This is a genomic window from Streptomyces sp. NPDC055506 (assembly GCF_053643595.1).
The window spans coordinates 1-55,480 of record NZ_JBSHKH010000035.1 but is presented as its reverse complement, the minus strand read 5'-3'; the positions used below and the strand labels follow the sequence as shown (position 1 = coordinate 55,480).

The following is a 55,480-nucleotide window of genomic DNA, read 5'->3' as shown; positions in this document are numbered from 1 at the left end:
GCTGTAGCGCAGTTCGAGGTGGGCCCCGGTGGCCGTGCGGTGCGAGGCGAGGGTGCGGGGGTGCGTGCCGCATTTCATGGGCATCGGGTCCTGGCCCTCGCAGGTGGCTCCCCGGCAGCGGGGTGCAGGGGCCGAGGAAGGCGGTGCGGAGGGGCGGCCGTCGCCGGTGTGGCCCGCGAGGAGGACCAGGGCGACCGAGAGGCCGCCGGCCGCTATCGCGCAGACCGAGGCGAGGATCGCCATGACCGTGCTCCTGCCGCCGGCGGGATGCCCGTGGGCGTCCGTGTCCGGGGAGTCCGCAGGCACGGGCGCGTCGGTGGGCCGCGCCGCCGCCCGGCCGCTCCACTCCGACTCCGCGAGCTCCCACAGCGCCAGGCAGCGGCCCTCCGGCTCACCGGCGAGGCCGCACAGCTCCCGCACCGCCCGGCTGGGCGGCAGCGACTTGCCGTTGAGATAGCGCTCCCAGGACGACTTGCTGAAGGTGGTCTTCGTCGAGAGGGCCGCCAGGCTCAGGCCCGTGCCCGTTCTCAAGTCCCTCAGCGCGGCGGCCAGTCGGGCGCGTTCCGGCGGCAGCCTGTGCTGCGGGGGCCGCGTCATTCCCGTAGGGCCTTCCAGGTGTGCGGGCCGATGATGCCGTCCACGACCAGGCCGGAACGCTTCTGCAGGTCCTTGACCGCGCGTTGTGTGTGCGGGCCGAAGATGCCGTCCACGGCTCCCGGCGAGAGGCCCGCGTCACGCAGCAGGCACTGCGCCTCGGCCACCTCCGGTCCGGCGTGGCCCTTCGCCAGGATGGCCTTATGGGTACGGCTGTTGCCCGCGTACCAGCGGCCGTCGATCCGCTCCGCCCGGCAGGTGTAGGCGGGGCGCTCACGTTCCGGCTGCTTCGGCGACCCCGGTGCCCGTGTGGCCGCGGACGCGGTGAGGGGAGTCGTGGCCGCCTTGCCCTCGCCGTCCGTGAGCCGTACGGCCAGTAGGACCGTGGCGGCGACGGCCAGCACCAGGGCCACCGACCCGGCGATGAGGGTGATGCGCAGCGCCCGGCCGTGCGGGCGGGGTGTGCCGGTGCCGGGCCCGGCCGGTGCTCCGCGGTGCTCGGCGACCGTGCCCCAGGCCTCGGCGGCGACCTCGTGCAGCGCGAGCAGCCGGGTCGGATCGTCACCGCCGAGCCGGGCTATCGTCTCGACGGCCTCCCTCGGCGGGAGCGACCGGCCGGCGAGGTAGCGCTCCCACGACGACGCGCTGTAGCCCGTCTTCGCCGCGAGCCGGCGCAGGCTCAGTCCGCTGTGGTCCTTGGCCCGGCGTAATCGCACCACCAACTGCCGTACCCGTGGGTCCAGTTCTTCGGGCAGCCCTTTCCAACGCGACATGTTCCCCCCACTCGCGTTCGCGGACCGTGGTCAGCGGTCCCGTTACCGCCGCATTCTGCATCAGCATCCACGCGGTGCCCCATACATCGGTTCCGATCCCCCTGCCGCCCCCTACCGATTCGGCCACCGCCCGCCGCGAGCGTCCCGCCGTACCGTCCCGGCGGTTGATGTCCGGGCAGGTCAGGGCGTGGGACGTCCCGTGAGTACGTCACTTCCGGGGCGACTGTGGTGGATCCCTGTCCCCGGCCCGCAGTCTCGTTGTCGAGCCGGCCGGTGTGGTCGGCCCACCACGAAGGGGGCAAGCAAGATGCGTATGACCAGGAAGCTCGCCGTCATGGTCGGGGGAATCGCGCTGACCGGTGGTCTGCTGGCCGGCAACGCGGGTGCGGCCGGTGCGGCGGATGCCTCGCCGCAGGCGGCGTCGGACTGTCCGTCGGGCTGGTTCTGCGTGTGGGCCGGGCAGAACTACACCGGGCGCATGCAGAAGGTCGCCGGGACCAACAACGACCTGACCCAGTTCGCCGTGTTCCAGAGCTTCAAGTCCTGGTACAACCACGGCGCGTCCTGCGACTTCAAGTGGTTCTCGGAGAAGAACCACGGCGGGTCCAGCGGGGTTGTCCCGAGGGGGTACAAGGAGACCGGCGGCACGAGCCGCTACATGAAGTCCAACACGTGGGTCAACTGCCGCTGACCGGCGGGTTTCCATGACCCCGAGGGCGGCACTCAACGGGGGAGTGCCGCCCTCGGCCTGCCGTCAGGGGCCGGGCTCAGAGCCGCTCGGGCGTCCGGATGCCCAGCAGGGCCATGCCCTGGTGGAGGGTGCGGGCCGTCACGTCGCACAGGAACAGGCGGTTCTCCACCTGCTCCGGCGTCTCGGCCTTCAGCACCGGGCACTTGTCGTAGAACGACGTGAACAGCGAAGCCAGCTGGTACAGATACGCGGCCAGCTTGTGCGGGGCGTACTCCGCGGCCGCCTCGAAGACCGTGTCGCCGAACGCGTCCAGGTGCAGACCCAGCGCCCGCTCCGCCGCGTGCAGCTCCAGCTCCGGGTGCGCGGCCGGCAACGCCCCGCCCGCCTTGCGCAGGATCGACTGGATCCGGGCGTACGCGTACTGGAGGTAGACGGACGTGTCGCCGTTCAGCGACACCATCTGGTCCAGGTCGAACTTGTAGTCCCGGTTCGGCGACGTCGACAGGTCCGCGTACTTCACCGCGCCGATACCGACCTGCGCGGCCCGCTCCTGGATCTCGTCCTCGGTGAGGTCCCGCGCCTTCTCCCGCACGACCTCGGCGGCCCGCTGCACCGCCTCGTCCAGCAGGTCCTCAAGGCGTACGGTCTCGCCCTCACGCGTCTTGAACGGCTTGCCGTCCGCGCCGAGCACTGTGCCGTAGCCCATGTTGTGCGCGGTGACACCGTCGCTCAGCCAGCCTGCCCGGCGAGCCGTCTCGAAGACCATCTTGAAGTGCAGCGACTGACGGACGTCCACGACGTAGAGCAGGGACGTGGCCTTCAGGTCCTGGACCCGGTTGCGGATCGCCGTCAGGTCGGAGGCCGCGTAGCCGAAGCCGCCGTCGGCCTTCTGCACGATCAGCGGGACCGGCTGGTCGTCCTTGCCGCGGATCTCGTCGAAGAAGACGACGAGCGCGCCCTCGGAGCGCACCGCTACGCCCATCTCCTCCAGGAGGCGCGCGGTCTCGGGCATGCCCTCGTTGTACGCGGACTCGCCGACGATCTCCTCGTCACGGATCTCCATGTCCAGCTTCTCGAAGACCGAGTAGAAGTAGACCTTCGACTCGTCCACGAACTGCTGCCACAGCTCGAGCGTCTCCTTGTCACCGGACTGCAGGGCGACGACCCGTTTGCGGGCCCGCTCCTTGAACTCCTCGTCCGCGTCGAAGAGCGCACGCGACGCCTTGTACACCCGGTTCAGGTTGCTCATCGCCTGCTCGCCGTCGACGTCGGCCGCGGGGGCCAGCTCGCCGGGGTGCTCGAACAGGTACTGGATGAGCATGCCGAACTGGGTGCCCCAGTCGCCGATGTGGTGCCGGCCGATCGTCTTCTCGCCGGTGAAGTCGAGCATGCCGCGCAGAGCGTCGCCGATGACCGCCGACCGCAGGTGGCCGACGTGCATCTCCTTCGCCACGTTCGGCTGGGCGTAGTCGACGACCGTGATGCCCGGGTTCTCCTTCGGCGGCACGCCGAGCCGCTCGCCGTCCGCGTGGCGCGCGGCGAGGTTCTCGGTGATCGCCCGGTCGGCGATCGTGATGTTGAGGAAGCCGGGGCCGGAGACCTCGACGTCCTTGATCACGTCACCGGTGACGATGTTCCCTACGACCTCCGTCGCCAGTTCCCGGGGGTTCGACTTGGCCTTCTTGGCGAGGGCCAGGATCCCGTTGGCCTGGAAGTCGGCCCGGTCGCTACGTCGCAGCAGCGGGTCGGCGTCGGCCTCCGGCCGGGTGGCCGACAGGGCGTTCGCGAGACGCTGCTGGACTTGATCGGTGAGCGACGTGACCGAGGTCATGGGATGGATGCCGTTCTCCTCGTGGGAATCGATAGACACGCTCAGTATCCCACGGGGGGTAAAGCGGTTTTCCCGGGCGCTGTGCCGTCTGGGAGAATGGGCACCGGCCGTTGACCGTACGGCTGCCCTGGAGAAAGAAGGACGTGCCGATCGTGGCTCAGAGCACCGAGACCACCGACTGGGTCTCCCGTTTCGCGGATGAGGTCATCGAGGAGTCGGAGCGTCGGGCCCCGGGCAAACCCGTCGTCGTCGCGTCCGGGCTCTCACCGTCCGGCCCCATCCACCTCGGGAACCTGCGCGAGGTCATGACCCCGCACCTCGTCGCCGACGAGATCCGCCGCCGGGGCCACCGGGTGCGGCACCTGATCTCCTGGGACGACTACGACCGGTACCGCAAGGTCCCGGAGGGTATCGCCGGTGTCGACAAGTCGTGGGCCGAGCACATCGGCAAGCCGCTGACCTCCGTCCCGGCGCCCAAGGGGTCGTCGTACCCGAACTGGGCCGAGCACTTCAAGGCCGCGATGATCGAGTCGCTGGCCGAGCTGGGCGTGGAGTTCGACGGGATCAGCCAGACCGAGCAGTACACCTCCGGCGTGTACCGCGAGCAGATCCTGCACGCCATCAAGCACCGCGGCGACATCGACGCGATCCTCGGCCAGTACCGGACGAAGAAGGCCCCGGCCAAGAAGCAGGGGCAGAAGCCGGTCGACGAGGCCGAGCTGGAGGCCGCCGAGGGCTCCGGCGCGGCCGGTGAGGACGACGGCAGCTCCACCGCCGCCGGCTACTTCCCGTACAAGCCGTACTGCGGCAACTGCGAGAAGGACCTCACCACCGTCACCTCCTACGACGACGACTCCACCGAGCTGACCTACGCCTGCACCGCGTGCGGCTTCTCGGAGACGGTCCGGCTGAACGAGTTCAACCGCGGCAAGCTGGTCTGGAAGGTCGACTGGCCGATGCGGTGGGCGTACGAGGGCGTCGTCTTCGAGCCGAGTGGTGTCGATCATTCGTCGCCCGGGTCGTCGTTCCAGGTCGGCGGGCAGATCGTCGGGATCTTCGGCGGGAAGCAGCCCATCGGGCCGATGTACGCCTTCGTGGGCATCAGCGGCATGGCGAAGATGTCGTCCTCGCGCGGTGGTGTGCCGACCCCGGCGGACGCCCTGAAGATCATGGAACCCCAGCTGCTGCGCTGGCTGTACGCGCGGCGCAGGCCCAACCAGTCCTTCAAGGTCGCCTTCGACCAGGAGATCCAGCGGCTCTACGACGAGTGGGACCGGCTGGACGCCAAGGTCGCCGACGGCAGCGTCCTGCCGGCCGACGCCGCCGCGCACTCGCGTGCGGTGCGTACGGCCGCCGGTGAGCTGCCGCGGACGGTCCGGCCGTTGCCGTACCGGACGCTGGCGTCCGTCGCGGACATCACCGCCGGGCACGAGGACCAGGCGCTGCGCATCCTCAGCGAACTGGACCCGGAGCAGCCGCTGACCTCGCTCGACGAGGCGCGGCCGCGGTACGACAAGGCCGAGGCCTGGATCAACACGCACGTGCCCGCCGACCAGCGGACGATCGTGCGGGACGAACCCGACGGCGAGCTGCTCAAGTCGCTCGACGAGGCCTCCCGGCAGTCGCTGCGGCTGCTGCTCGACGGGCTCGCCGAGCACTGGTCGCTGGACGGGCTGACACATCTCGTCTACGGCGTGCCGAAGGTGCAGGCCGGGTTCTCCGCCGACGCGACGCCGAAGGAACTGCCGCCGGAGATCAAGACGGCTCAGCGGTCCTTCTTCGCGCTGCTGTACCACCTGCTGGTCGGGCGTGACACCGGGCCGCGGCTGCCCACGCTGCTGCTTGCGGTGGGGCAGGAGCGGGTCCGGGCGCTGCTCGGGGAGTAGTCGCCGGTGTGAGGAAGGGGCCCTGTTCTCAGGGCCCCTTTTCTCATGCGATGTGCTCGTCCGTCATCTCCGCGTTGAGGCGGTTGGAGAAGCGGTTCACCATGCGCTTGGATTCCGCCTCTTCCAGGGTGATGCCGTAGGTCGCCTCGATGTCGGCGATGAACCCACGGGGGGTGGGGGCTCCGTTGCCGCCCTTCGTCGACTCGCGGAAGGCCCGGTAGTAGTCCTCCTCGGTCGGGTCCGGAGGGCCGCCGCCGTCGCCGAGTTCGCGGGTGCGGTTGGGGCCTACCGGGATGGGGAAGCTGCCGGTGTCCTCCGGGGCGGGTGCCTGTTCGACCGGGGGCTCGTACGGGGGCTCGTACGGAGGCTCGTACGGGGGCTCGTACTGCTCGGCGTCGTACGTCGGGTCGTAGCTGCCCTGGTATTCGACCTCGCGTTGGGTGTTGAACCACGGGCTCTGGTCTGGTTCGGGTACGTCGTCCACGTACTCGGCGTGGGGGCTGCTGTCGAGCTCCAGGCGCTGCTCGCTTTGAGGTGCCGCTGCGCCCACCCGTGCCGCCCCAGCGGCACGATTGCCCGCAGCTGAGCTTGTGTCGAGCTGCGGGGGCGGGGGGATCAAGGCCGGTTCGATCCCGGCCGCCGCCAGGCCCGCCGGGGCCGTCTCCGCCAGCGGGACGCCGTAGCGCGCCAGCCTCAGGGGCATGAGGGACTCCACGGGGGCCTTGCGGCGCCAGCTTCGGCCGTAGCGGGAGCGCAGCCGCGCCTGGTAGACGAGACGTTCCTGCTCCAGCTTGATGACCTGGTCGTAGGAGCGGAGCTCCCAGAGCTTCATGCGGCGCCAGAGGAGGAACGTGGGCACGGGGGAGAGCAGCCAGCGGGTGAGGCGGACGCCCTCCATGTGCTTGTCGGCCGTGATGTCGGCGATCCGGCCGATCGCGTGGCGGGCCGCCTCGACCGCGACCACGAACAGGATCGGGATCACCGCGTGCATGCCGACGCCGAGCGGATCCGGCCAGGCGGCCGCGCCGTTGAAGGCGATCGTCGCCGCTGTCAGGAGCCAGGCCGTCTGGCGCAGCAGGGGGAAGGGGATCCTGATCCAGGTGAGGAGCAGGTCCAGGGCCAGCAGGACGCAGATGCCCGCGTCGATGCCGATCGGGAAGACGTAGGAGAAGTTCCCGAAGCCCTTCTTCAGGGCCAACTCGCGGACCGCCGCGTACGAACCGGCGAAGCCGATACCGGCGATGATCACAGCGCCGGCCACGACCACGCCGATGAGTACGCGGTGCGTCCTGGTCAGTTGTGGCGCGGCCACCCGTCTTCCCCTCCCCTTGCGTGCTGTTGCGCGGAACAGGGTGACACATGTGTGCGGAGGACGGGTGGCCGGTTCCGGTCGGTGGTGTTCAGCTCTTCTTCGAGGGCGACGCGGAGGAGTCCTTCGACGGCGCCTTCGACGGCGCCTTCGAGGGCTCCTTGGACGGGGACTTCGACGCCGGCTTGGACGGCTCACCGCTCGCCTTGCCGCCGCCCGCGCCGTTCGCCTCGGACACCGCGGCCACGGCCTCCTTGGCGGCCTTCTTCGCGTCCTTCGCCATCTCGTCGGCGCTCGGGGACTTGTCGCCGGCCAGGCCGGCGCCGTTGTAGTCGAGCGTGACGACGACGTTCTCGACGCGTGCCACGATCGTCTGCTGCTTGAAGGTGCCTTCCTTCTTCTTCAGGTCGTAGCGCACGGCCGTCGCCTGGTCACCCGTGCCGGGCACCGGCTCCGACTTGACGCCCTTGGCACCCTCGGCGGCCTGGGCGTCCTGGACCTGCTTCTCGTAGTACTGCTGGGCCAGCTTGTCGCCCGAGCCGCGGGTGGTGTCCGACTCGAAGCGCAGCATCGACACGTTCAGCCAGCGGAACTGCGAGCCCTTCACGCCGTTGTTGTCGAGGCTGTTCCAGGAGCAGCTGCCGCGCGTGGAGATGTCGTCCGACTTGCCCTCCTTGCCGGACTTGCTCTCCGGGACGAGCTCCTTCAGCGTCTTCTTCGACAGTGCCTTGCAGGACTCCGGAAGCTTGTCGTACGCCGCCGGCTCGACGGTCGGCGACGGGCTCGCGGACGCCGAGGCCGCCGCGTTCGCTGCCTTGTCCGTGCTGTCGCCGGAGCCGGAGTCCGAGGAGCAGCCGGCGGCGACCAGCATCACGGGGACGGCGGTCGCGCAGACAAGGACGCGGTTGAGTCGCTTCGCTCGCTGATCCTGCTGGTCTCGCTGTGCTCGTCGCTGCATGGTTCCTTCACTCATGACGCTCGTGGTTCCCTGCGGTCGGAACGGGGCCGAGTGGTCACCGTACGCGGTGCGGCGGAGGTGTGGTCTTCCTTCGCGCGCTTTGCGGGTGTGCGTGAAGGGGGCGTGAAGGGGCCTCAGTCGCTCAGCGAATCGGCCAGCTGGGAGGCCAGTTTCTGGGCCCTGTCCTGCAATTCCTTGCTGTCCGGGACGACGCCGACGGTGGCGGGCTGTTCGGCGTACTCGATGGTCACGATGACATTGGACGTGCGGAACGCCACAGTCACCGTCCGCTGCTTGGCCGTCGAACCGGAGCTGCTCAGCTCGTCGTCGATGAAGGCCTCGTCGCCGAAATCCTCCAGCACGCGGGGCTGGAGTTCGGTCGGGGTGGCGGAGGCGGATGCCGGGGGCGACGAGGCGCCGGAGGGGGAGGAGGCCGAGCCGGGGGAGCCGCTCGGGGCGGCGGAGGAGCCGCCCGCCGGGGTGCTGCCCGCGGCGGGGGACTCCGTGGCGGCCGACTCGGTGGCCGTCGGCTCGGGGAGGTGCGCCGCGGCCTCCCGCTCCGCGAAGAGCTGCTCGGCCTGGCTGTCGTCGCTGACGGCGTTGTCGTAGGAGACGACCCGTTCGAAGTCGATGTGCAGATGGTCGGTGGCCTGCCGGCCGTCGACCTTCCACTGGCAGCCGACCTTGCGGTCGGTGTCGAATGTGGCTGTCGGCTCGCCCTCGTAGGCCTTCTCGCGCTGCTCGCCGTCGGTGATCTGCCGGATGCCGGGCAGGAGTTCGTCGAGCGTGCTCTGGCCGACCGCGGTGCAGGGCTCGGGGAGCGTGCGGTAGCGGCCCGGCTCGGCGGCGGGCGAAGCCGTGCCGGTGTCACCGGGGTTGGAGTCGTCCGTCGGGCCGCCGTCGCCCGAGCTGCCGGTGCAGCCGGCCAGCAGGGCCGCGAGGAGCGCGGCGATAGCGGGTGCGTACGCCTTCCGTTGCACGTGGGGGCTCCTCTCGGGGCGGATATTGGCTTGCCGTCGCGGGGCAGCCGATGAACACAATGTGTATCGCACGCACTGCCGTGAACGCCGGTCCGGATTCCCTTTCGTAGACCTTGGCTCCGGTATTTGCTCTTGAAGAGTTCTGCTTGCTTACGGGGGATTGAGGACGCTATGTCGTATGTAGAGGTACCTGGTGCGAAAGTACCGATCCGGATGTGGGCCGACCCCGCCTCGGTCGAGGAGGGCGCGCTCCAGCAGCTCCGGAACGTCGCCACGCTGCCGTGGATCAAGGGCCTGGCCGTCATGCCCGACGTGCACTACGGCAAGGGCGCGACGGTCGGCTCGGTCATCGCGATGCAGGGCGCGGTGTGCCCGGCGGCGGTGGGGGTCGACATCGGCTGCGGGATGTCGGCGGTGAAGACGTCCCTGACGGCGAACGACCTGCCCGGGGATCTGTCGCGGCTGCGGTCGCGCGTCGAGCAGGTGATTCCGGTGGGGCGGGGGATGCATGCCGACGCCGTCGACCCGGGGCGGCTGCACGGGTTCGGTACGGCCGGGTGGGACGACTTCTGGGGGCGGTTCGACGGGGTCGCCGAGGCGGTCAAGTTCCGTCAGGAACGTGCAACCAAGCAGATGGGAACGCTCGGCAGCGGAAACCACTTTGTCGAAATCTGCACGGATACAACCGGATCTGTCTGGCTGATGCTGCACTCCGGTTCCCGGAACATCGGCAAGGAACTGGCCGAGCACCACATCGGCATCGCTCAGAAGCTCCCGCACAACCAGGGCCTGGTCGACCGCGACCTCGCCGTCTTCGTGGCGGACACCCCGCAGATGGCGGCGTACCGCAACGACCTGTTCTGGGCGCAGGAGTACGCGAAGTACAACCGCTCGATCATGATGGCGCTCCTGAAGGACGTCGTCCGCAAGGAGTTCAAGAAGGCCAAGCCGGTCTTCGAGCCGGAGATCAGCGCGCACCACAACTACGTGGCCGAGGAGCGCTACGACGGGATGGACCTGCTCGTGACCCGCAAGGGCGCGATCCGGGCCGGCTCCGGCGAGTACGGGATCATCCCCGGCTCCATGGGCACGGGTTCGTACATCGTGAAGGGCCTCGGCAACGACAAGTCCTTCAACTCGGCCTCGCACGGCGCGGGCCGGCGCATGAGCCGCAACGCGGCCAAGCGCCGGTTCTCGACGAAGGACCTGGAGGAGCAGACCCGGGGCGTGGAGTGCCGCAAGGACTCCGGTGTCGTGGACGAGATCCCGGGCGCCTACAAGCCCATCGAGCAGGTCATCGACCAGCAGCGGGACCTGGTGGAGGTCGTGGCGAAGCTGAAGCAGGTCGTCTGCGTCAAGGGCTGACCGGCCGGCTCAGGACTCCCGGTGCACCTTCGTGTTCGAGGCCTGGGCGCGGGGGCGGAGGACCAGGAGGTCTACGTTGACGTGGCTGGGGCGAGTGATGGCCCAGGTGATGGTGTCGGCGACGTCGTCGGCGGTGAGGGGCTCCGCGACGCCCTGGTAGACCTTCTCCGCCTTTTCCGTGTCGCCGCCGAAGCGGGTCAGGGCGAACTCGTCCGTCTTGACCATGCCGGGGGCGATCTCGATGACGCGGACCGGCCGGCCGACGATCTCCAGGCGGAGGGTCTCGGCGAGGACGTGGGCGCCGTGCTTGGCGGCGACGTAGCCCGCGCCGCCCTCGTAGGTGCCGTGGCCCGCGGTGGAGGAGACGACCACGACCGTGCCGTCGCCGCTCGCGTCCAGCTTCGGCAGCAGGGCCTGGGTGAGGTTGAGCGTGCCGATGACGTTCGTCTCGTACATCTGGCGCCAGTCGGCCGGGTCCCCGGTCGCGACCGGGTCGGCGCCGAGCGCGCCGCCCGCGTTGTTGACCAGGACGCCGATCGTCTTGAAGGCCGTGGCGAACTCGTCGACCGCCGCGCGGTCGGTGACGTCGAGGGCGTAGGCCGTGGCCTGGTGGCCCGCCTTGTTGATCTCCTCCGCCAGTGCCTCGATGCGGTCCTTGCGGCGCGCGGTGAGGACGACGCGGTAGCCCGCCGCGGCGAGCTGCCGGGCCGTGGCGGCGCCGATTCCGCTGCTCGCACCGGTGACGACGGCGATGCGGGAGGCTGCGGACGGGGCGGCGGTGGCCATGGGAGCTCCTCGGGCGTGGGTGCGGTGTGCGGGGGCCGGCAAGGCCCTCAGGGCTTCCGGCCAGGATAGGCGGGGCCCTCGGTGGGAGAATGAGGGCGGGTGGTCCCCCGGCTTTCTGGGCTTCCTGGAGGTGGATCATGGGCGAGGCACGTGAGGTCATGGACCGGCTCACGGACGCGGTCACCACACACGCCGATCTGAAGGTCATCGGCGAGCTGTACGCCGAGGACGCGGTCGCCTTCACCCCTGACGAGGGTGAGCTGCGCGGGCGCGACAGCATCGTCGAGTACTGGCGGACGATGACGGAGGCGGTCCCCGAGGCGACGTTCCAGCCGTTGCACTCCTACGAGGTCGGCGACACGGCCATCGACGAGGGGATCTTCAGCGGGCGCAACACCGGGCCGCTGGAGCTGCCCAACGGTGAGACGCTCCCGCCGACGCAGAAGGAGATCAGGATCCGCGGGGTGGACATCGCCACCGTGCGGGACGGGCGGATCGTCGACTACCGCCTGTACTTCGACGAGATGGATTTCCTGGGGCAGTTGGGGTTGCTGCCGCCCGACGAGCCGTTCTGAGCCGGGCCGAAGGGGCCGGTCAGTCACCTCGCGGGGCGTACATGATGACCGCCATGCCCGCGAGGCAGACCAGCGCGCCCGCGATGTCCCAGCGGTCCGGGCGGTAGCCGTCCGCGACCACGCCCCAGAGGATCGAACCGGCGACGAAGATCCCGCCGTACGCGGCGAGCACGCGGCCGAAGTGGGCGTCGGGCTGGAACGTCGCGACAAAGCCGTACGCGCCGAGCGCGAGGACGCCGCCGGCCGCCCACAGCCAGCCCCGGTTCTCGCGCACGCCCTGCCAGACCAGCCACGCGCCGCCGATCTCGAACAGGGCGGCGACGACGAAGAGGGCGGCGGAGCGGAGCACGAACATGACGGTCAGCTTCGCATGCCCCCGCCCGGGCGCTCCGCGCCCGGGCGGGACGGCTCCCGGGGCGGCGCGCGGCTGCCTCCGTCCGGGGCGCGCCGGTACGCCGGCTTCGCTCCGCGGGCCGAGCCCGCCTTCGACGCCGGGGCGGACCGGTGTGGTCGGGGTGAGGGCCGACGGGGCGTGGCCGGCGGAGCCGGTGGGTGGCTGGTCCGGCAGGCGCTATCGCCCGGCCCGGGCCTCCGCCGCGTAGGCCGTGGGTGGCACCCCCACCGTCGTCGTGAAGTCCCGTACGAGATGGGCCTGGTCGGCGTAGCCGAGGTCGGCGGCGAGGCCGGCCCAGTCGACGTCGCTGCGGTGGCCGGCCTGTTCCAGGGCCTCGTGGATGCGGTAGCGGAGGATGACCCACTTGGGGCTGACGCCGACCCGGGTCGCGAAGAGCCGTTGCAGCGCCCGTACCGACAGGCCACGCGCCTCGGCGAAGTCGCCGACGCGGCGCACGGTGCGGTCCGCGCGGATGCGTGCGACGAGGTCGATCGCGAGGTCCGCCTGCGGGTCCGGGGCGCAGGGCAGGGAGATCAGGAAGCCGTCGAGGGCGGCGACCCGGGCGCGGTCGTCGGCGGGGGTGACGACCGTGCGGGCGGTGTCGGCGGTGACCTGCGGGAACACCTCCTGGGCGGGCAGCGCGCGGCCCGTCCAGCGGGAGACCGGCGTCCCGGGGGTGTATGGCCGGAAGCCGCCGGGGCGGAACTTCGCCCCGCAGACCCGGCCCGTCCGGTCAGCTTCCTGGTGTAGAGGCCGAGCGCGACGCCGGTGACCTCGCCGTAGGGGGGTCCGTCGTCCTGGTCCCACTGGAACGTGAGGTTGACGGACGGATGCGGGACGACGTGGGAGGCGTAGGGCGCGGGGAGGTCCCAGTCGATGAGCCAGTACCACTCGACGTACCGGCGCAGCGGCTCGGCGGGCTCGTGGCGGCGGAATCGCACGCGGTTCAGCAGCCCGGACGGGTCGACGATCCCGCGGGTGTCGTGGCGGGGTGCCTCCATGGCCGGATCGTACGTCGCGTTTCTTCAAGATGGGCGGTCGTGGCCGTCCCTACCGTCGGAGCATGGACACGAACCCTGTGAGGACGTACGGCATCGGTGAGCTGCTGGGCATGGCGCGGGAGCGGGCGGTGCCGGTGGTGCGGGGCATTCCCGACTCGGCGCTCGCCGCGCCCACGCCCTGTGCCGAGTACGACGTGCGGGCGCTGGTCGATCACCTCTTCCAGGTGATCGTGCAGTTCCAGCGGCTGGCCGCGAAGGAGGCGGCGGACTTCGGTGACAAGCCCGACCCGGTCGCCGGGAGCCACGGGTGGCGTGAGCGGCTCGCCGAGGAGTCGGAGCGGCTGGTGGCGGCCTGGTCGGCGCCGGGTGCCGAGGAGGGCACCACGGGCGGGATGAACATGCCGGCGCGGCTGGTCGGCTCGATGGCGCTGCTCGATCTGACGGTGCACGTGTGGGACCTGGCGCGGGCGACGGGCCAGGAGTACCCGGGTGCCGACGAGGCGGTCGTGGCGGAGCTGTCCGGCGCGGTGGACGAGCTGGCGCCGACGGCCCGGAAGATGGGGGTGTTCGGGGAGCCGGTGCCGGTGGCGGAGGGCGCGTCGGCCTGGGAGCGGCTGCTCGGGCGGACCGGCCGGGACCCCCGCTGGAATGCCCCCGCGCCCGCTGTCGTTCTCCCAGGTACGGTTGAAGGGTAAACAATCTGGAGGGTGAGCGACCATGCAGTTCGGGATCTTCAGTGTCGGCGACGTCACGCCCGACCCGACCACGGGCCGGACACCGACCGAGCGCGAGCGGATCAAGGCCATGGTCGCCATCGCGCTCAAGGCCGAGGAGGCCGGGCTCGACGTCTTCGCGACCGGCGAGCACCACAACCCGCCCTTCGTGCCCTCCTCCCCGACCACGATGCTCGGCTACATCGCCGCCCGCACCGAGCGGCTGGTCCTCTCCACGGCCACCACCCTCATCACCACCAGCGACCCGGTGAAGATCGCCGAGGACTTCGCGATGCTCCAGCACCTGGCCGACGGCCGGGTGGATCTGATGCTGGGCCGCGGGAACACCGCGCCGGTGTACCCCTGGTTCGGGCAGGACATCCGGCAGGGCATCCCGCTCGCCGTCGAGAACTACGCCCTGCTGCACCGCCTGTGGCGCGAGGAGGGCGTCGACTGGGAGGGGAAGTTCCGTACGCCCCTGCAGGGCTTCACGGCGACGCCCCGGCCGCTGGACGGCGTACCGCCGTTCGTCTGGCACGGGTCGATCCGCTCGCCGGAGATCGCCGAGCAGGCCGCGTTCTACGGCGACGGCTTCTTCCACAACAACATTTTCTGGCCGGCCGACCACACCAAGCGCATGGTCGAGCTGTACCGGGCCCGGTACGCCCACTACGGGCACGGCACGCCCGAGCAGGCGATCGTCGGGCTCGGCGGGCATGTCTTCATGCGGCGGAACTCGCAGGACGCCGTGCGCGAGTTCCGGCCCTACTTCGACGTCGCCCCCGTCTACGGGCACGGGCCGTCGCTGGAGGACTTCACGGAGCAGACGCCGCTGACCGTCGGCACCCCGCAGCAGGTCATCGAGAAGACCCTGGCCTTCCGGGAGTACGCGGGCGACTACCAGCGCCAGCTGTTCCTGGTCGATCACGCCGGGCTGCCGCTGAAGACCGTGCTGGAGCAGATCGACCTGCTGGGCGAGGAGGTCGTACCGGTGCTGCGCAAGGAGTTCGCCGTGGACCGCCCGGCGGACGTGCCCGACGCGCCGACGCACGCGGCCCGGCTCGCCCGGGCCCGGGCGTGAGGGGACGGCGGGCGCCCCGGCCGGTGGTTGTGTGCGCCCTGGTGAGAGGGGAGTAAGAAGGACGCTCCGGCGCAGCGCATCCGGTCCCGGGGAGCCGGTCGCCAGGCACACTGGACGCGTGCCCCACACCGTGCTGCTCGCCGAAGACGACCGCGCCATCCGCAACGCCCTGGAGCGCGCCCTGACCCTGGAGGGCTACCAGGTCATGGCGGTCGCCGACGGTGTCGAGGCACTGGCGCAGGCCCACCGCAACCGCCCGGACGTCCTCGTCCTGGACGTGATGATGCCCGGCATCGACGGGCTCCAGGTGTGCCGGGTGCTGCGCGCCGAGGGCGACCGGACGCCGGTCCTGATGCTGACGGCCCTCGTGGAGACCGCCGACCGGATCGCCGGGCTGGACGCGGGCGCCGACGACTATGTGGTGAAGCCCTTCGACGTGGAGGAGGTCTTCGCCCGGCTGCGCGCGCTGCTGCGCCGCACCAGCCCGGTGGGGGTGGGCGACCCCCTCGGCGGCGCACCGGCCGGGGGCGGAACCGCCGGTGCCGCGCCCGCCGGTGCCGCGCCCGTGCCCGAGGCGCCCAGGCGGCAGCTCCCCGAGCGGTTCATCGAGGCCGCCGGCATCCGCATGGACCCGCAGGCGCGCCGGGCCTGGCGGGGCGCGCGCGAGCTGGAGCTGACCCGCACCGAGTTCGAGCTGCTGGAGCTGCTGGTCCGCAACACCGGCATCGTCCTCGACCACTCGACGATCTACGACCGTATCTGGGGCTACGACTTCGGCCCCGGCTCGAAGAATCTCGCCGTCTACGTCGGCTATCTGCGCCGCAAGCTCGACGATCCGGACGGGCCGCAGCTGATCCACACGGTGCGGGGCGTGGGTTACGTGCTGCGGGAGGACTGAGTGGGCCGCCTCCGCCGGATGCTGAGCGGGCGGCGGCCGAAGCTGGTCTCGCTGCGCACGACGTTCGCGGTGTCGTTCGCGGCGGTGACCGCGGCCGTGACGATCCTGGTAGGCATCCTGTCCTACAGCGCGGCCGCCCGGCTGGTGCGGGTGGACCAGCAGACGGTGTTCGACGAGGTCGTGCAGGACCTGCGGGACGAGGTGCGGGAGAACCGGATGACGCCGGAGGACTTCTCCTCCGCCGCGCCCGGCCACGACCTCGTGCGGCCCGCCCGCACCGATGTGCAGGTGCTCGGCCCGGACGGCCATGTCGTCGACGCGGGCAGTCCGGGACTGCCGGTGACCGGGGCCGATGTGCGGATCGCCGCCGCGTCCCTGTCCGGGCGGGTGGTCGAGCACAAGGACGTCGACGTGGGCAACGACGTGTACCGCGTCGCGACCGTCTCCCTCGGCGGCGGGCGGGGCGCGGTGCAGGTCGCGCAGGAGTTCAGCGACGTCGAGGACCTGCTGCGGGCGCTGCAGCGGCGGACGCTGCTGCTGATGGCGGCCGTCGTGATCGCCGCCGGACTGTTCGGCTGGTGGCTCGCCCGGCGCATCACACGGCGCCTGGTCGTCCTGACCGACGCCGCCGAGGACGTCGCCCGGACCCGCCGTCTCGGCATCCAGGTGCCGGTCGCCGGTCATGACGAGGTGGGACGGCTGGGCCGGGCCTTCGACCGCATGCTGGGGCGGCTCGCCCAGTCCGAGGAGGACCAGCGGCGCCTCGTCCAGGACGCGGGCCATGAGCTGCGGACGCCGCTGACCTCGCTGCGGACGAACATCTCGATGCTCCGCCGGATCGACGAACTGCCGCCCGGGACCCGGGAGGAACTGGTCGCCGACCTCGGCCAGGAGGCCCGCGAGCTGACCGACCTGGTCAACGAACTCGTCGACCTCGCGGCCGGGCAGTCCGACACCGAGCCGCCCCGGCGGGTGGACGTCGCCGGCCTCGCGGAGGAGGTGGCGGGCCTGGCCCGGCGCCGCAGCGGCCGGGAGATCACGCTCCGCGCGAGCGGCGACACCACGACCGACGGACGGCCCGGGATGCTGACCCGGGCGCTGTCCAACCTCGTCGAGAACGCGGTGAAGTTCGACCAGCGCGGCACGACACCCATCGAGATCGTCGTCTCCGGGCCCGCCCGGCCCGGCACGATCCGGGTCGAGGTCCTGGACCGGGGCCCCGGCATCACCGACCGCGACCTCGCCCGTGTCTTCGACCGCTTCTACCGCGCCGCAGACGCCCGCTCCCTGCCGGGCTCGGGCCTCGGCCTGTCCATCGTGCGCGAGGTGGCCCTCGCGCACGGGGGAGCGCCGTTCGCGGTCCGCCGGGAGGGGGGCGGGACGGTGATCGGATTCACGGTGGGCGGCTTCCCGGTCGATGACGGGCGACCGGCGCACTGAGTCACCGCAGGTCGCGATGGAGCCGGAACCGCCCGCCGTGTGTGAGCCGCACCCCGGGTGTCCCCGAGAACAGCGCGTGCCCCTGGTCGTGATCACCGGCCTCGGCCGCCTCCTGGTGGGCCTCGGCGCTGGTCCACTCCGTGTACAGCAGCACCCGGCTGCCGTCGACGCTGTGCAGGAAGTGGGCCGAGATCGCCCCGGGATGGCCGCCCTCCCGGGGCTGGGCCGCGATCACCGCGTCGGTGAACGACCGCTGCCGCTCGGGCCCGTCGACGTCGAACGCGGCGGTGATCAGACAGCCCGGGACGCGGGTCTCCCGCTCCTCGGCCAGGCTGCGGTAGAGGCGATAGCGGGGCGGGCCGACGGACGGAACCACGGCGTCGTCGTCCCACCGCGCGAGCGTCAGCACGGTCTCCCCGTCCGAGCTCAGGAACCAGCTGACGGCGGCGAGGCCGGCCGGCGGTGGCTCCAGTAAGGCCGACTCCTCCTCTACGACGGCCCGCTGCCGGTCGGGGCCGTCGGCATACCGGGTGCCGATCACCCATGTGCCGGGGGTGGACAGGTCGGGGAAGAGTGCTGAGGGCACGGACGGAACTCCTTCACGTGTACGGAGGACGGAAGCGGAACCGTGATCGTGCCCGTGGACAGCGGGGAGCGGTCAACTGCTTTTCGCCGGCGCCCTACACCGCGAGCCACACCGCCTGGTCCGGCCCCAGCATGCCGTTCTCCAGCGGGCCGCTGGACAGGAGGAGCCGGGAGTGGCCGGGCAGCTCGTACGGCTCGGCGGAGAGGTTGACCACGCACACGAAGCCGGGCTCCCGGGTGAAGGCCAGGACCGCGTCCGGTGTGTCCAGCCAGGTCATCGTGCCGTCGCCGAGGGCGGGATGGTCGCGCCGGATGGTCTCCACCTCCACCGTCTCGCGCACGCTGCGCGGTCTGTCCACGGTGTCGCCGGAGGTGCGCGCCCGGGTGGAGAAGGCCGCGCGCGAACTGAACTTCGCCGTGTCACGGCAGGCCGCGAGCCTGGTCACGGGCCGGACCGGGACGGTCGCCGTGATGGTCCCGACGCTCGACTCGTGGTTCATGGGAGCCGCCCTGTCCAGCCTGGCCCCGCTGCTCCGGGCGGCGGGCCTGCAGCTGAACGTCTACGAGATCCCGGACCTGGCCGAGCGCACGGACTTCTTCGAGCACCTCCCGGCGCGCCGCAACGCCGACGCGCTCCTGGTGTTCTCCTTCGACCTCACCGACGAGGAGACGGCCCGGCTGGACGACCTCGGCATGCCGGTCATCTACGTCAGCCAGCACGTCGACGGACGTCCGAGCGTCTACGTCGACGACGTGGCCGGCGCCCTGCACGGCACCCGGCATCTGCTCAACCTCGGCCACCGCAGGATCGCCTTCGTCCAGACCCAGGGCGCGAGCGGCTTCACCTTCAGCTCCAACGAACGGCTGCTGGGCTACCAGCAGGCGCTCACCGAGGCGGGCGTCCCGCTCGACGACGACCTGGTGGTCTCCACCCGGGTCGGCGACAAGCGCGCCGCCGCCGAGGTGCTCGGCACACTGCTGAGCCTGCGCGAGCCGCCGACCGCCGTCTTCGCCGAGCAGGACGAGGTCGCCGTCGCCCTCATCTGGAACCTGCGCAAGACCCGGATCCCCGTACCCGAGCGCATCTCCGTCCTCGGCTTCGACGACCAGCCGCTGGCGGACTGGTTCGACCTGTCCACGGTCGCCCAGTCACCGTCGGACATGGGGCGCGAGGCCGGCGAACTGGCCCTGAAGCTCATCGACGACGCCGAGGGGGAACACGGTCGGCACCTGGTCCTGCCGACGCATGTGATCCCCCGCTCCACGACGGCACCGGTGGCTCACGCCCGGGACGAGGGCGAGCGGGGCGACCAGCCGGTCACTCACTCAAGGCATAGAAGCTCATAGGGGAGTTCGGCTCGAAGCCGATCCGCGGATACACGGGCGCGCCCGCGGCCGTGGCGTGCAGTGTCGCCCGGGTCAGTCCGGTGGCGCGACCGCCCTCGTACAGCGCCTTGCGCGTCACGGCTTCCCCGTAACCCCGCCGCTCCCACTCCGGGTCGGTGGCGACGAGCAGCACGAAGAGGCGCCCGTCGGCCTCCACCGTGGCCGCGCAGGACACGGCGGTACCGTCCCGTACGCCCAGGTAGGCGTACACCTGGCTCTTCCACAGCGGGGAGCGGCCGAGACCGTCACGGCCGTCCTCCAGCGGGAACCCGTAGGCGCGCGAGTTGAGGTCGGCGAAGGCCCGCAACTGTTCGTCGGTGGTCACGCGGACGAACGTCAGCTCCGGGTGGGCCGGTTCGGGAACGGGCAGCAGGTCTCCCGCCATGCCCGTGCCGGGGAAGGCGTGTGCGAGCCCCGCCTGCCCGGCCGCGTCCCTGAGCTCCGAGCGTGCCTCGTCGTCGAGGAGTTCCTCGAAGACCCACAGGAAACCGGGATGCTTCTTCGACCGCATGATCCGCGCCGCCTCGTGCACCCGCTGCCGCGCCAGCCCGGCGCCGATGCCCCGCTCGGTCAGCGTGAGGCAGTTCCAGAAGGCGAACCGGCAGTCGGCCCAGCGGACGGCGATGCCCGGAAGGTCGCGGACATCGGCCCGCGGATCCCGGTCGAGCACCATCACCCGCCAGACGGCGGCGAGTTGCTCCATCGATTCGATCGAGTCCGCGAGGTCGCGCACGGAGGCCTCCCAAGGTTGGCGGTACAGGGAAATTTCTACGCAAGCCCTGCTGGGTTTGTTGCGCATTGTGGGATGGTACTTACAGTGCGTCAGGGGGAAGTCGGGGGAGGCGCGTTGTCCATGGTGGATCTGAGTCCCATGCAGCTCTTGGTCGTAGGCCTCATCGTGCTCGGGATCGTGGGCGTGATCGTCTTCGGTCTGCGGCGAGGCTCGCTGAAGAGCGCCAACATCCAGGGCCTGGGCATGCGGGCCGGTGTGGAGGGCGGCCAGGAGGCCAAGCCCGTCACCAACCAGACGATGCAGGTGGACCGCTTCAGGTCCAAGCGGTCCCGCTTCCGGATGGTGAAGGGTGCGAGAACCTCGTTCCGCCGGGCCCGGTTCAAGCACAGCGTCGTGGAGATCCTGCCGGAAAGCGGAACCGTCCCGCCCGACGGAGCGAACCCCGCCGACCCCCCGACGGGCCGGAACCCCCGGTAGGGGTCCGACTCGGTCCGCGGCGTCACGAGGGGGACGGGAAGAGCGGGTGCACGAACCGGCAACATCTCACCGGCACATCGACCGTGCCGAGCAACTGGACAGCGCGGCCCGCCTCACGGCCCGGGACGAGGATCGCGGCGGGGCACGGCAGGCGCTGTTCTTCGAAGGGCCGCAGGACATCGGCAAGTCGTCCCTGCTGTTCGAGATCTACGACCGCCACGAGGGCAACGGCGTGTACTTCGTCGACCTGTCACGGACGGCGGTGGAACACGACGTGCTCGAACAGCTCTCCATACAGGCGCGGAGCCAGGACGTCGGCGTACCGGGCTACCGGAGCACGCGAGACCGGCATGCGGAGCAGTCGAGAACGACGGAGGTCGCCTTCAGCAACGTCCGGGTGCGGAACTCGGCGATCCGGCTGCTCGCCCAGGGAGAGGACCGGGTCCTGCGCCTCGCCGCCCTGAGCGACGCCCTGCTGGACAACCTGGTCGCCGATGCGCGCAGGCCCGTGATCTGCCTCGACAGCTTCGAGGCGTGTGCCCGGCCGATGCGCGACTGGCTCGGCCGGAGCCTGCTGCCGAACCTGCTGTCCAGGCGGGAGGTCAGCGTCTTCCTGGCCGGACGGAGTGTGCCGAGCCTGCCCCACCCCCCGTACTCCACGGCTGTTCAGACGCTGGTGCTGCCGCCGTTCGACGTGGAGGCCGTGCAGGACTGGATCGAGAACCTCGGATTCGCCAGCCTCAGGGACAAGGCCGTGGTGATCCAGCGCAGCCACGGCGGCGTGCCGGGGCTGCTCGCCGAGTTCTTCGCGTGTCATATGGAGCCCGGTGAACCCGCTCCGCGGCATCCGGACGGCCGGCCGGCCACCGCCACCGGTGATGACGGCGACGACAGGGAGGGCTGACGCCATGACCCAGGAACACGTCTTCCGGCGGGCACTGGCGCACTTCGACCGGCTCCCCGCCGACGAGGGACGGCTGCTCGAAGCGCTCGCCGTGCACCAGTGGTTCGGCACGGACATCGTGCTGTACACGGCGGCGAACCTCGACGTCGGAGTGCCGCCGGAACAGGTCCTGGCCTCCCCCTTCGTCGTCAGGGACCGGGTTCCGTACGGCGGGCCGGGCGGCGACCCGCAGTTCGCGATCCGCTCCGCGCTGCGCACCGCCTTGCACGACCGTATGCGCACCGAGCGGACGGCCGAGTACCAGGAGGCCCACAGGATCGCCTTCACCTACTACAACCAGCCGCTGCGGCCGCTCCGTACCGACCGGCTCATCTGGTACGTGTACGAGGTCCGGCATCTGCTCGCCTACCGGCCGGAGCTGGTGGCGGAACGGCTGGCGGCGTTCGCCCACGAGGCTCTCATCGCCGGCCACGCCGAGGCCGCGGGCCGTGCAGCGGCAGAGGTGGCCGACCCACCCGTCGCCGACGCGCCCGTCGAGCCGGGGGCGCGGTCGCTGGCCGGGATCATCCAGGCCGTGGCGGTGATCCTCAACGCTCCGGCCCACGTGGAGCGCTCCACGATCGTCGCCCTGGACGACCTCCTGGCCCGCCACGGGACCCCCTCCGACCCGACGGCCACCCGGCTCGTCTCGCTCGCCCGCGACCTCGTCGTGCACTGCACGGAACGACCCGCCCCGGCCACGCCCCTGACCGCGCTGGTCGTCCCCGACGCCACCACGACGGTCGACCCGCGCGGCATGCCGGTCCTCGGCGGCGAGCTACGACTGCTGCAGGACCTGGCCCACCCGGCCAGAACCATCATCACCCGCACCCATCGTGTGAAGCTCGCTTCCAGATCCATGGCTGTCCACCAGGTGACCACCAAGCTGGCCACGGAGGACCGGCCCGGCCGGCGGAGCATGGTCCTCGCGGACCTTCTCCCGCAGGACCACTGGGACCGCCTCGAAGTGCTCCGCCTGAGCGAACGCGGAGTCAGCCCGGTGACCGTGCTCCCGGCGAACGAGACGGTCCGCGCCATGGCCCGCGGTGTCGGCCGGCTCCTGGGCGGAGGTGAGCAGCCCCCCGAGAACTCGACGCGCGCGGAGCTGTCCCGGCGGCTGGACTCCCTGGGCTGGCGCAGTGGCACCGAGGAACTCACGTCCCTGCTGCGCCGGACCGGGCAGGCGGACGACGTGGAGGAGGCCCTGAGGGAGCGCGTCGAAGGCATGATGCGCTACACCCCGCTCGTCGCCCTGCTGGACGTCCACCCGGGGCTGCCTTCCGAGGTGACCTACCAGTACGAGGAGGACTGCGTCACGCACCGCGACGGCTGGGGCCGGGTCGTCATCTCCCTGGACCTGGCCCTTCCCCGCGTGCTGACGAACCGGCTGGAGTTCGTCACCCCCGAGGGGCTCGTCCCCGCGGACGCCCAGGGCCGGGAAGGAACCGAACTCGTACGGGTGCGGAACGGGCGAACCGCCTCCAACACACAGCAGTTCGCCATCGAGACGGCCCCGCCGGCGGACGACGACGCCGAGGACGAGGGCATGGCCCGCATCCTGGTCGACCTCGGATACCGCCTGCCGGACCGCGAGTTCAAGGACGCGCTGAGAACCGCGTACCTGTGCATGCTGCTCTCCGCGGCGGCCCTGCTCCTGCTCTTCCTCGACATCGCGCTCGTCTCCATCGTCGGCACCGTCCTCGCCTCGATCGGGGTGCTGGTCGATGTCTCCCGGGACGGCAGCCACCACGAGGGCAACGAACCGCTGCACGTCTACACCGGGAAACCCATGTTCTTCCTGCGGCGCAGCAACGCGGTCGCGGCGATCGCGGCGTCCGCCGCACCCAACGCCAACTCACTCCTGGGCAGTCTGGCCGCCTCCGGAGTGGCCTTCCTGTACTGCCTGGCCACGTGCCTCATCGTGGTGAGCGTCAAGAGAGCCGCCCTGCGCCCCCTCCGCGAACCGAACGGCCACGCGTTCAGAGCGCTCCGGCACACATAGGGCTCCTCATGAACGGTCAGGGGCGCCCCTACACTGATCAGCGCTTTCACGCTGATCGGAGCACGACATGCGTCGCCTCGCCACCGCATTCGCGTTCAGGGTCAGCAAGTACGACTACCACGACTGCAACCGTGGCTCGAAGTACCCCAAGTGCGTCGGGGACTGAGCCTGCTCTAGGCGGCCGGTCGGGCGACCACGTTGATGTTGAAGGTGTGAGAGCCGAGGCCGCCCGCGATGCCCATGAAGAGCAGGGCGAAGTGCTCCTGCCCGCGTGCCGTGCGGATACCGCCGATGTCGAGCTGGGACGACGCGGGCCAGCCGAGGTCGGTGAGCAGCAAGCCGGCGGTCCGCTTCGCCTCGGCGTCGTCGCCGGAGAGGAAGACGGTGCTCGGGCCCTCCAGATCGCCCGGGGCGCTCATCACCGTGGAGTCCATGGTGCACAGCGTCTTCACGACGGGGGTCAGGGGGAACGCGTCCTGGATCTGTTCCCCCAGGCTGCTGTTGGGATGGGAGAGCTCGACGAAGTCGTCGGAGAGACCGACCCCGACATCGATCAGCGGGATTCCGGCCAGTGCCGCGGCCCCGATCGAGCGCAGCAGCTCGACCGAGACGGTCCCCGGGGTGGCGTTGACCAGTACCTCCGCATGAGCGGCGGCTTCGCCCAGACTCCCCACGGGGAGCCCGAGATCCGTCCGCTCCCCGGGCCGGCGCGAGCCGAGAAGGACGTCATGCCCCGCGGCGCTCCAGCCGTGGGCGAGTGCTCGGGCGACGTTGCCTGTGCCAAGTAGTCCTATACGCATGCTGGGACGCTAACTGTCCTGCGGGGCACGGCGAATCGGGCCTCCGTCCCGCGTGAACCGGCACGAAAGACCTAGTCCGGTGGTCGCCCACCCGGGGTTCTCCGCTTCGGCGGGTACCCGTCCCGCAGCCGGCGGGCCCGGGAAGATGACGCCGGCGGGCCGCCGCTCGCATCGGCATCGGCCCCCTTACCGCGCCGTCGGCGCATGCCCGGCCTCCCCGTCCCGGGGCAGGTTCTCGCGCAGCCCCGGTCGCAGGGCGGCGGCCTTCCGGTACCAGGCGCCGTACCGCTTCGCGAGGACCACGGCCGACATGCCGTGCAGGAGGATGCTGAACGCGACGGTGACCGCGATCACCCGGCCGAGGAGCTGAACGCCCGGGACGTGCTCCTCCACGAGGAGAAGCCCGAAGACGACGGAGGCGAGGCCGCGCGGCCCGAACCATCCGATGTAGGCGACCGTGGGAAGGGCCAGGCCGGTCCCGGCCAGGGAGAGGGCGACCGGCAGCATCCGGACCACGGTGAGGCTCAGCACGGCATAGACGATGATCCGCCAGTCGAGATCGTCGAGCGTCGGCCCGAGCAGGACGGCACCGAAGACCAGGAAGCTCAACGAGGCGAGAAGGTCGGCGAGATGCCCGGCGAGACCGGCGGAGTCGTCGACGGCGGCCGGGGCCTCCGCCTCTGGTCGCGCCTCCGCCGCCGGTCCGCCCCGCCGCACGGATACACCGAAGGCGAAGCCGGCCACCCAGGCCGCGATGAAGCCGCTCCCGTCGAAGGCGACGGCCACGGTGTACGCGCCCACGGCCACGGCCAGGACGAACGTCTGCCGCCAGTCACCACCGATCCAGCCCCTCGCCCGCGACCGGCGCAACAGCCACCCGCCGAGCCCTCCCACGGCCAGGCCCCACGCGGTGCTGAGCACGAGCGCACGCCAGAAGACTCCGTCGGCCCCCTCCTGCGAGGTCACGGTTCCGGGCAGGGCCGCGAGGAAGAGCACGAAGAAGGGCAGCGCCATACCGTCGTTGAGGCCGGATTCGACATTCAGGCCGCCGCGCACCAGCGGGGGAACCCGGCGGTCGGAGACCGCCGTCTTGCCGAGTGCGGCGTCGGTCGGCGCGAGCACGGCACCGAGCAGGGCCAGTTCCCACAGGGTCAGCCCCGGCAGCAGGGGCCACGCCAGCAGCCAGCCCGCCCCGATGGTCAACGGCAGACCGATGCCCAGCAGGCGGCCCGGGAGGAATCCGCCGAGGCGCAGATCCCGTCGCCGTACGGACATGGCGTCGGTGAACAGGACCAGCGTCAGGGCGGCTTCGACCAGGGTGAGCACGGGGCCCGAGTCGTGCTTCAGGTCGAGGAGATCGAGCCCGACCGGGCCGATGGCGATCCCGCAGCCGGTGAACACCATCGGCGCCGACACGGCGGTGGTGGCCAGCCGCCGGGAGAAGAGGGCGTACCCGGCCGTCACGGCGGCCACGGCCGCCCCCGCCCAGACGCTGCCGCTCACCGTGCCTCACCCGTCAGGGCGTGCGGTCACGGGTGGAGGACCTTCTCCTTGGCCTGGCGGAACTCCTCGTCGGAGATGTCGCCGCGGGCCCGGATCTGCGAGAGCTTGTCGAGCTGGTCCGCCTCGCTGGCCGGGCCGGTGGCGCCGACGGTCTCGCGGATGTAGCGGTCCGTCTCGTCCAGCTTGGCCTTCACATGGTCCTGTTCCCGCTTGCCCATGCCCTTGCCCCTGGCGACGACGTAGACGAAGACGCCCAGGAAGGGCAGGACGATGGTGAAGACCAGCCATCCCGTCTTGGCCCAGCCGCTCAGGGCGTCGTCGCGGAAGATGTCGACGATGACGCGGAAGAGCAGGAAGATCCACATGACCCACAGGAAGATCCACATGATCGTCCAGAAGGCCCCGAGGACCGGGTAGTCGTAGGCCAGGTTCACATAGCTGCCCATGGCTTCTCCCACAGACGAGGATCCGGCGCTTATTGACAGGTTTCGCCTGCTTATCAACTTTATCGAGGGCTGCCGGACGGCGCATGGCCGGAACACCAGCCGCGCGGCTGAACGCGGTGCGCGGGGGTATCCGGTTCCGGCAAGGTTCCCTCGTACGGAAGTGATGCCCGCCCCATGACCGAGACACGAGACGTCGTCGAACTCATCCTCCAGGACCACAGGAGAATGGAGGACCTCTTCCACCGGATGCGCAGCGTCGAATCCGACCGGGCGGCCGCACTGCGGGAGTTCGCCGGTCTGCTGATCGCGCACGCGCTGGCGGAGGAGTCGAAGGTGTACCCCGCCCTCAAGCGCTACAAGAGGATCGACGACGACGAGCTCGAACACGGCGAGGAGGAGCACGAGGAGGGCAACGAGGCGCTCCTCGAACTCATGGAGGTCGGCGAGGTCGGCTCCGCCGAGTGGGACGAGAAGCTTGAAGAGCTCGTGAAGGCCATCACCCACCACACCGACGAGGAAGAGCGCACCATCCTCAACGGCGCCCGCGAGAACGTCGCCATGGACCGCCGGGAGGAACTGGGCGAGGCGTTCCTGGCGGAACGGGAGCGTCGGCTGAGGGAAGGGTGCGGCGCTGTGGAGAACGTGCGCCGCATCGTCCGTCGCTCCTCCGAGGGGTAGCGCGACGTACGGCCGGACAGGTGAGGGTCGGCCTCATTGCTCTTGGCATATGCATACGAATCGGCACATATGTGAAGGGATGGTGGAAAAACCTTCGAGTGTAGGAGTCGTGTTCGATGACCACTGTGGAGAAGGCGAGTGCGGGGGCGGGCAGCGATCCCGAGGGGACCGGCATCCAGGTCCTGGGCTACACCGACAAGATCCCGCACGCTTCCCGCGAATTCCGGCTCGACGGACGGCTGCGGGTGCCCGCGGGGGTTCGGATCACCCAGGTGGAATCCACCTACAACATGGACCGCACGGACTTGTACCCCGCGAAGCAGCTCTTCAGGGGGCAGGGCGGCCACGGCGCCGAAGGGGCCAACTACGAGATCGTCGACCTGGCGATGCCGGGCGACGAAACCGACGTCATCACCTTCACGCTGCGCAACGAGCTGAATTACCTGAATTTGCCGGCGCCCGAGGGGAAGCGCTCGCTCACCGTCCGGATCACCCTCACCAACGGCAAGGTCGAGATCCAGCCGGTGGCCCAGGTGTTCTCGAAGCTTCCACGACCCTGGCCGGTGGTCTCGGGCCGTCCCCAGGCGCAGTTCGGCTACGTCTCCGACGACGGAAGGATCCCGGCAGGCACCTTCCACGTCCGGATCCACAACGCCGACGAGGGGAGCAAGGAGGCGAAGGGCAACCACACGGATCACGTGTACTACCAGCTGGTGCACGAGGACGGCACCCCCTCGAACCTGACGCCCGAACCGGTGAAGCAGCCGATCAAGGGGACCAGCGACCTGGCGGAGGTCGACCTGGCGAAAGTGGATTGGGCCGTCAAGGAACTGAACCTGCGTGAGGCCAAGGACAAGCACGGCTTCTACCGCTTCCTGGTCTGGCCCCAGGTGAGCGACGGCCCGGGCGGCCCTGTGAACGAAAAGCTGAGCTGGGACCGGACCAAGCTCGAGGAAGGCTGGTTCCTGGGCAGCGTGTACTACCGCTACCACGCCACCTCGGACGGTGTGTCGCACGACGGACACAAGGAATCCGGCCAGACAAAGGTCGAGGACATCAAGAGAGAGACCGGCCCCGCCGACGAACACCAGCTGGCCATCTTTCAGGTGCGGGACGCGATCCCGCAGGTCACTGTCGGTAAGGGGGCGGAGGACAAGAAGAATCCGGGTCACTTCATCCTGATCGCGATGACCTCCGCCGACGAGCAGCCGGTCAGCATCGGCAAGCTCCGTCAGGAGTTCCACGCGCCCAAGGGCCTGGTCTTCACCGGAGTCGCGGGATACGCATACTTCGACCACCTGCGCGACTGGCAGCAGACCAAGCCCACCCTGCTGCCCTGCTCGCTGGAGGACAACGGCAAGACGTTGATCGTCGAGGCGCCCCTCCACCTCTTCACCGGCGCCCAGGACCGGCCGTTCCTGGGCTACGGCCTCGCCGTCGCGGCCGAGGACGGCGCCACCCCCGGTACGTACGACGACGGGTACGCGATCTTCGGCAAGCACCACGGCAAGGTCAAGCTGACGGGGACCGTCATCAAGCCCTGAGCCCCACCTGGATCGACCGGCCCCGGGCCCGCCGCACGGTGGACCCGGGGCCGTCGCGGCTCAGAGGTCGTCAGCGGCCCGGACGGGACAGAGGGCCTGGGCCGTCCAGAGCTGGTTGAGGGTGGTCCTGGGTCGCAGGATCAGCACGGTCTCGAGTTCGTGCGCCCCCTCCATGGGGCCGATCGCCAGGCCGTTGTCGTGGGAGGGCACCAGGAGGAAGTCGTTCAGGCCGGGCAGGGCGCGCTCGAGGTGCCAGACCTGTCCGCGGTCGTGGTCCTGCCGGGTGCGCATCTTGAGGGTGGTGTTCTCCTTGGCGTCGTCGACCGTCAGGTACATCGCCGTCGTCAGGTGGTTCCTGATGCGCACACCGTTGTGGGCCGGCTCGAAGGACCAGATGCGACCGAGGTGGTCACCCGCGGCCGAGTAGTTGCTTCCGTGGTCGTTGGGCGTCCCCGTGTGCCACAGGCGCATCTCGGTGCCCGAGCCGGTCTTGTGGAAGTGCGGTGTGATCACATTCCCGCTGACGGAGTGGACGATGACCATTCTCTTGTCGAACGCGACGTCGATCATGACGGTTCCTCTCTGGGCTGGTGATGCTCGGGAGCGGCAGCAAGCGTCAGCCCGGTGACCGGTGACCCGCGCGTGCCGCGACGGGTGTTGATCATGGGTTCACTCGTTCGAGGGACTCGCCAGGAGGCCGTTTCCGCCTGCTGGCCCGCACCGAGCTTGCGCAACGCAAAGTAGTCATTGATCACGGATGGTTACTCTCCGGAGTGTGAGCACGGCATCAGAGGTGGGTGAGCGGCGGCTGGGCCCGGCAGGGCCCTTCCCGCAGGGAGTCCTCGGCGGGCTGCGGGGCGGGCCGCTGGAGCGGCAATGGCTGCACTACGCGTTTCTGTCCCGGTGCGGGAACCTCGCGGTGATCGCGAACCTGTCCTCGCTCGGGGCCGACCGCGCGGACGACTCCCCGCACCAGCGGGCCATCGTGCTGGTGCACGACCGGGACGGCGGCTGGGAGGCCAGCCAGTTCAACGCCCGTCGTCAGCAGGTGGCGTGGTCCTCGTTCCGGTTACCCCGTGCCGACGGAGCCGACGGCGCCTTCATGGTGGCGGCTGTGGCCGGGTCACCGGCGGTCGACCTGAGGCTGCGCGGCACCGGCCGCGCGTGCGTGTCCCAGTGCGCGCCGTTCGGTGCGGACGAGTTCCTGCGCTGGCAGTCCGAGCCGGGGATCCTCGCCTCCGGGACGGTGACGGTCCACGGGCGCCCCAGGCGGGTGGCCCTGACCGGCTATCACGAGCGGGTCAGAGGCCGGTGGAGCTGGCCGACGCTGGGCGGCTGGGTGTTCGGATTCGTCAACGCCCCGCACGGACAGGCCGTCGACGGCACCCCGCGCACTGCGGACGCCACGGCTCCGCCGCCCGCGGCCGTCGTCTTCACCCTCGTCCAGCCCCGCTACCCGGGCAACGCCGCCAACGGCTCGCTGATGCTGTGGCGCCATGGCCGGCTGTGGCGCCACTTCCCGCGGCGCTGCCTGGACATGGCCGTCGACGGCGCGCTGGACCGGGACCATGTGGTGCTCGTGCCCCCGTTGGCGGACCTGCTGAACACACCGGCGTGCTCGGTGGTGCCGGGGCGGCTGGTGATCAGCGCGCGGATGGGCCGGGACCATCTCCTGCTGGACTTCACCAGCCGGACGGCCGGGCGCATCGCCAACCCGTGCGAGCGCGGACTGCGGCCCTTCAGCGTGCACGAGACACTCGGCCCCTGCCGAGTGGAGGGCGTGGTCTCCGGCCGGCGGGTGGCGTTCGAGACACGGGGCATCGTCGAGTTCGCCGGAGGAGCCGATGAGCGCTGACACCACCGCCGGGCCCGGCACGGGCGCCGCGCTCCTGAGGGACACCGTGGCCGCACTGTCGGAACGGGCCCCCGCCGTGGTGGCCGCGGCAGCCGATCAGATGCGGGGCATCCGGCTCGGACTGTCCTTCAACGACGGCACCACGGCGTCGCTGACACCGCGCCACAGCCGCCTGGTGTTCGACGAGGGCCGGGACGGCGCCGCCGACGTCGAGGTGGTCTTCGACGACCGGGCCATGAACCTGCTCTTCGATCTCCAGTGCCGCCCGGTCGACCAGGTCCTGCCCACGAGCCTGGATGTGCGGGGCGAAGGCCGCCAGGTGCTCGCGGTGTGGCGGGCGTTCGCCCTGCTGTCACAGCGGGCCTCGGGCCTGCGGCACGTGCAGGGACTGTGGGAGGACTACCGGCGCCGGTCTCCCGGCCTGTGGGGCACCGCCGTACACACCCCCGAGGAGCAGGGCGACGACGTAGGGGAAACGACGGGCTGGACGGCCCTGGACTACCTCAACCACCGTCGGCCCGGACCGGCTTCCGCCGCCGACGCGGCCATCGGCGGGCGACTGGTGATCCCTCCCCGGTCCCTGTGGAACGGCCGCACCAGCACCCCCTGGTGGGAGGAACTCCCGCTCACCGACGCGGACCTGGTCGACACCATGCGCGTCTGCCGGGACCGGGTGGCCGAGGAGATGCGGCACCTGATCCCCGACCGGGAACCGCGCCGGGACCTGTACGACCTCATGCGCGACTACCCCGCCCGCCAGGGCAAGGGACTCAGGCCCACCCTCGCCGTCGCGGCCTGTGTCGCCTTCGGCGGGCGCGCCCAGGACGCCGTACGCAGCGCGGCCGCGCTCGAGCTGTTCCACAACGGCTTCCTCGTTCACGACGACATCGCCGACGAGTCCACCCACCGGCGGAGCCTGCCCACCCTGCACACCGCGCACGGCGCCGGACTCGCCGTGAACGTGGGCGACGGGCTGAACCTGCTCGCCATCGACGCGGTCCTGTCGAACCTGACCGGTCTCGGCCTGGCCCGCACCCTCGGCCTGATCCGCGAGACGCTCCACATGTGCCGGGAGAGCTTCGAGGGCCAGGCCATGGAACTGGGCTGGATCCGGCACCGGGAAGTACCCACCGAGGACGAGGCGTACTTCACGATGAGCACCAAGAAGACCGGCTGGTACACGTGCATCAGCCCCTGCCGCATCGGCGCGGTATGCGCCGGCGTCACCGACCCGGCCGTCCTGGACCGGTTCGACGAGGCGTTCCGGCTGATCGGCATCGCCTTCCAGATCCAGGACGACGTCCTCAACCTGACCGGCGACGAAGCCCTCTACGGCAAGGAGGCCCTCGGCGACCTGTGGGAGGGCAAACGGACCATCATGCTCATCCACCTCCTGCGCACCGCCACCCACCCCTGGGAACACGAACTGCTGCGTCAGATCGTCCTCAGACCCCGCGAGGAGCAGCAGGCCCAGGACGTCCGGGTCGTACTGGACTACATGCGCCGCCGGGGATCCATCGACTACGCCATCGCCCTCGCCGACGACCTCGCCGCCCGCGGCATCGCCCACTTCGAACGCGACCTCGACGCCATCCCCGAGAACAAGGGCAAGGCCGTACTCCGCCAGATCGCCCACTACGTCACCTCAAGGCCACTGTGACCACCACGCCCTCACCGAGCCCGTCCGACGAACAGGTACGCAAGGTCCTCACCACGGCGAACCTCTGGACCCGGGCCGCCCTGTGCACCCTCGCCCGCCACGGCGCCGCCCTGCGCCGCGACGATCCCGCCCGCGCCGGGGAGGTACTCGACACCCTCGCACCGTGGCCGCCCTACAAGGGCGGGCAGTTCCTCTTCGACCTCATGGAGTGGGAAGACTTCATGCTCGACGGAAACCCGCCCCCGCTCCTCCCCCTCGAACAAGCCCTCACCACAGCCGGCCTGCCGCTGAAATGGCTTCGCGCGGCCACCGGCGGACCGGCCGGCGAGTCCGGCGCCTCCACCCCCCAGGACCTGCCGCAGCTCGAGAGCGGCCGCTACCTCTACGAGGACGTCGTACTCGGCGCCTGGGAAACGTCCCGCCGGCTGTGCCAGTCCGTCTCCGTCAGTCAGCCAGGAAAAGCCGGCACGTCTCGCCCGGCTGGACGCTGACCGCGCGGTCGGGCAGTTCGATGTCGATCGGCATCAGGTCGGACGGCGGTACGGCGATCTCCAGTTGTCCGTGCGTCAGCCGCAGCTTGATGCCCCAGTGGCCCTGGTAGCTGATGGAGAAGCCGTACGAGGACAGCTCGGGCAGCGGGACGGGGTCCAGCCACAGCGCTCCGGAGCGGGTCTCCAGGCCAGGCAGGCCTCGCTGGACGAAGTCGAGGGTGCCGGCCATGGCGCCCAGGTGGATCCCCTCGCCGGTGGTGCCGCCCTGCAGGTCGGCGATGTCGCCGCGCAGGGCCTCCTGGCAGAACTTCCACGCGTCCGAGCGTCGGCAACGGGCCAGCACCCAGCCGTGGACCAGGCCGCTGAGGGTGGAGCCGTGACTGGTGCGGCCCAGGTAGTAGTCGACCGTGCGCCGCCAGGTGTCCTCGTCCAGCGGGCGGCCCAACCGGGCGAAGAGACCCTGGAGTTCGGCCGGTGAGAAGAGATAGCCGAGCATGAGCACATCGGCCTGCTTCGACGCCTTGTAGCGATTGACCGTGTCACCCTCCGCCTCCAGGATCCGGTCCAGGCGCCGGATGTCGTCGTACCGCTTGCGATAGTCGTCCCAGTCGAGTTCCGGCAGGTCGCCGTAGCCCTCGAACTGGCTGATGACTCCGTCGTGGAAGGGCACGTGAAGCGTCCGCGAGACGTCCTCCCAGTGGTCCGGTTCGCTGTCGTCCAGACCTGTGCGCTCGACGAGCTCACGGCGGCGGGGTTCGGGCAGCGTGCGCAGCACCTCCAGGGTGCGGGCGAGGACCCAGGCGGCCGTGACGTTGGTGTACGCGTTGTCGTCCAGGCCGGGCCTCTCCGCGCCGGGGTAGGCCTCGTGGTACTCGTCGGGGCCGACCACGCCCCGGATGCGGTGCCGTCCGAGGGTCTCGTCCCAGGTCGCCGAGTCGGCCCAGAAGCGCGCGATGTGCAGCAGCATCTCGGCGCCCTTGGTGTGCAGGAACTCGGCGTCTCCGCTCGCCTCGCAGTACTGCCACACGTTGTAGGCGATGGCAGAGCCGACGTGGTGCTGAAGGTGGGTGTGGTCGGGCAGCCAGCGGCCCGAGCGCGGGTTGAGGTGCAGTTGCTGTGTCTCCTCGCGTCCGTCGCTGCCGCTCTGCCACGGATACAGCGCGCCCCGCCGGCCGATGGCCCGGGCCGCGACGCGGGCCCGGTCCAGGCGCCGGTGGCGGTAGCGGAGCAGGGCGCCGGACACCTCGGGGAAGTGCAGGTTCAGATACGGCAGCACGAACAACTCGTCCCAGAAGACGTGCCCGCGGTAGGCCTCGCCGTGCAGCCCCCGGGCCGAGACGCCCACGTCCAGGTCGGCGGCGTGCGGGGAGAGGGTCTGCAGCACATGGAAGAGGTGCAGGCGCAGGATCTGGCCCGCTTCCCCGGGGACGTCGAGTTCGGCGCGGCGCCACAGCTGGTGCCAGGCGGTGCGGTGGGATGCCAGGAGGTCGTCGAAACCCGGCGCCGCGCTCACCCGGTCCACGGTTGCCCGAAGGGGGTCACTGATCGCGTAGTCGCGCGAGGTGTGCAGGGCGACGGTCTTGTCGACGGTGGCGGTGCGGCCGTCGACCAGGAACAGCACAACGCGCTGAACCGCGCGCGACGGTTCGTGCGCGTCCGTCACCGGTACCCGGGCCGTCAGCCGGGCGGCCATGCCGATACGGATGTCCGAGGTGCGGGTCCGGCAGCGCAGCCACACCGTGCCGGGCGTCGCCGTACCGGTGTGCGCATGGGTCAGATGGCGGCCGTCCAGGTCCCGGTAGCGCGGCACCCCGGCGTTGGTGACGCCGCCGTCGAGTGCGGCCTCGACCTCGAGATCGCCGGTGAAGTGCTCGGCGGTGAACTCGGTGCGCAGCGCCGCGAGATGGGGATCGGCCATGTGCACCAGGCGCTGCTGCCGTACGGACAGCGCCCGCCCCTGACCGAGGGCGTACCGGGTGCGGCGCTCCAGCACTCCCGAGTCCAGGTGGAGGGTCTGACGGTGGTCCAGGACGGTCCCCGTGTCGGGGGTGAGCCACTCCCCGCCCGCGAGCCGGAAACGCAACGGGAGCCAGTTGGGGACGTTGACCAGGTCCTCGTTCTCGACCCGGCGTCCCGAGACCTCCGAGGTGAGCCGGTTGTAGCAGCCGGCGACGTAGGTGCCCGGGTAGTGGATGTCGTCCGCCGCGCACTCGGGCAGGGCCCCGCGGGTGGCGAAGTAACCGTTGCCCAGGGTGCACAGCGACTCCCTCAGCCGCTCGTCCCCAGGGCGGTAGCCCTCGTATTCCCAGGTCCCGTCGTGCTCCCGCGTCCGGTCCGTCACGAGGCTGTCTCCTCTGTGAAAGGGGCGGAGAGGCCCGGCGCCCTCCCATTCTCTCCTCGCCGGGCCCGCCGCGCTCCTCGGCGTGGGCGCGCTCAGACCCGCTGAGGCACCACGGCCACGGGGCACCGGGCATGGTGCAGCAGCGTGTGGGCCACCCTGCCGAGCTGGAGCCCGAAGTGGCCCTGCCGGCGCTGCGCTCCGACGATCACGAGGTCGGCCGCGGCCGACAAGTGCACCAGTACCTTGCGGGCGGGCCCCTCCGGCGCCGTACGGCGCACCCGGACGCCCGGGTGTTCGGCCACCGCGTCACGCAGCAGCCCGTCGAGCTCGCCCCGGGCCCGCTCCTCGTAGGACCGGTCGGGTGCCTCGGCGAGCGCGGCCGTGTCGTCGGCCTCGTGTGCGGGGCAGCGCCAGGTCCGCACCACGTCGAGCTCGCACCCCCGGGCCTCGGCCTCACGGAAGGCGAACCGGACGGCTTCCCCGCTCGTCTCGGGGTCTCCGGCGCCGAGCAGGATCCGCTCGTGGGTGCCGGCCAGTCCCGCCTTGTCGCCCCGCACCACGATCACCGGGCAGTGGGCGCGGGCCGCGACGGCCAGGCCCACGGAGCCGAGCAGCAGTCCCTTCAGCTCGCCGCGGCCTCGCGACCCGGTGATCAGGGCGGTGGCGTTGTTGCCCTCGTGCAGGAGCGAGTCCGCCGCTTCGGCCAGGAGGACGTCAGTGGACACCTTCACGTCGGGGTTGCGCCGCCCGGCGCGCTCCGCGGCGGAGGCGACGATGTGGTCGGCCGGCACCTGCCCCGCAGGGCGGTCCGGACCGATGGACGGTGCGATGCCCTCGTACCGCTCCCAGAGGGAGGCATGGACCAGTCGCACCGGAAGACCGTGCAGGGCTGCCTCGTCCACCGCCCAGTCGACCGCCGGGAGGCTGCCGTCCGATCCGTCGACACCCACGATCAGGGGCAGTTCCATCGTCATCGTTCCCACCGCCTCGTCACCGGGCAGTCCACAGCTCCACTCTCACCGTCGCACCACCGGAGGCCGGACGCGAGGGGCTGACCGTCCCCTGCCGGGCCCGCTCGGCCCCAGGCCGTGTCCGACGCAGGGCCTGATGGCCCCACGGCCGGGTCCGGGCGGCCCGTGGTGCCCCGCGGCAGGCCGGCACACCCTGTCATCAGCAAACCCCCGAAGGACGGCGAAAGGGAGTCGGAGCGATGACCTCCATCACCAGAGTGGCTGTGGCCCTCCCGGCCGCGCAGCGCGAACGGCTGATGCGCGTCGCCCGCGAGGTGTCCTTCGACGCGGGTGAACGCCTGTTCGAGGAAGGTCGGCGTGCCGACCGGTTCTGGATCGTGCGGACGGGGACCGTCGTGCTCGACCTCCATGTCCCGGGCCGGCGGGCCGCAGTCGTCGAGTCCGTGGGGCAGGGCGAACTGGTCGGCTGGTCGTGGCACTTCCCACCGCATGTGTGGCACCTGGGCGCGGAGGCGATGAGCCCGGTGCGGGCCTTCGAGTTCGACGCGGAGGCCGTGCGGGCGATGTGCGCCCAGGACGCCGAGTTCGGCCGCGTGATCGCGGTCTGGCTCGGCCGCGTGATCGCCGACCGGCTGCAGGCGTCGCGAGTCCGTTTGCTCGATCTGTACGCCCCCTACGGCAGCGGGAGCCCGGCATGAGCGGTCACGGCCCTGCCGAGCGCTGGCCGGCTGGCCCCTACCGTCCGCCGCCCCGGACCATCGCCGCCCGTGACCATCGCCGCCCCTGACCATCCCGGGCCGACGTCAGGCCGCCCTCAGGGGGACGATCTCCTCGTGCCCCTCCTCGCCCAGCACGACCTTGAGCGCGCCGGTGTCCGTGGCCCGGCCGAAGACGTCGTACGCCTCCTCCATGCGGGCCTGCGGGAAGCTGTGCGTGACCAACTGCCCGGTGGGCAACCGGCCGGTGGCGGCCATCCGGAGCAGCGTGGGGGTGGAGTACGTGTCCACCAGGCCCGTGGTGATGGTGACGTTCTTGATCCACAGGTCTTCGAGGTGCAGGGTCGCGGGCGTCCCGTGCACGCCGACGTTGGCCACGCGCCCGCCCGGCCGCACCATGCGCGTGCAGAGCTCGAACGTCTCCGGGACGCCCACGGCCTCCACGACCACATCGGCGCCCAGTCCGTCGGTGAGGTCCGAGACCAGCAGCTCGGGCCCTTCCCGGGCGTCCGCCACCGCGTCCGCGCCGAGCCGCTTGGCCGCCTCCAGCCGCGCGGCGGCCAGATCCACGGCGACGATCCGCTCCGGAGCGAACAGCCGGGCGGTCGCGATGACCGCGAGCCCGACGGGGCCGGCTCCCACGACGGCGACGGTGTCTCCCGGCCGGACGCGTCCGTTGAGCACGCCCACCTCGTACCCGGTCGGGAAGATGTCGGCGAGCAGCACGGCGTCCTTGCTGTCCAGGGCGCTGGGCAGGGGGTGCACGGACAGGTCGGCGTACGGCACGCGGACGTACTCGGCCTGGGTGCCGTCGATCAGGCGGCCCAGGATCCATCCCCCGCCGCCCCGGCACTGTCCGTACACGCTCTCCCGGCAGTAGCGGCAGCGGCCGCAGGCGGTGATGCAGGAGACCAGGACCCGGTCTCCCGGCGCCACGGTGCGCACGTCACCGCCGATGTCGACGACCTCACCGACCGCCTCGTGCCCCAGCACAGTGCCCGGGCGTACCTCGGGAACGTCGCCCTTGAGGATGTGCAGGTCCGTTCCGCAGATGGTGACGGCGTCCACCCGCACGATGACGTCGGTCGGCTCCTTGATGCCGGGGTCCGGGACGTCCTCCCAGGCGGACTGTCCGGGGCCGTGGAAGACGTAGCCCTTCATGGCACTCCCACCTTTCCGGTGCGCTCGCGATGCCGGTAACGCACCGCGATTCCAGCTTGGCGCGGGTGGGCGGGAGGCGCTTGGGCCGGTCGGCCCTATCGCGGATCCGACCTTCCGCGCTTTGCTCGGGCCATGTCCGAGAACCCCGTCGGGTCCGCGCCGCCTCCCGCGGAGCGCACGGTCGGCGAGAGCACCGTCGTGACGCTGCGCGGCGAGCTGGACGTGCGCACGGCACCGGGCCTGACGGCGCGCCTCGACGCGCTGACCGCCGGCCCTCATCCCGACCTGGTGCTGGACCTGCGTCCGGTGGCCTTCATCGACTGCGCCGGGCTCGGGATCCTGTGCCGGGCGCGGAACCGTGTGCTGGCCCGGCACGGCAGGCTGCGCCTGGTATCCGACAGCGCCGGCTTCCGACGCGTTCTGCGGCACACGGGGCTGGCGGGCGCCTTCGAGGTGCTTCCCTGCCTGCCTCCGGGAGACGAACGGCCGGAGGCTTCGGGGCCGGACGGGCAGGCACGGCCGGACGGGCAGTCACGCGGGAGTCAACTCGCCGGCTCGTGACCGATCCGGTGGGATGTCCCGCTCCGAGGCCGAGGAGTCGAGCGGGCCGCGTTCGTCGCGTCAGCCGTGCGGTACGACGACGACCGGGGCGACGGCATGGTGCAACACCGCGTGTGTGACGGGACCGATGTGCGTCCCGAACGGGTTGTGGCGAACCCGCCGTCCCACGACTACCAGTGACGCCTGGCGAGAGGCCTCGATCAGGTGAGCCGCCGCGCCGCCCGAGCGGGACACCTCGACCACCTCGACGGACGGATACTTGTCCCGCCACAGCCGCAACGCGTCGGTGAGCGCGCCGGCGTGCGAGTGGACGACATGGTCGTACCGGTACACGTCGCCGGCTCCGCCGTAGACGAACCACAGCGGCAGATGCCAGCCGTGCACGGCCCGCAGGTAGGTCCCGCGCCGGGCGGCCGCGCCGAAGGCGAAGTCGATCACCGTCGCGTCGAGGTGGCCGGTGTCGACGCCGAGCACGACCGGCCGGTACCGCGTGGCGGCCGACGGAATGCCCGCCGCGTCCCTCTCATGCTCGTCGGCCGCCTGCTCACCGGCCCGGATCAGGACCACGGGACGCTCGGCACGCGCCACCACGGCCAGGCCGACCGACCCCACCAGGAACCCGCCGATGCCGCCCAGACCCCGCGAGCCCAGGACGAGCAGTTCGGCGTCCTCGGCGGCTTCGCTCAGCACCTTGCCGGGGTGGCCGGTCACGTGCTCGGAGATCACCTCGACGCCGGGATGACGCAGACCGAGACCTTCGGCGGTTTCGCGGGGAATCTTCTCGCCCCAGTCCCGCTGGGTCTCGACACCCAGCTGAGGGGCCTGCTCGACGGGCTCCGGCGCCGGCTCCCACACATGGAGGAGCTTCAACGGCAGCCGTCGCTGTGCCGCCTCCCGGGCAGCCCACTCGGCTGCGGCGCGGCTCTCGGGCGAGCCGTCCAGACCCACGGTGATGGTGCGGGACATGGTCTCCACCTCCGGAGTAAGAAGCTCTCGATTCGAGTGTCGCCCAATGCCGGCCGTCGCGGTGGAGGGGTCACAGGTCCTCCGCCGGGGCCGAAGGGCCCTGCCGCAGGGGGTCGAAACAGCGGGCGCGGCGGTACTCCGCCCCTGACATGCCTTGGGCCGGTCGGCCCTAGCGCGTCCGGCCACCGCACGTAATGATCGTGGTCAGGGGTGGTTCGCTCCGCCCTCCGGCCGACGAGGGGTCGAGATGACCGAGCCGCGCACCTTCACCGAGGAGCACCCGATCCGGGTCTTCCTGCTCGACGACCACGAGGTCGTGCGGCGCGGCCTGGCCGACCTGCTGGACGCCGAGCCGGGCATCTCGGTGGTCGGGGACGCCGAGAACGTCGAGCACGCGCTCGCCCGGGGCCCGGCGCTCCGCCCCGACGTCGCAGTCCTCGACGTACGCCTGCCGGACGGCGACGGCATCACCGTCTGCCGCGAACTGCGCAGCCGGATGCCGGGGCTGGCCTGTCTGATGCTGACCTCGTTCGACGACGAGGAGGCCCTGCTCGACGCGATCATGGCCGGGGCGTCCGGCTATGTCCTCAAGCAGATCAAGGGCTCCGACCTGATCTCGGCGGTACGCACGGTCGCCTCCGGGCGGTCCATGCTGGACCCGGAGACCACGGCCCGGCTGATGCGCTCGCTGCGCGCCGACCCGTCCGAGGAACCGGCCGTCGCCCCCGAGCTGGCCAGCCTGTCGCCGCGCGAGAGGGAGATCCTCGCCCTGATCGGCGACGGCCTCACCAACCGCGAGATCGGCGGGAAGCTCTACCTCTCCGAGAAGACCGTCAAGAACCACATCTCCCGCCTCCTGGCCAAACTCGGCGTCCAACGACGGGTCCAGGCAGCGGTCCTCGCATCGCAGTGGGAACACCCCGGGACGAGCGAGAATCCGTCCCACTGAGCCGGGGCCGGGGTTGCGCGGGCCGGAGCCGCCGACCAGCCGCCGTCACCCCCGGGACGACCGCACCGGTACCCGCCACATCACCCGGGTGCCGCTGCCCTCCGGGCGCTCACCGAGGTGGAGTTCGCCGCCGAGAGCCAGCGCGCGCTCCTCCATGTTCCTCAGGCCGCTGCGTGCGACACCCTCGGGTATTCCGCGGCCGTCGTCGGTCACCGTGAGCGTCAACTCGCCCTTCGCGCAGCTCAGGTGCACGTCCACGGAACGGGCCCCGGCGTGCCGGGCCACATTGCTCAGCGCCTCGCCGAGGACCGCGAGCGTGTGATCGGCGACCTCGCCCGGCGCATCCGTGTCCACCAGCCCCTCGATCCGCACCGCGGGAGCGAAGCCCAGGGACGAGGTCGCCGCCGTCACCGCGTCCGAGACCCGGCCGCGCAGACCGCTGCCTTCCCTCGCCCCGCCGTGCGTCCGCAACCCGAAGATCGTGGACCGAATGATCTTGATGGTCTCGTCCAGGTCGTCCACGGCCCGCGACAACCTCTCCACAGCTTCCGGATGGTCGATGAAACGCTGGGTGCTCTGCAGCGTCATCCCGGCCGCGAACAGCCGCTGGATGGCGAGATCGTGCAGGTCGCGGGCGATACGGTCACGGTCCCGCAGCAGTGTGATCTGCTCGGCGTCCCGGCGCCGCTCGGCCAGTTCCAGCGCCAGCGCCGCCTGCCCGGCGAACCCGAGCAGGGGCCGCGTATCGGCGTCCGTGAACGGCGTACGCCCCACCGCGCGCCCCAGCAGCAACACACCGCCGGCCTTGCCTCCGGCCTCCAGCGGAACACCGACCACGGGCCCGAGCCCGACCCACTGCGCCGCGTCCCCGCTGGTCCGCGCGTCCTCCTGGATGTCGGCGCTCACCGCGGGCTCCGCCGTGGTGAGGACGGCCGCCACGAAGCCGTCCGTGCCGGACATCACCAGACCGCTGCGCCGCTCGGCGTCCAGCCCGACGGCGAGCAACGGCCGCAGCGCGGCCTCCTCAGGCACCCGCTCGGCGATCATCCCGGCATCGGCGTCGGCGATCTGACGCGCCTGCTCCACGATCAGTTCGAGGACGTCCGTGCTCGGCGCGCCCGAAAGCAGGGCCCGCGTGACCTCGGAACTCGCCCCCACCCAACGCTCACGCAGCCGCGTCTCCTCGAACAGCCGGGCGTTCTCGATGGCCACGCCCGCCGCCACCGCGAGGGTGGCGAGCACCGACTCGTCCTCGGCGTCGAACTCCTCCGCGCTGCGCTTCTCCGTGAGGTAGAGGTTGCCGAACACCTGGTCACGCACCCGGATGGGCACACCCAGGAAGGAGTGCATCGGCGGATGATGCGGCGGGAAGCCGTACGAGGCCGCGTGCTCCGAGATCTCCGTCAGCCGCAGCGGCTCGGGGTGCCGGATCAGCTCGCCCAGGATGCCGTGCCCGCTGGGCAGGTCCCCGATCCGGGCCCGCTGCTCGTCGCTGATGCCGACGGTGTGGAACTCGGAGAGCATACGGTCGTCGCCGATGACCCCCAGGGCCCCGTACTCGGCGTCCACGAGCACGACGGCCGCCTCGACGATACGCCGGAGCACCTGGGCGAGATCCAGCTCCCGGCCGACCGACAGCACCGCCTCCAGCAGGCTGTGCACACGGTCCTGGGCACCCCGCGCCGCGTCGATCCGTGCCTGCAACTCGTCCAGCAGTTCGTCCAGCCGCAGCTTGGGCAGGTGCTGCTCGGATCGACCGGGCCGTTCCCCGCTCATCGTCGCCTCCGACCGGCTCACGCGGACGCACCCGGATCAGGCGCCTTCCCTCCCTCACGATAGTGCGTGGCGCCCTGGTGGGAGGGCGCACTGAAGGTGTCCTCAGTCCCCGGTGGCGCGCGCGTAGGTGAGGAAGGCCGCGCCGCTGTCGAGCACGGTGTGGCCGGTGAGCTCCCAGCCGCGCGGATCGAAGGCGGCCTTGTGGGAGAAGACCGGGATTCCGGAGCCGATGGTCAGCGGTGCCATCTTGAAGACGAGCTGGTCGATCTCGCCGTACAGGGCACCGGCCAGTTCCGCGCCGCCCAACAGCCAGATGTCCTTGCCGTCCTCCTGCTTCAACTGCCGAACCTTGTCCACGGGGTCACCGGCGACCAGTTCGACGGCCGGGTCCGGGCTCTCGGTGAGGGTCCGGGAGAAGACCAGGTGGCGCAGGTGGGGGTAGGCATCGGCGATGCCGGCCTTGAGACCGATCTCGTAGCTGCGCCGTCCTTCCAGCACGGTGTCGAAGTGCGTGCCCGGCGCGGTGACGGACAGCGCCGCCCGGGCCTGGACGGGCAAGGTCTCCGGGTACTCCGTCACGAGGTGCCGGATGTAGTCCTCGGGGATCGGCCAGAAGCCGTCCGGGCCCGTGGGGTCGGCGCCGTCCGGGCCCGCGATGAAACCGTCCAGCGTGGTGGCGATGTAGTACACGAGCTTTCGCATGCGGTGCTCTCTCTTCTGGGTCTGAACGAAGGGTGGCCGGGGGATCAGGAGTGGTTCGCTGTGACCCATTCGACGAGCTGGACGATGACCCCGTTGGGGTCGGTGACCTGGAACAGGCGTTCTCCCCAGGGCTCTTCGCGCAGGGGCATCGTGATGTCGACGCCTTCGGAACGCAGCCGCTTCTCCTCGGCTTCGATGCCGGTGACGGTGAAGGCGAGGATCAGTCCGCCGGCGTGCCGGTCGCGCTGCTCGGGCGGCAGGACGTCGATGCCCCGCCGGAGCAGGACGATGTCGACGGCGGCATCGTCACGGGTGAGGGAGACGAAACCGTCGGCCGCGGCCTGTTCCCGGTAGCCGAGGTGCTCGGTGAAGAAGCCGCGGGAGGCCGCGATGTCTTCGACCGTGAGGGAGACGGTGGAGGCGGTGATCCGCAAGTGGGGTTCCCTTTCCAGGCGGCGAGAGCTCGAGAGGTTCACTGATCTTACGTCGGTAGTAACATTACTCCCATGCGATTAACGCTGTAAACCTATTTTTACTACCGGGGTAAGATTTGCTCATGGAGACGAGGACGAGCACCGCCGCCCCGCTGGGCCTGCGGGAGGCGAAGAAGCAGGAAACGCGACAGCTGATCTCCGACCATGCGACACGGCTCTTCATCGAGCAGGGCTTCGAGAACACGACCATCGCCGAGATCGCGGCGGCCTCCCGCGTCGCGAAGAAGACGGTGACCAACTACTTCGCGCGCAAAGAGGACTTGGCCCTGGACCACCAGGACGAGTTCAGCGCCGCGCTGGCGCGCGTCGTGACCTCCCGCCGCCCCGGGGAGTCCGTCCTCGCGGCGCTGCGCCGTGCTTTCGAGGCCGCCGTCGCGGCGCAGGACCCGGTCGCCGGATTCGCCGGCCCGGACTTCTCCCGCATGATCACCGACAGCCCCACCTTGTCGGCGTGCCTGCGCAACCTGCACGACCAGCGCGAACAGGCGCTGGCGGAGGCCCTCGCCGAGACCGTCGGCGCACAGCCGGACGACATCACCGTCCGCACGATCGCCGGCCTCCTCGGCGCCACGCACCGCGTCCTGTTCCAACGCATCCAGGACCTGACCCTGGCCGGCCACACCAACGACGAGATCGCCAAGACCATCGCGAAGGAAGCCCCCCAGGCCTTCGACCTCCTCGAACCGGCCCTCCATGACTACGCGGTCGCCTGAGGGGCCGTAGCCCCGCTGTCGGCGAACGTGGTCAGCCTCGAAGGGAGCCGCTCGGAGATGCCCTGTTTGCGCCAGCGCGGGCGCACCATGATTCAGTGGACGGTGAAGCCACCGTCCACGGGGAGAGCCGTCCCGATGACGAAGCCGGCCCCGGGGCTGCACAGCCACAGGACGGCTGCCGCGACCTCGTCCGCTGCCCCCAGTCGGCCGATGGGCTGTTCCTTGATGATCTCGGCCATGGCCTCGGCCTGGCCTTCGAGCATGTCGGCGACCATCGGGGTGTTGATGACGCCGGGGCACACGGCGTTGACGCGGATGCCGCGGGGCGCGTACTCGACCGCGGCGCTGCGGGTCAGGCCGATCACGCCGTGCTTGGAGGCGTGGTAGGCGGCGCGCTCGGGCAGTCCGACGAGCCCGCCCAGGGATGAGCAGTTGACGATGGCGCCGCTGCCCTGCTCGCGCATCTGCCGCAGTTCGTGCTTCATCGCCGCCCAGACGCCGCGCAGGTTGACGGCGTTGACCCGGTCGAAGTTCTCGGCCGTCTCGTCGGCCGCGTCGGTCGGCGGCACCTGGATGCCGGCGTTGTTGAACGCCATGTCCAGGCGGCCGTACTCCGTCACCGCGGCCCGCACTGCCGCTTCCGCCTGCTGTTCGTCGGTGACGTCGCAGACGACACCGATCGCCCGCCCGCCGACGCCGGTGATCTCCTCGGCCGCCTTGTGGACGGCGTCGTGGTCGCGGTCGGCCAGGACCACGGCCGCGCCGGAGTCGGCGAAGGCGCGGGCGGCGGCCAGGCCCATGCCGGAGGCGGCGCCGGTGACCAGGGCCACCTGCCCGGAGAAGTCGTACGTGGGGTTCATGATGTTCTCCCGTCGAGTCGAACAGGGGGTCAGGGCTTCAGCAGGGTCTTGATGGCACGGCGCTCGTCCATCGCCTCGAATCCCTCAGCAACCTGTTCGAGCGGGAGGGTGAGGTCGAAGACCTTGCCCGGGTCGATCTCGCGGTCCCAGATGAGCTGGATCAGCTCGGGCAGGAACCGGCGCACCGGGGCGGGGCCACCGTGCAGATGCACCCCGGAGAAGAACAGTTCCTCGCCCGGAAGCTCCACACCGTGCGCCACACCCACGTATCCCACGTGCCCGCCGGGGCGGGTGGAGCGGATGGCCTGCATCATCGATTCCTGGGTGCCGACGGCCTCGATCACGCTGTGGGCGCCGTATCCGCCGGTGAGCTCCTTGATCCTGGCCACGCCCTCGTCCCCGCGCTCGGAGACGATGTCGGTCGCGCCGAACTCGCGGGCGAGCTTCTGCCGAGACGCGTGCCGCGACATCGCGATGATCCGCTCCGCGCCCAGCTGCTTCGCGGCCAGAACGGCGAGCAGGCCCACGGCTCCGTCACCGACCACGGCCACGGTCTTGCCCGGCCCGGCCTCCGCGGCCACGGCGCCGAACCAGCCCGTTCCCAGCACATCGGAGGCGGCCAGGAGCGAGGGGATCAGGTCGTCGGCCGGTATCCCGGGGGTGGCGACGAGGGTGCCGTCGGCCAGCGGCACCCGCAGGTACTCCGCCTGCGCCCCGCCGGCGCCGACGAACTCGACATGCGCGCACCGTGACTGGTAGCCGGCCTCACAGATCTCACAGGTGTTGTCCGAGGCCATGAACGAACCGACGACGAAGTCGCCGACGCCGATGTTCCGCACCTCGTCGCCGATCTCGGTGACCACGCCGACGTACTCGTGACCGATCGGGGTCGGCTGTGTCACCTCGTTGATGCCGCGGTAGTCCCACAGGTCCGAACCGCACACACAGGTGGCCGACACCCGGATGATCGCATCCGTGGCGCGACGATCGTGGGGTTCTCGCGCTCTTCCACCCGGACATCGCCCGGGGCATGAATGACAGCTCCACGCACTTGCAGCATTCCTTTTCACACAGATTTCTGGGGTGCCTGGCCACCGTCCCTCGTCCCGCGGATGCCTGCCAGGCACTCTCAGGGACCCCCACATCGGGAACAGGCGGTCCTAGCCTTGAAGCCATGGAGTTTCAGCAGGAGATCCGGGGCTTCCTCATGAGCCGCCGGGCGAGGATCACTCCCGAGCAGGCGGGCCTGCCCCATGCCGGGGGTGACCGGCGCGTCAAAGGGCTGCGGCGCGAGGAGGTCGCGATGCTCGCCGGACTCAGCGTCGAGTACTACACCCGCATCGAGCGCGGCCGGCTCGGTGGCGCGTCCGAGAGCGTCCTCGACTCGATCGCCCGTGCGCTGCAACTCGACGACGACGAGCGCGCCCACCTGTACGACCTGGCACGCAGCGTCGCGCCCGGCTCACGCCGCAAGCGCCCCGAGCGCACCTCACCCATCACCGCGTCGGTGCAGCAGGTCCTCGACTCCATGAGCGTGCCCGCCGTCGTACAGAACGGCCGCCTCGATCTCCTCGCGGCCAACGACCTGGGCCGCGCTCTGTACGCCGACCTCTTCGACATGGCTCAGCAGCCACCGAACATCGCCAGGTACGTGTTCCTCGACCCGCGAGCCGAGGCCTTCTACGCCGACATCAACGAGGCGAAGAACCAGGTGGTCGCGATACTCCGCGCGACCGCCGGACGCGACCCACTGGACAAGCAGATGACCGAACTCATCGGCGAGCTCTCCACCCGCAGCACCGATTTCACCACCCGCTGGGCCAGGCACAACGTGCGCCGCCACTCGCGCGGACGCAAGACCGTGCACCACCCGGCCGTCGGACAAATGGACCTCGCCTACGACGACTTCGCACTGCCCGGTGACCCCCACGTCTCGATCACCACGTACACCGCGGATCCCGGTACGCCCAGCGCCGACGCTCTCACCCTGCTGACGACCTGGGCCGATACGCGGAAGCAGCCGCAGACCATCAGCGCCGACGTACGCCGCCTTCGCCCCCGTCACCCCTAGGTGTTCGATCTGCTGAGCCCCGCCCGATCAAACGCCCTCACAGCAGCCCCAGCACGGAAACCCCAGCTCAGGGCCACACCAGGCAATACGGCTGATGCCCCGCCTCATGCAGCCGATGCGAGAAGTCCTGCCACTCGTGGAGCAGTTGGTAGACGTTGAACGCGTCCCGCGGCCCGCCCCGGTCCGGGACTGTCGACCAGATGAAGGCCGCCGCTCCCACCGCCTCCTCGCCGATGCCCCGGAGGGGGTCGACGACGGTCATGGGGAGCTTCACCACCGCGTAGTCGGGGTGCAGGACGACCAGTTCCAGGGGCGGGACCTTGTGCAGGGGGATGCCCTCGATGCCCGTCAGGACCATCGCCGCCATGGTCTCCGGCTTGATCTTGGTGAACATGCCGTTCATGCCGAGTTCGTCGCCGCCGAGTTCCTCGGGGCGCATCGAGATCGGGACGCGGGCCGCCGTCGCACCGTCGGGCGCGCCGAAGTACTTGTACGTCACCCCCACCCGGCCACCATTCCTGCTCCCCGCACGAAGATCGTCCACCCGGTGTTCAGCCTGAAATTCATCCACGCGACGCTCACCCCGACGTTCAGCCCGAAGATCGTCCAGCCGATGTTCAGTACGTCCGTCGGACCGCTCCGGTTCACTCTGCGGACCCTGCGTCTGACGAGTTTCCTGAGTGTCCTCCGCCTCGCGCCGGTGTCTGCCCCGCCTGGCACGTCGAGGACCCAGGTCATCGGTCCCCTCGCCCAGTCCGCCACCGCGATGCATATCTCCACCCGACTGCTTTTTCTAGGACGCGTCGCCCCCGCCGCGCGACCCGATCATCGTGTCAGTGACCTCCCCCGCGGCCGCCCGCCGAAACGTACGCCGAAACATCTGTCCGCAGGATCTTCGCAGCCTCTGACCACCCTGGGCCGTTTGATCTGTGTGTATCAGGTCCAGTCTCGCAGACGGCCGGGAATCGCGGGCCGGATGAGGGCTCGCTCACCCGGGTCCCGTCAACAGACCCCGGTCCGTCCGCCCCGCAACCGCCCCTGGCCTACCCTGAACAGGTCACTGGCACCCGGAGCCCGACAACGTCGGAGAAGGTCGGAGAAGTCGCAGGTCATGAGCGAACTGTCATATCCGTATGAAGCACCGGCCTCGCAGGCTCTGTTCGACCGTGCGGCGGCCGTCACGCCCGGCGGTGTGAACTCACCGGTACGGGCCTTCCGCGCCGTCGGCGGCACGCCGCGGTTCATGGTGTCCGGCACCGGCCCGTATCTGACGGACGCCGACGGACGCGAGTACGTGGATCTCGTGTGCTCATGGGGGCCCATGATCCTCGGGCACTCGCACCCCGAGGTCATCGCCGCCGTCCAGGAGGCCGTCGCCCGCGGTACGTCCTTCGGTACGCCCGGTGAGGGCGAGGTCGCGCTCGCCGAGGAGATGGTCGCCCGCGTCGCACCGCTGGAGCAGGTCCGGCTCGTGTCCAGCGGCACCGAGGCGACCATGTCGGCGATCCGCCTCGCGCGCGGGTTCACCCAGCGCACCAAGGTGATCAAGTTCGCCGGGTGCTACCACGGCCACGTCGACTCGCTGCTCGCCGCGGCCGGCAGCGGCGTCGCCACCTTCGCGCTGCCCGACACCCCGGGCGTCACCGGCGCCCAGGCCGGCGACACCGTCGTCCTGCCCTACAACGACCTCGACGCCGTACGCGAGGCCTTCCGGGCGCACCCCGGCGAGATCGCCTGCGTGATCACCGAGGCCTCCCCGGGCAACATGGGCGTCGTGCCGCCCGCGGACGGCTTCAACCAGGGGCTCAAGGACATCTGCTCCGAGAACGGCGCCCTCTACATCTCCGACGAGGTCATGACCGGCTTCCGGACCAGCCGCGCCGGATGGTTCGGGGTCGACGGCGTCGTCCCCGACCTGATGACCTTCGGCAAGGTCATGGGCGGCGGCTTCCCCGCCGCGGCCTTCGGCGGGCGCGCGGACGTCATGGCGCATCTCGCTCCGGCCGGGCCCGTCTACCAGGCCGGCACGCTGTCCGGGAACCCCGTCGCCACCGCGGCCGGCCTCGCCCAGCTCAGGCTGCTCGACGACGCCGCCTACGCCAAGGTCGACGCCGTCTCGAAGCAGATCCGGGGCCTCGTCACCGACGCCCTGACCAAGGAGGGCGTCGCGCACACGCTGCAGAACGCCTCCAACATGTTCTCCGTGTTCTTCACCGACCGCCCGGTCAGGAACTACGAGGACGCCAAGGCGCAGGAGTCCTTCCGCTTCACCGCCTTCTTCCAGTCGCTGCTCGCCGACGGCGTCTACCTGCCGCCGTCGGCGTTCGAGTCCTGGTTCGTCTCCACCGCGCACGACGAGCGTGCCGTGCAGCGCATCGCCGACGCCCTCCCGGCGGCGGCCCGTGCGGCCGCGGAGGCGACGGCATGAGCGACGAGAACGGGATCAGCGAGGAGATCAGCGGCGACAACGGCGACGTCACCGTCGTCCACGTCATGCGCCACGGCGAGGTCGCCAACCCGGACGGCATCCTCTACGGCCGTCTCCCCGGCTACCACCTCTCCGAGCTGGGCCGGCGGATGGCGGACCGGGTCGCCGAGCACCTCTCGGAGCGCGATGTCACCCACGTCGTCGCCTCCCCGCTGGAGCGGGCGCAGGAGACGGCCGAGCCGATCGCCAAGGCGCACGGCCTCGACCTCGCCACCGACGAGCGGCTGATCGAGGCCGACAACATCTTCCAGGGGAAGACGTTCGGCGTCGGCGACGGGGCGCTGCGCAGGCCCGGCAACTGGAAGCACCTGGTCAACCCGCTCCGGCCGTCCTGGGGCGAGCCGTACGTCGACCAGGTCGTCCGCATGATGAGCGCGCTGAGCACGGCGAAGGACCGGGCCCGGGGGCACGAGGCGGTCGTGGTCAGCCATCAGCTGCCGATCTGGATCGTGCGGTCGTACGTCGAGCGGCGGCGGCTGTGGCACGACCCGCGCAAGCGGCAGTGCACGCTCGCCTCGCTGACGACCTTCACGTTCCGGGGCGACCGGATCGTCTCCGTCGGCTACACCGAGCCGGCCCGCGATCTCGTCCCGGCGCATCTCCTCGCCGGCGCCAAGCCGGTGAAGGGGAAGGACAAGGCTTTCGGCGCGTAAGCCCTTTCTGTTCGCTTCTGACTCTCCCGTTACGGAATCTGCAAATTTCTGCGGAACCTCCCCGTTCGTCGCGTCCTCTGACTGGGTGACCACCAGAGAACGTTGAGGAACGGGGATGCCATGCGCCCTTACTCCCGCAGGGGAATGCTCGGAATCGGCGCGGGTGCCGCGGCCGCCGTCTCGCTCGCCGGGTGCGGCGGCCTCACGGGGTCAGATGGGTCGAGTCACGCCGACGGTTCCGGAGATTCCGCTCAGGGCGGCTCCAAGCCCAAGCCGAAGCCCACCGCGCGCCCCATCGGCGACGGCTCCACCGCCTACACCGGCAAGCAGCCCCACCAGCCCGGCAAGCCCGAGCCGCTGGAGCCCGGCCAGACCCCGCCGCAGTTCGTCGTGTTCTCGTGGGACGGCGCCGGCGAGGTCGGCAACGGCCTCTTCCCGCGCTTCCTCGACCTCGCCAAGGAGCACGGGGCGAGCATGACCTTCTTCCTGTCCGGGCTGTATCTGCTGCCCGAGTCGAAGAAGCGCCTCTACGACCCGCCGAACAACCCGCGCGGCGCCTCCGACATCGGCTACCTCACCGACGCGCACGTCAAGGACACCCTGAAGAACGTCCGCCGGGCCTGGCTCGAGGGCCACGAGATCGGCACCCACTTCAACGGCCACTTCTGCGGCGAGGCCTACGGCTCGGTCAAGAACTGGACGCCCCAGCAGTGGCGCAGCGAGATAGACCAGGCGAAGTCCTTCGTGAAGGAGTGGCGCACCAACACCGGCTGGACCGACCTGCCGTCGCTGCCGTTCGACTACGACAAGGAGCTCGTCGGCGGCCGTACGCCCTGTCTGCTCGGCCAGGACAACCTGCTGCCCACCGCCCGCGAGCTCGGCTGGCGCTACGACGCCTCCTCGCCCGGCGGCCGCCAGGTGTGGCCCGTGAAGCGGCAGGGGATCTGGGACCTGCCCTTGCAGCAGATACCTTTCCCCGGCCGGCGCTTCGAGGTCCTCTCGATGGACTACAACATGCTGGCAAATCAGTCCATAAGCACCACAAAGGCTCCCGCGCACAACTACCCGGGCTGGCGGGAACAGTCGGTCCAGGCGTACATCCAGGGCTTCCAGCGGGCCTACGAGTCCAATCGCGCGCCCCTCTTCATCGGCAACCACTTCGAGCAGTGGAACGGCGGCATCTACATGGACGCCGTGGAGGAGGCCTTCAAGCACATCGCGCGCGAGAAGGACAAGGGCGCGGATGTGCGCCTCGTCTCCTTCCGGCAGTTCACCGACTGGCTGGACGTCCAGAAGCCCGAGGTGCTGGCCAAGCTCCGTACGCTCGAGGTCGGGCAGCAACCGGCCGGTGGCTGGAAGGGGTTCGTCGAGAAGACCCCGCAGGGGACCGGGACGCCCTCGGAAAACGCTGCCTGAAATGCGGTTTTCCGCCCGCAAGGGGGGTGGGCGAGATTCCCAGAACGGGCATGCGAAACTTTTCACATGAGTGCCGCCAGCCGCGCCCCCCTGCGTAACACCGCCCTCGCCGCCGCTCTCACCGCGACCGCACTGCTCGTCTCCGCGTGCGGCTCGGGCGGCACCTCCGGCGGGGGCGGCAACACCAACTTCGTCACCGGCTCCGACGGCACCGCCACGGCCGCCAAGGGCGAGCGCACCCCGGCCCCCGACCTGTCCGGCAAGACCATCGCCGGCAAGACGCTCGACGTCGCCGACTTCAAGGGCAAGGTCGTCGTCCTCAACGTGTGGGGCTCCTGGTGCAACCCCTGCCGCGCCGAGGCCAAGTACTTCGCGAAGGTCTCCAAGGCGTACGAGGACAAGGGCGTGCAGTTCGTCGGCATCAACACCCGTGACACCTCCACCGGCGCCGCGCTCGCCTTCGAGAAGGACTGGGACATCACCTACCCCAGCCTCTACGACCCGACCGGCAAGCTGCTGCTGCGCTTCGACAAGGGCACCCTCAACCCGCAGGCGATCCCCTCCACCCTCGTCCTCGACCGGGACGGCAAGATCGCGGCCCGCTCGCTGTCCGCGCTCAGCGAGGAACGCCTGCTGAAGATGCTCAAGCCCGTCGTCGCGGAGAAGTGACGTGAGCGCAGCGATGCTCGCGGCCGCCACCGACCCCAACCAGACCGTCCTCAACGGCGCTCTGCTGGCGGCCCTCCCGCTCGCCCTGCTCGGCGGACTGGTCTCCTTCTTCTCGCCGTGCGTCCTGCCCCTGGTCCCCGGCTACCTCTCCTACGTCACGGGCGTCAGCGGCACCGACCTGGCCGAGGCACGGCGCGGCCGGATGGTCGCCGGAGCCTCGCTGTTCGTGCTGGGCTTCACCGCCGTGTTCGTCTCCACCGGGGCATTCTTCGGATTCTTCGGGCAGACGCTCCAGGAGCACAAGGACATCCTGTCCAAGGTGCTCGGCGTGTTCATGATCCTCCTGGGCGTCTTCTTCATGGGCCTCATGCCCTGGCTCACCCAGCGAGAGTTCCGCTTCCACCGCAGGCCGGTGGCCGGGCTGATCGGCGCTCCCCTGCTCGGAGCGCTGTTCGGGATCGGCTGGACACCCTGCATCGGCCCCACCCTCGCCTCCGTGCTGGTCCTCTCCTCCGACCAGGGCAGCGCCGGACGCGGCGCCCTGCTGACCGTCGCGTACTGTCTGGGGCTGGGCGTGCCGTTCGTGCTCGCCGCGGTCGCCTTCCGCAAGGCCCTCGGAGCCTTCGGGTGGATCAAGCGCCATTACGTCTGGGTGATGCGGGTCGGCGGCACCATGATGATCGTGACCGGTCTGCTGCTGCTGACCGGCGCGTGGGACCGCATCGTGCAGGAGATGCAGGTCTGGTCCGACGGCTTCACTGTGGGGATCTGATCGATGAGCAAGACCACCGCCCCCGACCCGGCCCCGCCCGCCGGTGAGGACCAGGACCTGGGCGCCGCCGGCTCCCAGCTGTCCACCGCCCCCAAGGAAGACCTGCCCAACCTGCCCGCCCTGGGCGTCATCGGCTGGGCCCGCTGGTTCTGGCGCCAGCTGACCTCCATGCGGGTCGCGCTGCTGCTGCTCCTGCTGCTCTCCCTCGGCGCGATCCCCGGCTCGCTCATCCCGCAGTCCGGCGTCGACGAGACGAAGGTCGCCGACTTCCGGAAGAACCACGAGACCCTCGGCGAGATCTACGACAAGCTCGGCCTGTTCCACGTCTACGGCTCGGTGTGGTTCTCCGCGATCTACATCCTGCTGTTCATCTCCCTCATCGGCTGCATCGTGCCCCGCACCTGGCAGTTCGTGGGCCAGCTGCGCGGCCGCCCGCCGGGCGCGCCCAAGCGGCTGAACCGGCTGCCCGCCCACACCACCTGGCGCACCACGGCCGAACCCGAGCAGGTGCACGAGGCCGCCCTGGCCCTGCTCAGGAAGCGCCGCTTCCGCGCCCACCTCGCCGGTGACGCCGTCGCCGCCGAGAAGGGCTATGTGCGCGAGCTGGGCAACCTCGTCTTCCACATCGCCCTCATCGTGATGCTGGTCGCCTTCGCCTGGGGCCAGCTGTACAAGTCCGAGGGCAACAAGCTCGTCGTCGAGGGCGCCGGCTTCTCCAACACGCTCACCCAGTACGACGACTTCAAGTCCGGCAACCTCTTCACGTCCGACGACCTGGTGCCGTTCAGCTTCAACCTGAAGAAGTTCACCGGCACCTACGAGCGCACCGGCCCCAACAAGGGCACCCCGCGCACGTACCAGGCCTCCCTCGACTACAGCGCGGGCCCGTACGGCAAGGACGAGAAGACCACCGTCAAGGTCAACCACCCCCTGGAGATCGGCGACTCCAAGGTCTACCTCGTCAGCCACGGCTACGCCCCCGTCATCACCGTCCGGGACGCCACGGGCAAGGTCGTCTACGAGGACGCCGTGCCGCTGCTGCCGCTGGACGCCAACGTCACCTCCTCCGGCGTCGTCAAGGTCCTCGACGGCTACCGCAACGCCCAGGGCAAGAAGGAACAGCTCGGCTTCAACGCGTTCTTCGTGCCGACCTACGGCGGCCACGCCAGCGGCACGATGCTGTCGCAGTTCCCCGCGCTGGACTCCCCGGTGCTCGCACTGTCCGCCTACCACGGCGACCTGGGGGCCGACTCGGGCATCCCGCAGAGCGTGTACCAGATGGACAAGACCAACATGAAGGAGTTCAAGGACTCCAAGGGCAAGCTGTTCAAGCGGCTGCTGCGGCCCGGCGACTCCATGACCCTCCCGAACGGCGCCGGCTCGGTCACCTTCGGCAAGACCGTCAAGGAGTGGGCCGGCTTCCAGGTCGTCCAGGAGCCCGGCGGCGGCTGGGCCCTCGCCGGCGCCATCGCCGCCATCGGCGGCCTCGCCGCCTCCCTGTTCATCCAGCGCCGCCGCGTCTGGGTGCGCGCGGTCCGAGGCGCCGACGGCGTCACCGTCGTCGAGATGGCCGGCCTCGGCCGCAGCGAGTCCGCCAAGGTTCCGGAGGAACTGGGCGACCTCGCCGGAATCCTCTACGACGAGGCCCCGGGCGCGCCCGACCCCGACGACCCCGCAGATTCCCCCGACGCCGACCAGGAGCCGGGCACCGACACCCCCGTAGCTGCCGAAGGGGCTGAGCAGTGACTCTCGCCGCCGCCACCAACGAAAATCTCGCGAGCATCAGCAATGTGCTGATCTACTCCTCGATGGCCGTCTACACCCTGGCCTTCTTCGCCCATATCGCCGAGTGGATCTTCGGCAGCCGCAGCAAGGTGGCCCGTACCGCCGCCGCGCTCACCGGGCAGGCCGAGAAGAAGGCGGCCCCGGCCGTCACCGTGAACAAGGCCGGCGGCACCGCCGTCCTGGAGCGGCCGAAGGTCACCGTGCGGGCCGCGTCCGGTCAGCGGGACGTGCCGGACGGGCCCGGCGCGGCCGGCGGGGACGAGCAGGGCGACCTGTACGGCCGGATCGCGATCTCCCTCACCGTGCTCGCCTTCCTGGTCGAGTTCGGCGGTGTCCTCACCCGCGCCCTCTCGGTGGAGCGGGCGCCGTGGGGCAACATGTACGAGTTCAACATCACCTTCTCCACGGTCGCCGTCGGCGTGTACCTGGCGCTGCTCGCCCTGAGGAAGAACGTCCGCTGGCTCGGGCTGTTCCTGGTCACCACGGTCCTGCTCGACCTCGGTCTGGCCGTCACGGTCCTCTACACCGCCAGCGACCAGCTGGTCCCGGCGCTGCACTCGTACTGGCTGTACATCCACGTCTCGACCGCGATCTTCTGCGGCGCGGTCTTCTACGTCGGCGCGGTCGCGACGATCCTGTACCTCTTCAAGGACTCCTACGAGACCAAGCTGGCGGGCGGCGGCACGCCCGGCACCTTCGCCACCTCCGTGCTGGAGCGGCTGCCCGCCTCGTCGTCCCTGGACAAGTTCGCCTACCGCGTCAACGCCGCCGTCTTCCCGCTGTGGACGTTCACGATCATCGCGGGCGCCATCTGGGCCGGCGACGCCTGGGGCCGCTACTGGGGCTGGGACCCCAAGGAGGTCTGGTCCTTCATCACCTGGGTCGCCTACGCCGGCTACCTGCACGCCCGCGCCACCGCCGGCTGGAAGGGCCGCAAGGCCGCCTACCTGGCCCTTCTCGCCTTCGGCTGCTGGCTGTTCAACTACTACGGCGTGAACATCTTCGTCTCCGGCAAGCACTCCTACGCGGGCGTGTGAC

At 70.6% G+C, this 55,480-nt stretch carries 54 protein-coding genes and 2 pseudogenes (1 of these 56 cut by a window edge); 29 read left to right on the top strand and 27 right to left on the bottom strand.

Annotation, left to right across the window (positions count from 1 at the left end; translation table 11 throughout):
- Both ACWIF2_RS16180 and ACWIF2_RS16175 read right to left on the bottom strand, forming a co-directional pair.
- Positions 1-597: the 5' portion of a DUF2690 domain-containing protein gene (locus ACWIF2_RS16180; RefSeq protein WP_454360998.1), read on the bottom strand. Its footprint begins 237 nt before the window's first position; 597 of the gene's 834 nt are visible here — the first part of the coding sequence; the start codon lies at positions 595-597; the stop codon falls past the left edge of the window.
- Positions 594-1,367, bottom strand: a complete 774-nt coding sequence (locus tag ACWIF2_RS16175) for a peptidoglycan-binding protein (RefSeq protein ID WP_454360997.1) — start codon at positions 1,365-1,367, stop codon at positions 594-596. Before ACWIF2_RS16175 ends, ACWIF2_RS16180 begins: the two co-directional genes overlap by 4 nt.
- 307 nt (positions 1,368-1,674) lie before the next feature.
- On the opposite strand from ACWIF2_RS16175, the gene ACWIF2_RS16170 reads away from it, so the two are divergent.
- Positions 1,675-2,058: a peptidase inhibitor family I36 protein gene (locus ACWIF2_RS16170; RefSeq protein ID WP_454360995.1), complete on the top strand. Its 384-nt coding sequence runs from the start codon at positions 1,675-1,677 to the stop codon at positions 2,056-2,058.
- A 76-nt stretch (positions 2,059-2,134) separates the two neighbouring features.
- On the opposite strand, the gene argS is transcribed toward ACWIF2_RS16170, so the two are convergent.
- Positions 2,135-3,889 carry an arginine--tRNA ligase gene (gene argS, locus ACWIF2_RS16165; RefSeq protein WP_454361027.1) on the bottom strand — a complete coding sequence of 585 codons (1,755 nt, stop codon included), beginning with the start codon at positions 3,887-3,889 and terminating at the stop codon, positions 2,135-2,137.
- 143 nt (positions 3,890-4,032) lie between these two features.
- Here argS and lysS point away from each other — a divergent pair, with 143 nt between their 5' ends.
- A complete protein-coding gene (lysS, locus tag ACWIF2_RS16160; protein WP_454360993.1) occupies positions 4,033-5,775 on the top strand; it encodes a lysine--tRNA ligase in 1,743 nt (580 codons plus the stop codon).
- Positions 5,776-5,818: 43 nt separating this feature from the next.
- Here the strand turns inward: lysS and ACWIF2_RS16155 are convergent, their stop codons facing one another.
- The 3 genes from ACWIF2_RS16155 to ACWIF2_RS16145 form a co-directional block, all read right to left on the bottom strand.
- Positions 5,819-7,087, bottom strand: coding sequence for a DUF2637 domain-containing protein (locus ACWIF2_RS16155; protein ID WP_454360992.1), 1,269 nt, complete (start codon positions 7,085-7,087; stop codon positions 5,819-5,821).
- An 88-nt stretch (positions 7,088-7,175) separates the two neighbouring features.
- Complete coding sequence (locus tag ACWIF2_RS16150) at positions 7,176-8,057, bottom strand: DUF3558 family protein (protein ID WP_454360990.1); 882 nt, start codon at positions 8,055-8,057, stop codon at positions 7,176-7,178.
- Positions 8,058-8,176: 119 nt separating this feature from the next.
- Positions 8,177-9,022, bottom strand: coding sequence for a DUF3558 domain-containing protein (locus ACWIF2_RS16145; RefSeq protein WP_454360989.1), 846 nt, complete (start codon positions 9,020-9,022; stop codon positions 8,177-8,179).
- 171 nt (positions 9,023-9,193) lie between these two features.
- On the opposite strand from ACWIF2_RS16145, the gene ACWIF2_RS16140 reads away from it, so the two are divergent.
- Positions 9,194-10,387 (top strand): RtcB family protein, encoded by a 1,194-nt coding sequence (locus ACWIF2_RS16140; protein ID WP_454360987.1) that lies wholly within the window; start codon positions 9,194-9,196, stop codon positions 10,385-10,387.
- 9 nt (positions 10,388-10,396) lie between these two features.
- Here ACWIF2_RS16140 and ACWIF2_RS16135 read toward each other — a convergent pair whose 3' ends face one another.
- Entirely contained in the window at positions 10,397-11,173 is a 777-nt protein-coding gene (locus ACWIF2_RS16135) for an SDR family NAD(P)-dependent oxidoreductase (RefSeq protein WP_454360985.1), read from the bottom strand.
- Between the two features lie 137 nt (positions 11,174-11,310).
- On the opposite strand from ACWIF2_RS16135, the gene ACWIF2_RS16130 reads away from it, so the two are divergent.
- Positions 11,311-11,748 (top strand): ester cyclase, encoded by a 438-nt coding sequence (locus tag ACWIF2_RS16130; protein ID WP_454360983.1) that lies wholly within the window; start codon positions 11,311-11,313, stop codon positions 11,746-11,748.
- Positions 11,749-11,767: 19 nt separating this feature from the next.
- Here ACWIF2_RS16130 and ACWIF2_RS16125 read toward each other — a convergent pair whose 3' ends face one another.
- Both ACWIF2_RS16125 and ACWIF2_RS16120 read right to left on the bottom strand, forming a co-directional pair.
- On the bottom strand, positions 11,768-12,103 hold the full coding sequence (locus tag ACWIF2_RS16125) for a YnfA family protein (protein WP_391103067.1): 336 nt from the start codon (positions 12,101-12,103) through the stop codon (positions 11,768-11,770).
- A 216-nt stretch (positions 12,104-12,319) separates the two neighbouring features.
- A pseudogene (locus tag ACWIF2_RS16120) lies at positions 12,320-13,143 on the bottom strand (AraC family transcriptional regulator).
- Positions 13,144-13,205: 62 nt separating this feature from the next.
- Here ACWIF2_RS16120 and ACWIF2_RS16115 point away from each other — a divergent pair.
- The 4 genes from ACWIF2_RS16115 to ACWIF2_RS16100 all read left to right on the top strand — a co-directional run bounded on the left by ACWIF2_RS16115 (position 13,206) and on the right by ACWIF2_RS16100 (position 17,275).
- A complete protein-coding gene (locus ACWIF2_RS16115; protein WP_454360981.1) occupies positions 13,206-13,838 on the top strand; it encodes a TIGR03086 family metal-binding protein in 633 nt (210 codons plus the stop codon).
- Between the two features lie 22 nt (positions 13,839-13,860).
- Positions 13,861-14,937, top strand: coding sequence for an LLM class flavin-dependent oxidoreductase (locus tag ACWIF2_RS16110; protein WP_454360979.1), 1,077 nt, complete (start codon positions 13,861-13,863; stop codon positions 14,935-14,937).
- A gap of 118 nt (positions 14,938-15,055) precedes the next feature.
- A complete protein-coding gene (locus ACWIF2_RS16105; RefSeq protein WP_454360977.1) occupies positions 15,056-15,835 on the top strand; it encodes a response regulator transcription factor in 780 nt (259 codons plus the stop codon).
- Between the two features lie 18 nt (positions 15,836-15,853).
- Positions 15,854-17,275 carry an ATP-binding protein gene (locus ACWIF2_RS16100; protein WP_454361025.1) on the top strand — a complete coding sequence of 474 codons (1,422 nt, stop codon included), beginning with the start codon at positions 15,854-15,856 and terminating at the stop codon, positions 17,273-17,275.
- A gap of 1 nt (position 17,276) precedes the next feature.
- Here ACWIF2_RS16100 and ACWIF2_RS16095 read toward each other — a convergent pair whose 3' ends face one another.
- Together ACWIF2_RS16095 and ACWIF2_RS16090 are read right to left on the bottom strand one after the other, a co-directional pair.
- On the bottom strand, positions 17,277-17,861 hold the full coding sequence (locus ACWIF2_RS16095; RefSeq protein WP_454360975.1) for an antibiotic biosynthesis monooxygenase: 585 nt from the start codon (positions 17,859-17,861) through the stop codon (positions 17,277-17,279).
- 94 nt (positions 17,862-17,955) lie between these two features.
- Entirely contained in the window at positions 17,956-18,201 is a 246-nt protein-coding gene (locus ACWIF2_RS16090) for a DUF3459 domain-containing protein (RefSeq protein ID WP_454360973.1), read from the bottom strand.
- Here ACWIF2_RS16090 and ACWIF2_RS16085 point away from each other — a divergent pair.
- The gene (locus ACWIF2_RS16085; protein WP_454360971.1) at positions 18,173-19,207 is read left to right on the top strand and encodes a LacI family DNA-binding transcriptional regulator; all 1,035 of its coding nucleotides are present in this window, start codon (positions 18,173-18,175) and stop codon (positions 19,205-19,207) included. The two genes, ACWIF2_RS16090 and ACWIF2_RS16085, sit on opposite strands and share 29 nt — an antisense overlap.
- On the opposite strand, the gene ACWIF2_RS16080 is transcribed toward ACWIF2_RS16085, so the two are convergent.
- Positions 19,179-19,979 (bottom strand): GNAT family N-acetyltransferase, encoded by an 801-nt coding sequence (locus ACWIF2_RS16080; RefSeq protein WP_454360969.1) that lies wholly within the window; start codon positions 19,977-19,979, stop codon positions 19,179-19,181. The genes ACWIF2_RS16085 and ACWIF2_RS16080 overlap by 29 nt on opposite strands.
- A gap of 120 nt (positions 19,980-20,099) precedes the next feature.
- Here ACWIF2_RS16080 and ACWIF2_RS16075 point away from each other — a divergent pair, with 120 nt between their 5' ends.
- Genes ACWIF2_RS16075 through ACWIF2_RS16065 form a run of 3 tightly spaced genes read left to right on the top strand, consistent with a single transcriptional unit; the run spans position 20,100 to position 23,401 of the window.
- The gene (locus ACWIF2_RS16075; RefSeq protein ID WP_454360967.1) at positions 20,100-20,456 is read left to right on the top strand and encodes a hypothetical protein; all 357 of its coding nucleotides are present in this window, start codon (positions 20,100-20,102) and stop codon (positions 20,454-20,456) included.
- Between the two features lie 46 nt (positions 20,457-20,502).
- On the top strand, positions 20,503-21,360 hold the full coding sequence (locus ACWIF2_RS16070; protein ID WP_454360965.1) for a hypothetical protein: 858 nt from the start codon (positions 20,503-20,505) through the stop codon (positions 21,358-21,360).
- Positions 21,361-21,364: 4 nt separating this feature from the next.
- Positions 21,365-23,401, top strand: a complete 2,037-nt coding sequence (locus ACWIF2_RS16065) for a hypothetical protein (protein ID WP_454360964.1) — start codon at positions 21,365-21,367, stop codon at positions 23,399-23,401.
- A 173-nt stretch (positions 23,402-23,574) separates the two neighbouring features.
- Here the strand turns inward: ACWIF2_RS16065 and ACWIF2_RS16060 are convergent, their stop codons facing one another.
- From ACWIF2_RS16060 to ACWIF2_RS16050, 3 genes are all read right to left on the bottom strand, one after another.
- The gene (locus ACWIF2_RS16060) at positions 23,575-24,201 is read right to left on the bottom strand and encodes an NADPH-dependent F420 reductase (protein ID WP_454360962.1); all 627 of its coding nucleotides are present in this window, start codon (positions 24,199-24,201) and stop codon (positions 23,575-23,577) included.
- Positions 24,202-24,387: 186 nt separating this feature from the next.
- Positions 24,388-25,704: a cation:proton antiporter gene (locus tag ACWIF2_RS16055; RefSeq protein ID WP_454360960.1), complete on the bottom strand. Its 1,317-nt coding sequence runs from the start codon at positions 25,702-25,704 to the stop codon at positions 24,388-24,390.
- Positions 25,705-25,730: 26 nt separating this feature from the next.
- Positions 25,731-26,150: an SHOCT domain-containing protein gene (locus ACWIF2_RS16050; protein ID WP_454360958.1), complete on the bottom strand. Its 420-nt coding sequence runs from the start codon at positions 26,148-26,150 to the stop codon at positions 25,731-25,733.
- Between the two features lie 174 nt (positions 26,151-26,324).
- Here ACWIF2_RS16050 and ACWIF2_RS16045 point away from each other — a divergent pair, with 174 nt between their 5' ends.
- Both ACWIF2_RS16045 and ACWIF2_RS16040 read left to right on the top strand, forming a co-directional pair.
- Positions 26,325-26,828: a hemerythrin domain-containing protein gene (locus tag ACWIF2_RS16045; RefSeq protein WP_454360957.1), complete on the top strand. Its 504-nt coding sequence runs from the start codon at positions 26,325-26,327 to the stop codon at positions 26,826-26,828.
- 116 nt (positions 26,829-26,944) lie between these two features.
- A complete protein-coding gene (locus ACWIF2_RS16040; protein ID WP_454360956.1) occupies positions 26,945-28,372 on the top strand; it encodes a hypothetical protein in 1,428 nt (475 codons plus the stop codon).
- A 60-nt stretch (positions 28,373-28,432) separates the two neighbouring features.
- Here the strand turns inward: ACWIF2_RS16040 and ACWIF2_RS16035 are convergent, their stop codons facing one another.
- Complete coding sequence (locus ACWIF2_RS16035; RefSeq protein ID WP_454360954.1) at positions 28,433-28,942, bottom strand: hypothetical protein; 510 nt, start codon at positions 28,940-28,942, stop codon at positions 28,433-28,435.
- Positions 28,943-29,147: 205 nt separating this feature from the next.
- On the opposite strand from ACWIF2_RS16035, the gene ACWIF2_RS16030 reads away from it, so the two are divergent.
- From ACWIF2_RS16030 to ACWIF2_RS16020, 3 genes are read left to right on the top strand one after another with little or no spacing between them, the layout of a single operon-like run.
- Positions 29,148-30,227 (top strand): hypothetical protein, encoded by a 1,080-nt coding sequence (locus ACWIF2_RS16030; protein WP_454360952.1) that lies wholly within the window; start codon positions 29,148-29,150, stop codon positions 30,225-30,227.
- Positions 30,217-31,887: a polyprenyl synthetase family protein gene (locus ACWIF2_RS16025; protein WP_454360950.1), complete on the top strand. Its 1,671-nt coding sequence runs from the start codon at positions 30,217-30,219 to the stop codon at positions 31,885-31,887. Before ACWIF2_RS16030 ends, ACWIF2_RS16025 begins: the two co-directional genes overlap by 11 nt.
- Positions 31,884-32,378 (top strand): hypothetical protein, encoded by a 495-nt coding sequence (locus ACWIF2_RS16020; protein WP_454360948.1) that lies wholly within the window; start codon positions 31,884-31,886, stop codon positions 32,376-32,378. The genes ACWIF2_RS16025 and ACWIF2_RS16020 overlap by 4 nt, the downstream gene beginning before the upstream one ends.
- Here the strand turns inward: ACWIF2_RS16020 and ACWIF2_RS16015 are convergent.
- Both ACWIF2_RS16015 and ACWIF2_RS16010 read right to left on the bottom strand, forming a co-directional pair.
- Positions 32,332-34,719 (bottom strand): glycoside hydrolase family 65 protein, encoded by a 2,388-nt coding sequence (locus ACWIF2_RS16015; protein WP_454360946.1) that lies wholly within the window; start codon positions 34,717-34,719, stop codon positions 32,332-32,334. The two genes, ACWIF2_RS16020 and ACWIF2_RS16015, sit on opposite strands and share 47 nt — an antisense overlap.
- Positions 34,720-34,811: 92 nt before the next feature.
- On the bottom strand, positions 34,812-35,687 hold the full coding sequence (locus ACWIF2_RS16010) for a universal stress protein (RefSeq protein WP_454361024.1): 876 nt from the start codon (positions 35,685-35,687) through the stop codon (positions 34,812-34,814).
- A 242-nt stretch (positions 35,688-35,929) separates the two neighbouring features.
- Between ACWIF2_RS16010 and ACWIF2_RS16005 the strand changes: the two genes are divergently transcribed.
- Positions 35,930-36,388 (top strand): Crp/Fnr family transcriptional regulator, encoded by a 459-nt coding sequence (locus ACWIF2_RS16005; RefSeq protein WP_454360945.1) that lies wholly within the window; start codon positions 35,930-35,932, stop codon positions 36,386-36,388.
- Positions 36,389-36,493: 105 nt separating this feature from the next.
- Here ACWIF2_RS16005 and ACWIF2_RS16000 read toward each other — a convergent pair whose 3' ends face one another.
- Positions 36,494-37,567, bottom strand: a complete 1,074-nt coding sequence (locus tag ACWIF2_RS16000; protein ID WP_454360944.1) for a zinc-dependent alcohol dehydrogenase family protein — start codon at positions 37,565-37,567, stop codon at positions 36,494-36,496.
- 132 nt (positions 37,568-37,699) lie between these two features.
- Here ACWIF2_RS16000 and ACWIF2_RS15995 point away from each other — a divergent pair, with 132 nt between their 5' ends.
- On the top strand, positions 37,700-38,128 hold the full coding sequence (locus ACWIF2_RS15995; protein WP_454360942.1) for an STAS domain-containing protein: 429 nt from the start codon (positions 37,700-37,702) through the stop codon (positions 38,126-38,128).
- A gap of 60 nt (positions 38,129-38,188) precedes the next feature.
- Here the strand turns inward: ACWIF2_RS15995 and ACWIF2_RS15990 are convergent, their stop codons facing one another.
- Positions 38,189-39,094: a universal stress protein gene (locus ACWIF2_RS15990; protein ID WP_454360940.1), complete on the bottom strand. Its 906-nt coding sequence runs from the start codon at positions 39,092-39,094 to the stop codon at positions 38,189-38,191.
- 247 nt (positions 39,095-39,341) lie between these two features.
- Here ACWIF2_RS15990 and ACWIF2_RS15985 point away from each other — a divergent pair, with 247 nt between their 5' ends.
- On the top strand, positions 39,342-40,043 hold the full coding sequence (locus tag ACWIF2_RS15985) for a response regulator (protein WP_454360938.1): 702 nt from the start codon (positions 39,342-39,344) through the stop codon (positions 40,041-40,043).
- Between the two features lie 45 nt (positions 40,044-40,088).
- On the opposite strand, the gene ACWIF2_RS15980 is transcribed toward ACWIF2_RS15985, so the two are convergent.
- The 3 genes from ACWIF2_RS15980 to ACWIF2_RS15970 all read right to left on the bottom strand — a co-directional run bounded on the left by ACWIF2_RS15980 (position 40,089) and on the right by ACWIF2_RS15970 (position 42,955).
- Positions 40,089-41,819 carry a GAF domain-containing protein gene (locus ACWIF2_RS15980; RefSeq protein ID WP_454360937.1) on the bottom strand — a complete coding sequence of 577 codons (1,731 nt, stop codon included), beginning with the start codon at positions 41,817-41,819 and terminating at the stop codon, positions 40,089-40,091.
- A gap of 102 nt (positions 41,820-41,921) precedes the next feature.
- The gene (locus tag ACWIF2_RS15975) at positions 41,922-42,521 is read right to left on the bottom strand and encodes a dihydrofolate reductase family protein (protein ID WP_454360935.1); all 600 of its coding nucleotides are present in this window, start codon (positions 42,519-42,521) and stop codon (positions 41,922-41,924) included.
- 44 nt (positions 42,522-42,565) lie between these two features.
- On the bottom strand, positions 42,566-42,955 hold the full coding sequence (locus ACWIF2_RS15970) for a VOC family protein (protein ID WP_454360934.1): 390 nt from the start codon (positions 42,953-42,955) through the stop codon (positions 42,566-42,568).
- Positions 42,956-43,077: 122 nt separating this feature from the next.
- Between ACWIF2_RS15970 and ACWIF2_RS15965 the strand changes: the two genes are divergently transcribed.
- Complete coding sequence (locus tag ACWIF2_RS15965) at positions 43,078-43,728, top strand: TetR/AcrR family transcriptional regulator (RefSeq protein ID WP_454360933.1); 651 nt, start codon at positions 43,078-43,080, stop codon at positions 43,726-43,728.
- Between the two features lie 92 nt (positions 43,729-43,820).
- On the opposite strand, the gene ACWIF2_RS15960 is transcribed toward ACWIF2_RS15965, so the two are convergent.
- Both ACWIF2_RS15960 and ACWIF2_RS15955 read right to left on the bottom strand, forming a co-directional pair.
- Positions 43,821-44,588, bottom strand: coding sequence for a glucose 1-dehydrogenase (locus tag ACWIF2_RS15960; RefSeq protein ID WP_454360932.1), 768 nt, complete (start codon positions 44,586-44,588; stop codon positions 43,821-43,823).
- 29 nt (positions 44,589-44,617) lie between these two features.
- A pseudogene (locus ACWIF2_RS15955) lies at positions 44,618-45,639 on the bottom strand (zinc-dependent alcohol dehydrogenase family protein).
- A gap of 123 nt (positions 45,640-45,762) precedes the next feature.
- Here ACWIF2_RS15955 and ACWIF2_RS15950 point away from each other — a divergent pair.
- The gene (locus ACWIF2_RS15950; protein ID WP_454360930.1) at positions 45,763-46,659 is read left to right on the top strand and encodes a helix-turn-helix transcriptional regulator; all 897 of its coding nucleotides are present in this window, start codon (positions 45,763-45,765) and stop codon (positions 46,657-46,659) included.
- 67 nt (positions 46,660-46,726) lie between these two features.
- Here the strand turns inward: ACWIF2_RS15950 and ACWIF2_RS15945 are convergent, their stop codons facing one another.
- The gene (locus tag ACWIF2_RS15945) at positions 46,727-47,164 is read right to left on the bottom strand and encodes a hypothetical protein (protein ID WP_149512092.1); all 438 of its coding nucleotides are present in this window, start codon (positions 47,162-47,164) and stop codon (positions 46,727-46,729) included.
- Complete coding sequence (locus tag ACWIF2_RS15940) at positions 47,155-47,439, bottom strand: hypothetical protein (protein ID WP_454360927.1); 285 nt, start codon at positions 47,437-47,439, stop codon at positions 47,155-47,157. The genes ACWIF2_RS15945 and ACWIF2_RS15940 overlap by 10 nt, the downstream gene beginning before the upstream one ends.
- Before the next feature lie 331 nt (positions 47,440-47,770).
- On the opposite strand from ACWIF2_RS15940, the gene hemL reads away from it, so the two are divergent.
- The 7 genes from hemL to ccsB all read left to right on the top strand — a co-directional run bounded on the left by hemL (position 47,771) and on the right by ccsB (position 55,479).
- The gene (gene hemL, locus ACWIF2_RS15935; RefSeq protein WP_454360925.1) at positions 47,771-49,087 is read left to right on the top strand and encodes a glutamate-1-semialdehyde 2,1-aminomutase; all 1,317 of its coding nucleotides are present in this window, start codon (positions 47,771-47,773) and stop codon (positions 49,085-49,087) included.
- A complete protein-coding gene (locus tag ACWIF2_RS15930; protein ID WP_454360923.1) occupies positions 49,084-49,800 on the top strand; it encodes a histidine phosphatase family protein in 717 nt (238 codons plus the stop codon). The genes hemL and ACWIF2_RS15930 overlap by 4 nt, the downstream gene beginning before the upstream one ends.
- A gap of 120 nt (positions 49,801-49,920) precedes the next feature.
- Entirely contained in the window at positions 49,921-51,216 is a 1,296-nt protein-coding gene (locus ACWIF2_RS15925; RefSeq protein WP_454360921.1) for a hypothetical protein, read from the top strand.
- A 66-nt stretch (positions 51,217-51,282) separates the two neighbouring features.
- Positions 51,283-51,885 (top strand): TlpA family protein disulfide reductase, encoded by a 603-nt coding sequence (locus ACWIF2_RS15920; protein WP_454360919.1) that lies wholly within the window; start codon positions 51,283-51,285, stop codon positions 51,883-51,885.
- A gap of 13 nt (positions 51,886-51,898) precedes the next feature.
- Positions 51,899-52,657: a cytochrome c biogenesis CcdA family protein gene (locus ACWIF2_RS15915; RefSeq protein WP_454361023.1), complete on the top strand. Its 759-nt coding sequence runs from the start codon at positions 51,899-51,901 to the stop codon at positions 52,655-52,657.
- A 3-nt stretch (positions 52,658-52,660) separates the two neighbouring features.
- Entirely contained in the window at positions 52,661-54,403 is a 1,743-nt protein-coding gene (gene resB, locus ACWIF2_RS15910) for a cytochrome c biogenesis protein ResB (RefSeq protein WP_454360917.1), read from the top strand.
- Positions 54,400-55,479: a c-type cytochrome biogenesis protein CcsB gene (gene ccsB, locus ACWIF2_RS15905; RefSeq protein WP_454360915.1), complete on the top strand. Its 1,080-nt coding sequence runs from the start codon at positions 54,400-54,402 to the stop codon at positions 55,477-55,479. Before resB ends, ccsB begins: the two co-directional genes overlap by 4 nt.
- Position 55,480: the final 1 nt, after the last annotated feature.

Coding starts and splice junctions, on each gene's coding strand:
- ACWIF2_RS16035 (WP_454360954.1), bottom strand. CDS start 28,942: ATGATCGACGTCGCGTTCGACAAGAGAATGGTCATCGTCCACTCCGTC.
- ACWIF2_RS16025 (WP_454360950.1), top strand. CDS start 30,217: ATGAGCGCTGACACCACCGCCGGGCCCGGCACGGGCGCCGCGCTCCTG.
- ACWIF2_RS16050 (WP_454360958.1), bottom strand. CDS start 26,150: ATGGGCAGCTATGTGAACCTGGCCTACGACTACCCGGTCCTCGGGGCC.
- ACWIF2_RS15925 (WP_454360921.1), top strand. CDS start 49,921: ATGCGCCCTTACTCCCGCAGGGGAATGCTCGGAATCGGCGCGGGTGCC.
- ACWIF2_RS15965 (WP_454360933.1), top strand. CDS start 43,078: ATGGAGACGAGGACGAGCACCGCCGCCCCGCTGGGCCTGCGGGAGGCG.
- ACWIF2_RS15915 (WP_454361023.1), top strand. CDS start 51,899: ATGCTCGCGGCCGCCACCGACCCCAACCAGACCGTCCTCAACGGCGCT.
- ACWIF2_RS15980 (WP_454360937.1), bottom strand. CDS start 41,819: ATGAGCGGGGAACGGCCCGGTCGATCCGAGCAGCACCTGCCCAAGCTG.
- ACWIF2_RS16110 (WP_454360979.1), top strand. CDS start 13,861: ATGCAGTTCGGGATCTTCAGTGTCGGCGACGTCACGCCCGACCCGACC.
- ACWIF2_RS15985 (WP_454360938.1), top strand. CDS start 39,342: ATGACCGAGCCGCGCACCTTCACCGAGGAGCACCCGATCCGGGTCTTC.
- ACWIF2_RS15990 (WP_454360940.1), bottom strand. CDS start 39,094: ATGTCCCGCACCATCACCGTGGGTCTGGACGGCTCGCCCGAGAGCCGC.
- ACWIF2_RS16005 (WP_454360945.1), top strand. CDS start 35,930: ATGACCTCCATCACCAGAGTGGCTGTGGCCCTCCCGGCCGCGCAGCGC.
- ACWIF2_RS15995 (WP_454360942.1), top strand. CDS start 37,700: ATGTCCGAGAACCCCGTCGGGTCCGCGCCGCCTCCCGCGGAGCGCACG.
- ACWIF2_RS16115 (WP_454360981.1), top strand. CDS start 13,206: ATGGACACGAACCCTGTGAGGACGTACGGCATCGGTGAGCTGCTGGGC.
- ACWIF2_RS16010 (WP_454361024.1), bottom strand. CDS start 35,687: ATGGAACTGCCCCTGATCGTGGGTGTCGACGGATCGGACGGCAGCCTC.
- ACWIF2_RS16075 (WP_454360967.1), top strand. CDS start 20,100: ATGGTGGATCTGAGTCCCATGCAGCTCTTGGTCGTAGGCCTCATCGTG.
- ACWIF2_RS16060 (WP_454360962.1), bottom strand. CDS start 24,201: ATGCGTATAGGACTACTTGGCACAGGCAACGTCGCCCGAGCACTCGCC.
- resB (WP_454360917.1), top strand. CDS start 52,661: ATGAGCAAGACCACCGCCCCCGACCCGGCCCCGCCCGCCGGTGAGGAC.
- ACWIF2_RS16140 (WP_454360987.1), top strand. CDS start 9,194: ATGTCGTATGTAGAGGTACCTGGTGCGAAAGTACCGATCCGGATGTGG.
- ACWIF2_RS16135 (WP_454360985.1), bottom strand. CDS start 11,173: ATGGCCACCGCCGCCCCGTCCGCAGCCTCCCGCATCGCCGTCGTCACC.
- hemL (WP_454360925.1), top strand. CDS start 47,771: ATGAGCGAACTGTCATATCCGTATGAAGCACCGGCCTCGCAGGCTCTG.
- ACWIF2_RS15930 (WP_454360923.1), top strand. CDS start 49,084: ATGAGCGACGAGAACGGGATCAGCGAGGAGATCAGCGGCGACAACGGC.
- ACWIF2_RS15920 (WP_454360919.1), top strand. CDS start 51,283: ATGAGTGCCGCCAGCCGCGCCCCCCTGCGTAACACCGCCCTCGCCGCC.
- ACWIF2_RS16065 (WP_454360964.1), top strand. CDS start 21,365: ATGACCCAGGAACACGTCTTCCGGCGGGCACTGGCGCACTTCGACCGG.
- ACWIF2_RS16000 (WP_454360944.1), bottom strand. CDS start 37,567: ATGAAGGGCTACGTCTTCCACGGCCCCGGACAGTCCGCCTGGGAGGAC.
- ACWIF2_RS15960 (WP_454360932.1), bottom strand. CDS start 44,588: ATGAACCCCACGTACGACTTCTCCGGGCAGGTGGCCCTGGTCACCGGC.
- ACWIF2_RS15950 (WP_454360930.1), top strand. CDS start 45,763: ATGGAGTTTCAGCAGGAGATCCGGGGCTTCCTCATGAGCCGCCGGGCG.
- ACWIF2_RS16175 (WP_454360997.1), bottom strand. CDS start 1,367: ATGTCGCGTTGGAAAGGGCTGCCCGAAGAACTGGACCCACGGGTACGG.
- ACWIF2_RS16150 (WP_454360990.1), bottom strand. CDS start 8,057: ATGAGTGAAGGAACCATGCAGCGACGAGCACAGCGAGACCAGCAGGAT.
- ACWIF2_RS16045 (WP_454360957.1), top strand. CDS start 26,325: ATGACCGAGACACGAGACGTCGTCGAACTCATCCTCCAGGACCACAGG.
- ACWIF2_RS16170 (WP_454360995.1), top strand. CDS start 1,675: ATGCGTATGACCAGGAAGCTCGCCGTCATGGTCGGGGGAATCGCGCTG.
- ACWIF2_RS16040 (WP_454360956.1), top strand. CDS start 26,945: ATGACCACTGTGGAGAAGGCGAGTGCGGGGGCGGGCAGCGATCCCGAG.
- argS (WP_454361027.1), bottom strand. CDS start 3,889: ATGACCTCGGTCACGTCGCTCACCGATCAAGTCCAGCAGCGTCTCGCG.
- ACWIF2_RS16130 (WP_454360983.1), top strand. CDS start 11,311: ATGGGCGAGGCACGTGAGGTCATGGACCGGCTCACGGACGCGGTCACC.
- ACWIF2_RS16085 (WP_454360971.1), top strand. CDS start 18,173: ATGGTCTCCACCTCCACCGTCTCGCGCACGCTGCGCGGTCTGTCCACG.
- ACWIF2_RS16125 (WP_391103067.1), bottom strand. CDS start 12,103: ATGTTCGTGCTCCGCTCCGCCGCCCTCTTCGTCGTCGCCGCCCTGTTC.
- ACWIF2_RS15975 (WP_454360935.1), bottom strand. CDS start 42,521: ATGCGAAAGCTCGTGTACTACATCGCCACCACGCTGGACGGTTTCATC.
- ACWIF2_RS16100 (WP_454361025.1), top strand. CDS start 15,854: ATGCTGAGCGGGCGGCGGCCGAAGCTGGTCTCGCTGCGCACGACGTTC.